Consider the following 57,671-nt stretch of genomic DNA (forward strand, 5'->3'; position numbering starts at 1 on the left):
AACGGGAGGAAAATATGGAAACCATCGCAAACCAACTGAAGCGTGAAGGTTTTGAGGAAGGACTGCGGCAGGGCATCGGACAAATGAAAGCCAGCCAACAGCGCATAGCCCGTCAACTACTGGCAACAGGAATGCCTTTGCCGCAGGTACAACAGATTACCGGACTGTCCGCTGAGGATATGCCTGAAGATACTGAAGATAGCCTCTGAATCAACGTTTTTTCTACCCCCAGCGGCTTCAGTTACGCCCCCCCGCAGGGTTTTTTGCAGTGTGCGGCAGTCGTCGCAGCCTGGTTCGCCCGCATACATTGATGACATGCGTGTTTATGACATCATATAAATTCTTGTATTTGGGAAAGGTGGATCGCTCCCTTGGATTCGGTAAATAGTGCTGCAACAGAGTGGCTGGGGTTTCATGGAACGAGTCTGGAGTCTGCTCGCGGGATTGTGCATGGCAACTACAGGATAAGTACCGAAGAGAGTGAATGGCTGGGCCATGGCGCCTATTTTTTCATCGCAGGACTTAACGAACCGCGAACGAAAGCGATGGAGTGGGCAAAATTCCGATCTTGGGATAAAACCACGCGAACGCGCAAATATGCTCGCTATGCCGTGCTACAATCGAAGATACTGACCGCGACTCATCTGGACCTGGACGATCCGGACGACCAACGGATTTTTGAGGCCGTTCGTGAAAAATGCACGAAACGGATGCGGAATGAGGGATTCAGAGGCTTGGCGCTTGAGAACGATTGTTATCTGGCGAATTTCGCCATGAGTTATCTCGGTCTGGATGCGCTGGTGCGTAAAGAGGCGATACAAACGCGAGTCGATCAGCCGAAGACGCGGATACCCAATTGCCGTATTATGTGCGTTAAGTTCCCTGACCGGTGTGTCAGTGAGCACAGGATTATAGAAAAGGGGAAGATATGAACAGGCAAGCATGGTTACAGGATGCCCTTGCGAAAATAGACGCCATGTCCCGCGAAGAGTTCATCTCCGCAATGCAGGATTGTGGCGCGCTGGACGAAGAGCTTGACAAGGGCGGAGAGGGTGTCGTGCGTGAGGAGAGTTGCCGGCTTAGTATTAATGAAGAGGACGTGTAGCGGACGGAGTCATGCATCTTAAACTGGCGGCGAATAAAGTCCGGAAATTGCACATCACGCCTGTCGATGCACCAGCCTCAAAACAGCATCAAATTTACCTATTCCTGCAGCAAGCCTGCGAATAATGACCGAGAGTTCATCATTCATTTCGATTTCACCCTGATGTCGGAGGGAGGATTTCAATTGCGCCTCGAACATGACTTCATGTTTGAAACGGACGCCGATCTGGATGACGATTTTTGGGAAGGATCTTTCCACAGAGTTAATGCTCCCGCTATATCGGTCATTCCTGATATCAATGCGTTATTTGCAGGAAGATCCTCGCCTTCGCGAGGATGACGATAAGGTTCGGCGGTTTGTCAGCAAGCTTAACCCTGCTTCGGCAGAGTTTTTTGATAGCCGGAATTACCGCCGTAAACCGGCTGAGCTTACCGCATCATTCCCCATCGTATCATTTCAAAACAACCGTTATTTTTTCACCGGATGGCGGCAGTGCGTGTCGCGATTGCCGGTCAATTCACCGTTAAAGAAGTCCACTCATGACAGCAAGTCCGCTGGTCAGCGTGATTATTCTGGCCGCTAACGCGCGCTATTTTGAACAGGCGTTAGTACCTGTCAGCAGGATGTCGATAACCTGGAAATTATCGTCCGCGACGGCACCGGGGATAATCTGGTCGAGAATATTGTTTACCGGCTAAGCAGCGCCTCCCGCTATCCCATCCATTACCAGCGTCATGAACCCTCACTTGAACGCGCAGAGGCGCTGAATCAGGCGCTACGGCAGGCGCAGGGGCGGTATATCAAACTGCTGGCCGACAGCGATGTGCTGCGCGAAGACCATATTCGCAAACTGGTGACGGCCATAGAGACCCGTCCCGGTATCGTGTTTTCCAGTTCGCGCCGCCGCCGCATTGATGGCGAAGGGCAGGTGCAAAAAGATATTATGGCCACCGTCTATCCGTTCGCTGCGGATCAGGTCATCAACGGATGCAGCCTCAACCGTTTTTTGGCTGAATCGGTGTTGAATTTTATCGGCGAACTGAGCTGTGTTCTATTTCGTCGCACGGATTTACTGGCGCTGGCGCCAGCATGGTTCCAGATTGATGGACAAGAGATTGCATCGATTGCCGATCTGACGCTTTATAGCCAACTGCTTCGTCAGGGCGATCTGATTATGCTGGCGGAGCCGCTGACTGATCACCGTATTGACAGCGAGCCGCTATCATCCACTCTGAGCGCAAAGGCGGAAGGCGAGTATCGGCTATTCCGTGATACGTTGCGTGGTTGGCAGGATGGCGATAACGTTGCCGAACCAGATCGTCAGATTCAAATTGCCGACCCCGCCCAGCCGGATAGCTTTACGCCGTTTAATCTTGAACAGGCGCTGCAAGAGGCATATCAGCGTAGCGCCGGAGTAAGATCCACTGCCGAATGGCTGGCGCAGCGTATGCCGACGGCAAGCGAATCGCGTCTGATTACTGATTATCTGGCGCAGAATCCCTATGGCCGTGAGTTTGCCATCGTAGTATTGGATGAAGAGGGAGACGAAGAAAAGCTGCTGGTGACACTGGACAGCATTATCGCTGCCCAGCATCCGGGTGTGAAGCTGCTGCGCATTGTGCTGACGACCGCTGACCTGTCTCTTGAGCGTTACCCGTTGGACGATCTGCGTAAAAGAGACCAACAGTCTCTGGCGCAGTCGCTGAATCAGATTGCGGATGATTATGCCTTTGACTGGCTGATGCTGGTGCAGGCGGGGGAAACTTTCACTGCTGGCGGCCTGTTGATGACCAGTCTGGGATTAGTTTCTGCGCAGAGCTGCGCTGCGATATATGGTGACCAACTATTGCGCGGTGCGGATAATCAGTTGGGTGCGTGGTGCCGCCCGGATTTTAACCTTGATTATCTGCTGAGTTTACCTGCGGTCATGGCGCGGCATTGGCTGTTTAACCGGCAGGTATTATGCGAGCTGGGCGGCTTTGACGCGGCATTTCCCGAGGCGCTGGAATTCGAATTTATCGTCCGGCTGATTGAACAGAAAGGTATCGGCTCCATTGGTCATCTGGCGGAGTTTCTGACCATCGCGGACAACGTCAGTCTGCGCACGGTTGCCGATGAAATAAAGATTCTGGTGCGCCATTTACAGCGCCGGGGTTATTCGCAAGGGCAGGTTTTATCCGTGCTGCCAGGTCATTATCGGCTGAAGTATGCCCATCAGGAACAGCCGCTGGTTTCCATTATTATTCCCACTAAAGATCAATTGCCGGTGTTGATCGCCTGCGTCACCAGCCTGCTGGAAAAGACTCGCTATAAAAATTACGAACTGCTGATTATCGATAACAACAGCAAAACCCCGGAAGCGCAGGCATGGCTTAACGGCCTGGCGCAGGTCGACCCGAACCGTATTCGCGTGTTGCGTTATCCGCATGCCTTTAACTATTCGGCCATTAATAATATGGCGGCTGATGAGGCGCACGGCGATTTTCTGCTATTGCTGAATAATGATACCGCGATTATTCAGGAAGACTGGCTGGATAATCTGCTCAATCACGCTCTGCGCCCGGAAGTGGGCATTGTCGGCGCCAAGTTGGTCTATCCGGATCGGCGCATCCAGCACGGCGGCGTGATTCTGGGGCTGCGCGGCCCGGCGGAACATCCGTTTAACGGCGACCCGATGGATGCGGCGGGCTATATGCAGCGCCTGCAAGTCGATCAAAATTATAGCGTAGTAACCGCCGCCTGTTTGCTGATCCGCAAATCGGTTTATCAGCAGGTGGGAGGGCTGGATGAACAGGCGTTTAAGGTCTCCTATAACGATGTCGATCTGTGCCTGAAAGTGCGTGAGGCGGGCTACCTTACCGTCTGGACTCCGTATGCAGTGGTCATGCACGAAAGCAGCGTTAGCCAGAAAAACATGGATACCGCAGAGGCGGAAACCACGCGTCAGCGTTTAGCCGCCGAGCAGGATGCCATGTATCAGAAATGGCTACCGGTGATCGCCCGTGATCCCGCTTATAACACCAATCTGTCATTGCATGGACGGGGTTTTGAACTGGAGCCTGATGCTGAACTAAGCTGGAGGCCTTTGACCTGGCACCCGCTGCCGGTGGTGATGGCGCATTTTGCCGATCAGGCTGGTTGCGGCCATTATCGGGTGATGAAACCCTTTCATGCGCTAAAAGAGGCGGGCCTGATCGACGGTAAATTGTCCAACGTGTATCTCAATCTGCCCACCATGGCGCGCTATGCCCCGGATGTGCTGATCTTGCAGCGCCAGACCTCTGCCTACTTTCATGACTGGATCGCGCATCTTAACCGCTTCACGCAGACGTTTAAGGTGTATGAGCTGGACGACTACCTGCCTAACGTGCCTTTAAAGAGTGTACACCGGGCCAAAATTCCCAAAGATGTGGTGCGGCTGATGCGTAAAAGCCTCGGTTTTATGGATCGCTTTGTGGTCTCTACCGCGCCGTTGGCTGAAGCCTTTGCCGATCTGCACCCTAATATCCGTGTGGTGGAAAACCGCCTGCCGCTGCAATGGTGGGGGGATGTTCAGGGGGAACGACGTCAGGGTAAAAAACCGCGCGTCGGTTGGGGTGGGGGCAGCAGCCACACCGGCGATCTGGAGTTGATTACCGATATCGTGCGCGATTTGTCCGATGAGGTGGAATGGGTATTCTTCGGCATGTGTCCAGAAAAACTGCGCCCGTATGTGCATGAATTCCATCGCGGCGTGGAGATCGATCTCTACCCGGCCAAGCTGGCGTCGCTGAACCTCGATCTGGCGTTGGCACCGCTGGAAGAAAACTTGTTTAACCGCTGCAAAAGCAACTTGCGCCTGCTTGAATACGGCGCTTGCGGTTTTCCGGTCATCTGCACCGATCTCGATCCGTATCAGGGCGATCTACCGGTTACGCGAGTGCGTAACCGCTATAAGGACTGGATGGATGCTATTCGTATGCATCTGGCCGATCTGGATGCCAGCGCGCAAATGGGCGATGCGTTGCAGGCTGCCGTGAAGCGCGACTGGATGTTGACCGGCGACAATCTGGCGTTATGGCGTAAGGCGTGGTTGCCGGATTGATATAGTAAATATGGAGAGGAATCGACGCTAGGTTTCTCTCCATAAAGTAAATGCTATTAATGAGGAAATAAAAAAGACTTTGAATATACCTAACCTGTTACCACTAATAAGTGGGAAATACGTTTCTTTAAATTAATTTCATGGGTTACAGTTGCCGTAACATTATTATTGGTCGTGGTTTCACTTTCCTTATAGTTTGGATATGGTTGGTGGTTTTTTAGAAATAATTAGACTATTTTATCTTCAATGCTTCTTTTTCTGTTTTTATGTTATTTCATCTTACTTTCTATAGTGCTCTTTAGAATGTGTAGGTTGAAAATCGATGATAGGAAACGTTTGGGGAAATCTATTGACCAACTAACGAGTGTAAGTAATGGTTTTGAGGAAGGACTACAGACCGGAATTAATCAAGGGCTGGAACAAGGTATAGAGCAGGGTATGAAAGCCAGCGCTACGCATTGCCCGCCAATTGCTGGAAAATGGTATGCAACCACAACAGATACAACAGCTTATCGGCCTGGTAATATGCTACCCTATCAGTATTAGCCCCCACAGAGATTCCTGTAACAAATCTTGATCAGTCTTGCGTGGTAGCTGGCCCTGATGCAGACTCTTGAATCAGTGTAAAGCGAAGTTGATTACACAGCCTGAGGATGGCCTCTACGATGAAATATTATTACACTTGATCCCGTTTATTGGTGGAGAGCATCTTTTTTCATAACAGCAAGTTGATTTTATTGCTGGTTTAGTTAAATGGGGTATTCCCGATAAACAAGAATTGATGGTTTGTATACCTTTCTGCTTGATTATGCCGCCATTTCATAACGCCGCTGATGTCAGATAACCCTGCGTTGAGTGACTTTAATCCCGCAGTTGTTGTAAAAATCAAGCATTGGGACTGGCATGGATATGGTGTTATATATGGGCATATCCCAAATAGGCTGCCTTTTCTGGCGCTATTCAAGCGATTGGCTACCCTCCTCAAAAGCATAATAGTGTCGATAACACTATTATCGTAGGTATTTGTCACTGTGAGCGATCTGTATACCGCCGAAGGCACAATGGATAAGAGCGCGCTGTGGAAGCGCTATGTTCCTTTAGTGCGCCATGAAGCCTTGCGTTTACAGGTTCGTCTCCCCGCGAGCGTTGAGCTTGATGATTTGCTGCAGGCTGGCGGTATCGGTTTGCTCAGTGCGGTTGAGCGTTACGATTCACTGCAAGGTACTGCGTTTACTACTTATGCAGTGCAGCGAATTCGAGGCTCAATGCTGGATGAATTACGTAGTCGTGACTGGGCTCCACGTAGTGTGCGGCGTAATGCGCGGGAAGTGGCACATGCAATGCAGCAGGCTGAACAGAAATTGGGTCGGGCACCAACTGAACAGGAAGTTGCGAACGCCTTGAATATTACGCTGGAAGATTATCGTCAGATTTTGCTGGATACCAACAATAGCCAGCTTTTTTCTTACGATGAATGGCGTGAAGAACATGGCGATAGCGCAGAAGCGTTGTTGGAAGGCAATGAAGACGCCAATCCGTTGCATCAACTGATGGAAGGTAATTTACGCCATCGGGTAATGGAGGCGATAGAAAACCTGCCTGAACGCGAAAAGTTGGTGTTAACGCTTTACTATCAGGAAGAGCTGAATTTAAAAGAGATCGGCGCTGTTCTGGAAGTAGGGGAGTCACGGGTCAGTCAGTTGCATAGCCAGGCGATAAAGCGCCTGCGCGTAAAATTAATGAATGCCGTTTAATTTAGCTGCGTAGGAATAGTGTTATTTCAGTATATACCTAATGAATTTCAAGGTGCAGGAAGACGGCAACTGAACAAATTTCCGGCAGCGACCGGGTAATCAGGGTAGCCAGCAAACCTGTAGCTTGAAAGATGACAGGTATATTGTTATGGAATGGATTCATGTCTCAATCAATTCGGAAGAAACAGCTTTTCAGCCGTTATCTGAAAGATTTTAAACATAAACAAACGCATTGCTCGCATTGTAATAAAGTGCTTGACCGCGTGTCATTGGTGTTTCGTAATCAGCTTATTAATAAAAAATCCATTGGTAACATCGATAAGTTAATTGATGACGAAATATGGTTAATCCTGCAACATGAGCTAATTCCTCTCTGTCGTTTCTGTGGTGAAATATTATGCAATACACATGTTGACTATTTCGATATTAAAGCTTTCACCCAGTACCTGATTGAACAGACGGAAGTCAGGCATAGCACGATGCATGAATACGTCATTCGGTTACGTCGTTTGGATGAGCAACTGGCGGCGAAAAATTTTCCAAAGGAAAATTTTGCCAGAGACAACATACAGAAACATATTCGCGATTACCTCCCCGATATTGAACTTAATATCTACAGGAGCGCGCTGCGAAAATACGATCAATATCTGGATTGGCGCAGACATTACTGATGGGGGCGATACCGCTTTATCAGGCGAAGGTTGTCAAATCTTTGTATCCTTGCTATATGTAAATATTATGGCAGTGTAAAAAAGCTTGCAAAGTAGAGGCTAAATATTGCACTGTCATACTACTGAAATCATTTGGCACTATTTTTTAGTCTGATGGTTAACAGTGGTTCTTAATACGGTCAATCATTATTCATTGGAATAGTTGTTGTCACAGTGAGGAACGCGAATGGTAATGTCCTTTTTGGGACTACGTAGTCAAAGCATGCTGACTCGCCGATGCGAGGGATTCTCTCCCCACCAATTTTCTACACTGTGCCACTTGCCGTTAACTCCATTTTCTTGCTTATCTGTTCTGTCTGATTACTCCTCATCGATTATGTTATCAATCCGGTTTTCATATTATTCCGGCTTGAGCATTATTCATGCTGTTCTCCTTCGGCTTAATAAGGAAGCCAAACCTCGCTTGTGAGTGAAACGTCACGCGCTGCTTGGCAGTGCGGTAAGTGAAACAAACTGTAAGGTGCCACTATGGGAAGACAAAAAGCAGTGATCAAAGCACGTCGTGAAGCGAAACGCGTTATTCGGCGCGAATCGCGTAGTTACCGTCAACGTGAAGAAGAATCGGTCACTTCTCTGGTTCAAATGGGTGGGATTGAATCGATAGGGATGGCGCGGGAAAATCGCGATACCTCTGTTATTGAGGCCAGAACAACCGCCCAGGAGTATTACTTGTCTGCAATAGAGAATAAACAGTTAATCTTTGCCACCGGTGAGGCGGGTTGTGGCAAAACGTTTCTGAGTGCGGCCAAAGCGGCGGAAGCACTTATTCATAAAGAGGTTGATCGTATTATTGTGACCAGGCCGGTATTACAGGCCGATGAGGATTTAGGCTTTTTACCTGGAGATATTACCGAGAAGTTTGCGCCTTATTTCCGTCCGGTTTATGACGTGCTGTTACGACGGCTGGGCGCGTCGTTTATGCAGTATTGTTTACGACCGGAAATAGCTAAAGTGGAAATCGCGCCATTTGCTTATATGCGCGGGCGGACGTTTGAAAACGCCGTGGTTATTCTGGACGAAGCTCAGAATGTGACGGTTAACCAAATGAAAATGTTTCTTACTCGTTTGGGGGAAAATGTGACGGTAATCGTGAATGGTGATGTGACGCAGTGTGATTTACCCTCGGGAGTGAAATCCGGACTGCGTGATGCGCTGGAGCGTTTTGCTGAGGACGACATGATTGGCGTCGTCTCTTTTGGTAAGCAGGATTGTGTGCGTTCGGAACTGTGCCAGCGAACCCTCAATGCCTATGGTTAGTATGCATACCACTGGTTTTTGAGCCGCAAGGATGAATGTCTAATACATTCAGGACGATAAAAAACGCCGCGAAAGCGGCGTTTTTCCCGGCGTGTTCCGGATTGACTTCTGCGTGATTAAGCGCGAATGAAGTCGATATGAGTCAGTTTTGGCTTGAACGGGTGACGCTGTACAGCCTGAACCTTGACTTTGGTTTCTTTACCATCGATTGACAGAGTGACAACTTCACCGTAGAAACCCTCTTTCAGTTCCTGGTTTTTAACGCTGTCATGATCCAACTCGATAGAAATCGGCGCTTCTGAACCACCATAAACGATGGCTGGGAATTTGCCAGCTTGACGCAGGCGGCGGCTCGCACCCTTACCCTGCTCTTTACGTGCTTCTGCTTTGATAGTAATCATTTTTTACTCTACTTAAGATAAGTAATCCTGCTACAGGCGACCCAGCAGCAAGTTGGGTTGTTCTGCTTTTGCGTGACAAAAGCGGGCGGAATTCTAGCGGAATATGCCCCTTTGGGCAAATAAAACCATGAATTAGTTAGCCCCTCAGCTCGTTTGCCCGACGAAAACGGCCCTGATAATCGAACATTTTTTCTCGTATCTGCCAGAATTTCCCCTGACGGCGGGCAACGACAAAGTCGGGCGCCCGCAGTAAATGCTGTTGTGCCGGAATGTCGGCGGCAGTTTGCCAGGTAAAGAGAGTGCCGGGCGCCCGTTGATGGACGCGTAAGAAATTTAACTGAAATATATGGCGCTGTGCTGGCGTTTGCAGTCGAAAACGCTCACTTACGTCAGCGCCATCTTCGTCAAAGTAGGTGATATTGAGCCATTCCCCTTTGGCATCCTTACCTGGTGTCAGGGTCATTCCGCTACAGCGTAACACCAGCGCGTCTTTCAGTTTCAGCGCCGCTTTCAGCATATCATCCGGATCAACCAGCACGTTTTCACACTGATGACAACGGCGGGCCGCAATGTCATTTTCCGCACCACAATGTGGGCAGACTTTAAAGCGAAAACGAAAGTCGCATTGCTGACGCTGACCGTTGTCCACCGTTTCCCATCCTTGACAGCGGCGACCATAATGTTCGATCACGTTGCCGTCCGGGGTGGTTTTTCCCCAAAATAAATTGGCAAAACCGCATTGCGGACAAAAAACCTGTACCGGTTGGCTGTCGCTGTGAGGTTTGCTATTTCCGACTTCAGGGGTATAGAGATCGTGCGGGTTTCCAGCATAGTCCAGAATCAGGCATTCTGTTTTGCCGGGAAACAAACGTAAGCCACGGCCAACAATTTGCTGATATAAACTAACGGATTCCGTCGGACGCAATATGGCAATCAGGTCAACGTGCGGGGCATCAAAACCGGTCGTCAGCACGGCAACGTTGACCAGATAACGTAAACGTTGCTGTTTAAAGGCTTCGATAAGCGCGTCGCGCTCCGCATAGGGCGTGTCGGCACTGACCAGTGCGGCCTGGCCTGGCGGCAGTAATGTATAGATTTCACGGGCATGTTCAACTGTCGCCGCAAAGATCATTACGCCCAAACGCGTCTCGGCGTATTCGACTATCTGACTGATGATATGCGGGGTGATACGCTGTTGGCGCTGTAGCTCGTGATTAAGATCAGCCTCACTGAATAGGCCATTACTTCTGGCTACCAGTTTGCTGAAGTCGTATTTCACAATAGGCATATCCATGCGGTCTGGCGGCACCAGAAATCCCTGTTTGATCATGTAGCGTAACGGTAGTTCATAGATACAATCACGGAACAGGCAGCGCTCATCACCGCGGATCATGCCATGATAGTGATATTGATAAATCCACCCTTTCCCCAGGCGATAAGGTGTTGCCGTCAGCCCTAACAGCCGCAGTTGCGGGTTGGTTTGTTGCAGGTGCTGGATAATTTGCTGATATTGACTGTTGTCGTCATCGCTGATGCGGTGGCATTCATCAATGATCAGTAATGAAAAGGATTGTTCGAATTGATCCAGGTTGCGGGCGACAGACTGCACACTGCCAAATACCACTTTTCCCTGGCTGTGCCGTTGTTGTAGTCCGGCGGCAAAAATATCAGCTTTAAGGCCCCAGGCGCAGTATTTGGCATGGTTCTGTGCCACCAGTTCTTTGACGTGCGCTAATACCAATACGCGACCGCGGGCCAGTTTCGCTAACTCGGCAATGACCAGACTTTTCCCCGCGCCTGTCGGCAGCACAATGACTGCTGGTTGGGTATGACGACGAAAATAGCCGAGCGTAGCAGATACGGCCTCGCGCTGGTAAGGTCGTAAGGTAAAAGGCATGGCTGTTTAATGCTGACAGATTTTACTGGCGCTGGTGGTAAAGCCGGCGTCAAGCGGAATAAACTTGCCGCGATCGGATAGAAACTGAACCAGCATTGTCGCCGTCATATCAGCGGCTGAACAGGTATGAAAACGGGTATCGCTGCCGAAACGGCTTTCAATGGCGGCAATCAGCTGTTCAGTGGTAAACGCCTCGCCGGAAGCGAGCATCATTTGTAAGACTTCATGGCCGTGGATAGATGGCATTGGCTGACCTGTAAAGTAAAAAAACTATTCTTATTATGCCTGTTGATTATCGTCAGCGCGATAGCGGTATAACCCTTTGTGCAGGGTTGCCATGTGCTAAAGCGAGAGGGCGGGCCGTTGAATTCTAGGATGTCAGCCAAAGCCCCGTTATACTAAAACACTCTGGCAGCGATTCACGTTGCTTTTCTTCATCTTCATGAGTAATAACGCGCGGCGCATCATCCTGCGTGTATCAGCCTCATGGTTTAAAAAGGCCATTGGTTTTTAATGCGATTGGACAAATTTTTATCCCAGCAACTGGCAATCAGCCGTTCGCTGGTGGCGCGTGAACTGCGCGCGCAACGGGTTACTGTTGATGGGGAAGTGGTCAAAAGCGGTTCTTTTAAATTGCTGCCTGAGCATGAGGTGGCGTTTGATGGTAATCCGTTGGCACAGCAGCATGGGCCGCGTTATTTTATGCTGAATAAACCGCAAGGCTATGTGTGCTCAACGGATGATCCCGATCATCCGACTATTCTTTATTTTATGGATGTCCCTGTCGCCCATAAACTTCATGCGGCGGGACGGCTTGATATTGATACCACCGGGTTGGTGCTGTTGACCGATGACGGACAGTGGTCGCATCGTATTACTTCCCCCAAACATCACTGCGAGAAGACCTACCTGGCGACGCTGGAGCAACCATTAAGCGACGACACCGCAGGGCAGTTTGCTGCCGGTGTACAGTTACATGGCGAGAAGAATTTAACCAAACCCGCTATGCTGGAAAAGATAACCGACTATCAGGTTCGTCTGACTATCAGTGAAGGGCGCTATCATCAGGTAAAAAGAATGTTTGCTGCGGTGGGCAATCGCGTTGTGCAGTTGCACCGTGAGCGTATTGGCGGCATTAGTCTGGACTGCACGTTAGAACCCGGCGAGTTCCGGGTGTTGAACCGTCAGGAAATTTCCAGCATCGGGTAATAACGGCTTTTCGTTAATCAGGAGCCACTCTCAGTGCAACAAAACCGCTCTTCCCACGTGGGGTTGATTTTTATACTTGGCTTGATTTCCATGCTGATGCCGTTAGCAATTGATATGTATTTACCGGCCATGCCGACAATTGCGAAAGAATTTGGCGTTGATGCCGGGCAAGTCCAGATGACGCTCAGTATTTATATGCTGGGGTTTGCCATCGGTCAGATGTTTTATGGCCCGATGGCTGACAGCCTGGGGCGTAAGCCGATTATTCTGGGAGGGACGTTGGTTTTCGCCACAACGGGCGCCGCCTGTGCGCTTTCTCAGAGTGTGGAACAATTAATTAATATGCGTTTCCTGCATGGCATGTCTGCGGCGGCGGCCGTGGTCATTAATGCGCTGATGCGGGACATGTTCTCCAAAGATGAATTTTCCCGCATGATGTCGTTTGTCGTGCTGGTGATGACGGTCGCTCCTTTACTTGCGCCTATTGCCGGCGGGGCAATGCTGCTCTGGTTCAGTTGGCATACTATTTTCTGGGTAATGTCAGGGGCGGCATTTCTGACGGCTGCACTGATTTTCTTTTTTATCAAAGAAACGCTTCCGCCAGAGCGGCGACATAAGTTCCATCTGCGCACGACGATAGGTAACTTTGCCATGCTGTTCCGGCATAAACGTGTGTTCAGCTACATGGTGGCGGGCGGTCTGTCGTTTTGCGGCATGTTTTCTTTTCTGAGTGCGGGGCCTTTTGTTTACATCAATTTGCATGGCGTCTCTCCTCAGCATTTTGGTTATTACTTCGCACTGAATATTTTCTTCCTGTTTATGGTGACGCTGTTCAACAGTCGAAACGTTCGTCGTCTTGGGGCGATGACCATGTTTCGCATCGGGCTGTTGTTTCAGTTCGCCATAGGAATATGGCTGGTATTAGTGTGTGCGTTTAATCTTGGCTTTTGGCCACTGGTATTGGGTGTGGCGCTGTATGTTGGTTGTATCGCAATGGTGACGTCAAATGCGATGGCGGTGATTCTGGATGATTTCCCGAACATGGCTGGCACCGCAGCATCTCTGACCGGGACGCTTCGTTTTGGACTGGGGGCGATAACAGGGTTTGTTTTGTCGATGGCTACTTTTAACAGCGCCTGGCCGATGGTGATTTCCATGGCCTCCTGCTCCTTCGCTGCTTTTCTATTCTATCTTTACGCCAGCCGTCCTGCGAAATCCTGATACCGGTGACAATCGGCATGTCCTATATATTGGTTTCTCCCCTGACATAGTTTCTTCCCTGATTGCTGTGAGGGAGTGATGATGAGTAATGATGGTCATGCTGTCCATAACCCGATCACCCTGGTAAAACCTATCGATAAATCAACGCCGTTATTGGCAATGGCATTGGATAAACAAGAGAAAGTTAAAGTATTAATCGATTTTTTACCGCACCACGCAACATGCCAAACAAGAGAAGTTTTTCTCGATTAAGATTAATGATGGTCTCATATCCGATATCAACCTTGTCATGCCTGATGTTATTGATGAAGGCGCTGGCTTGATATTGGAGCATATCTCTGTCAGATATAACGATGTGACATGGACGCATCACAAGACTGGAACATCTGGTTATGCATTGTGGGAAATGACGAAGTTCATGAACTAAACAAGATGCAGGGGAGACCCTGCATTTATTTATCTTTATAATACCAGTCTGATATTTCACCTAGTATATATAATATAACGCTCGCAATAATTAAATGAATTATTTTTTCACTCCACGGAGCATACCCAACGAAAAGTATATAAAGTATCCAAAAAAAACAAAATGGAAATAATAACATTGCTAGATGATTCAGGATAAAAGCCAATATTTTCTTTATAAATACAATCATATTATTGTATCCTGCTTTCAACTTTATCGATTAGCTTGTTAAACATATCCACACCATATGTCCGTTTCATTTTTATCGCTTCAGTCAATGGCTCAACCTGTTCTTCAAAAAGGAAGAAAAGAAGGTCTAAATCATCCCTTCTTAGTTCTGAATATACTTCTGGGTTCTGCTCTCTCATAGACCGAGATCTATATATTGCTCTATCCATCATTCCACCAGCCATCAAAGCGTAATAAATTACTCCTGTGACCATTTTTTTCATATTGCCAATTTTTTTTGATGTTCTCATTACAACCTGAGAAACAACAAAACTTCCAACTAATCCACCCGCTGTTTTATTGTAAATCGCCTCTTTTTTAGCTTCAGATACATTACGGTTAAAAATTTTTAAAATTCGCGTTACTGCTTCAATAATTTTATCCCTTGAAACAATACCTCGATGAATAGCCTTAATGACTCTTTCTTTTTCTCTTGATCTCGATGAACGTGAGTCTGTATCTATAAACCCATATGCAAGATATCCGAAACTTTTTCCAAGTTCACTTACCCCATTACCCATCCCTTCATAGAAGTCCGTTGTAGTTAACATCCTGACTATACGGTCGGCCAATTCATCCAGGTCTGCTTCGGTCATATTCATTACATCCGTGAATTATATGATTTTGTTGCAATTGATTGTACGGCAATCGACTAACAAGCGAAATACTTTCTTTTTTATTAATAGTGCGCTATCTATTATCATTTTCGTAAAAATATTGTAAGCGTCCGGCGAACTCATATTGTTAATAAAACTTTGCTGCCACATGCTGCCCTCATTCAATAAAACGAATTAAGGTAAAACATGGCAAAGCGGTATTCTCACAGTGAACGGCAACCGCATCTCGACGCCTGGCAACAGAGCGATTAACTAAGCAGCACTATTGCCAGCAGCACGATTTGAACCCAGCCCCCGTCAATTGCTGGCTCAAACATCATCACGATGACACTACCGTGACCATTCACGCTGTCTAGGTTTTTTCAGGCCGCTACGGATGGCAGTTAGTTAGAAATGAGCGGAAAATTAAGTCAGGCAGCTTCACGCAAAATTAATCTAAGTGGTTAATTTTGCACAGCGTAAAAAGGTGTAATAGCGTCAGTAGCGCTATATGCAAAATGATTCACTAATCTATGCGAAAAAATTCGCTGCGGCTACATTGCCCGACGTCTCTTCGTGTTTTTAGTCTCTATTTGTTCTATGTATGTAAAATACATGACTAAAAAGTGAATAAAAAAGCGAAAAATAGTTGAGATATTACACGGGAAGGGTTACATATAGCCCGAAAAAGAAGGAGAATTTGTGATCGCCCTGACATTAATTGGCCTGGCAGTAGCCTATATCAACAGATGTTGACGCCTGTCTGAGTGCTTTTGTAGGTCGAAAAGGTAGTAAAGGATGCGGTGGTTAGGCTATTATGATAAATATGTTATTGTTTTGTAAATTTGTAGTGAAATTCAACCTGAGGAAAAACAGTAGTGGATAGTTTCCAACTTTCGGTAGTACATCGTTTGCCGCAAAGTTATCGCTGGTTATCGGGTTTTGCAGGTGTAAAAGTTGAACCGATTCCACTGAGTAGTAGAGATGAAGATAATAATCTGATTGGCCTCAAGTTATTGAGTCATGATGGCGATGTGGCATGGAAAATCATGCACCAACTGAATCAGTCACTGGACGAAATTCAGGTTGAGTGTGTTGTTCTTGAATGGGAAGGTGAGCCTTGTCTGTTTTTACACCGCAATGATGAAAGCACCGCAATGTGTCGTTTGAAGAATGTAGGCGTGGCGATTGCTGAGGCCGTGTCTGCACAGTATCCGTTTTAAGCAGCCACCTCAGTCAATCTGAAGTGGCTGCTGCTACGGAGGTTTTAGACCGGTGAACACGCTTTTTTTAAGAAGCGTTTTAATGCGTTTAAGACGACAGCTGTAACAGTTCCCGCGTATAGTCTTGTGCTGGCTGAGTGAATACTTGCCCACAATCTCCTTGTTCTACCACTTCGCCTTGTTTCAGCACAATGACCTGATGGCACAACGCTCGCACCACCTGTAGATCATGACTGATAAACAGATAAGCCAACTGGTGCTTCTGTTGCAGCGATTTTAGCAATGCCAGAATTTGGGCTTGTACGGTTCTGTCCAGTGATGAAGTCGGCTCATCAAGAATGAGTAATTCTGGTTGCAGAATCAGCGCTCGGGCAATCGCAATACGCTGGCGCTGTCCTCCTGAAAATTCGGCAGGGTAACGGTGGCGGGTGGCCGGATCTAAGCCAACTTCCTGCATGGACTCAATTACTCGCCGCTCCCGTTCTCGAACAGTTAGTTTCTGATGTACGGTCAGCCCTTCGGCAATAATCTGCTCGGCATTCAGACGTGGGTTCAGCGCGGAGTTAGGATCCTGGAATACCACTTGGATCCGACGTCGGAAAGGCAGCATCTGCTTGCGGGTAAATGTATGCAATGGCTGATTATCGAACCAGATTTCTCCGCGTGAACGCAGTAAGCGCAGCAACGCCAGTCCGGTGGTGCTTTTGCCTGAGCCGGATTCGCCAACCAACCCAATACTTTCCCCCCGGCGCAGGGTGAAGCTGATGTCTTTGACCACCTGCTTTTCATCAACGGTGCGCCGCAGGAGTCCACGTTTGACAGGGAAGGAAACCTGCAATTGTTCAACGCGCAGGATGGGGTGGATATCACCGGTGAGCGGCAAGGGGCCGCCAGAGGGATTGGCTTCCAGCAATTGGCGGGTATAAGCATGTTGCGGTTTGCTAAATAATCCCTTGCAGGTGTTATGTTCAACGCATTGGCCGGACTTCATCACTGCAACATTATCAGCCAGCCGGCGGACAATATTCAGATTGTGGGTGATGAACAACAGGCTCATGCCCAGTTCCTGCTTCAACTCATCCAGTAAGGCCAGTATCTGCGCCTGTACGGTAACATCCAGGGCGGTTGTGGGCTCATCGGCGATCAGCAGATCGGGTTGCGTCAGCAGCGCCATCGCGATCATCACCCGCTGGCGCTCTCCCCCGGAAAGCTGGTGCGGAAAATCATTCAACCGGCTTTTCGCCTGCCGGATACCCACGCGATCCAGACAGGAAACCACCTCGCTACGGGCAACGTCGTGGCGCATACCCCGGTGCAGTGATAAAACCTCGATCAACTGCTTTTCGATGCTTTGCAGTGGATTGAGCGAAACCATCGGTTCTTGAAAGATCATGGCAATGCGGTTGCCCCGGATCTTGCGTAACGTTTGTTCATCCGCATACAGCAATGACTGACCGGCAAACAGGATATCACCCTGCTGATAGACCACCGGGGGAGAAGGTAACAAACGGAGGATGGAGAGGGCGGTAACGCTCTTACCCGAACCCGATTCCCCCACCAGCGCCAGCGTTTCGCCAGCATTCACCGCCAGTGAAATCTGGTCGACGACGTTCTGCTCATGCTTTCCGCTGCGAAAGGCGATGCTGAGGTTTTCAATCTGTAATAAAGGTGAAGTGGACATATCAATGCGCCTTACTGGGGTCAAAGGCGTCGCGCACCGCTTCGCCGATAAAAATGAGTAAAGACAACACAATGGACAGCACCATAAATACGGTAATTCCCAGCCAGGGAGCCTGAAGGTTATTTTTCCCCTCCAGTAATAACGTACCTAATGAGGGCGATCCCATTGGTAAACCAAATCCCAGAAAGTCCAGCGAGGTCAGCGTGGTAATGGAGCCACATAGAATAAATGGCAGATAAGTCAAAGTGGCGACCATTGCATTTGGCAACATGCAGCGATACATAATCATCCGATCGCTGACGCCCATTGCCTGTGCAGCACGGATATAATCAAAATTCCGGGTACGCAGAAACTCTGCCCGCACCACGCCCACCAGGCTCATCCAGCCGAATAATACCGTGATGCCCAGCAGCCACCAGAAATCAGGCTGAATAACGCTGGAAAGCAGAATAATCAGAAACAGGGTCGGCATACCGGACCAGACTTCAATAAAGCGCTGGCCCCATAAGTCCAGCCGCCCGCCATAATAGCCCTGTGTTGCCCCAACGGTAATGCCAATCAGGCTGGAAAGGGCCGTCAGCGCCAGACCAAACAACAACGAGATACGGAAACCGTACAGCACCTGAGCAACAACATCTTTCCCCTGGCTGTCGGTTCCCAGCAGATTCTGCCATGACGGCGCCGAAGGAAAAGAGACTGTCGTCGCGTAGTTAATGGTGTCATAGCTGTAGCGGATAGGGGGCCACCACGCCCAGCCGTTGCGCTCAATACGCTGTGCAAGGTAGGGATCGCGAAAATCTGCGGTGGTGTCAAACTGGCCGCCAAAGGTGGTTTCGCTGTAGTCAACGAACAAGGGCGCATAGAGCTGTCCGTCGTACTTCACCAACAACGGCTTGTCATTGGCAATCAGTTCTGAGCACAGCGTGATAATAAACAGCACCATAAAAATCCACAGTGACCAGTATCCACGGCGGTTGCTTTTAAAACGCGCCCAGCGTGCCTGATTAATCGGGTTCAATCGGCTCATTGGCGCCCCTCGAAGTCAATACGTGGGTCAACCAGCGTATAGGTCATATCGCTGATAATATTCAGCAACAGACCGATCAGCGTAAAAATGTATAGCGTACCAAACATCACCGGGTAGTCACGCTGTAGGGTGGCGTCATAGCCTAACAGGCCCAGGCCGTTCAGCGAGAACATCACTTCAATTAACAGCGATCCGGTGAAAAACATACTGATAAAGGTGGCGGGGAAACCGGCAATCACCAACAGCATTGCGTTGCGGAATACATGATGATAGAGAATGCTTTTTTCATCCAGCCCTTTGGCCCGAGCGGTTACTACATACTGCTTACGGATTTCGTCCATAAACGAGTTTTTAGTCAACATGGTCAGCGTGGCAAAGCCGCCAATCACGGTCGCTAAGACCGGCAGCGCTATGTGCCATAAGTAATCGGTGATTTTGTTGTACCAGGGCAGGGTATCAAAATTGCTGGATACCAGCCCGCGCAACGGGAACCAGTCTAAATAGCTGCCGCCGGCAAACAGAACGATAAGCAAAATCGCAAACAGGAAAGCGGGAATGGCGTAGCCAATAATAATCAGCGTGCTGCTCCAGGTATCAAACGGCGTGCCGTTTTTGACTGCTTTTTTGATCCCAAGAGGGATAGATACCAGATAGATAATCAAGGTGCTCCACAGCCCCAGCGTGATAGAAACCGGCATACTTTCTTTGATCAACTGCATGACAGAGGAACCGCGGAACAGGCTGTCACCGAAGTCGAAACGGATGTAATCCCACAGCAGTTTGAAATAGCGTTCGTGAATCGGCTTGTCAAAACCATAGCGTTTGGTGATCTCTTCAATCACCTCGGGATCCAGACCGCGAGAACCGCGATAGGCATTCTCAATATTGGGGGCGCCGTTTCCACCCGAACGGGCGACACCGGCATCAATGCCGCCGCTGGCGGTATAACCGCTGCCGCGGCCCATTTCAATCGCGGCAATCGCCTGGTCGACCGGGCCACCCGGCGCGATTTGCACAATAAAAAAGTTAATGGTGATAATCGCCCATAATGTCGGGATCACCAGTAACAGGCGGCGTAATAGGTAAGTTCCCACATTGACTCCTTAACGTCGCTCTGCTGGCAGTGTGGCAGCCTGTTTAACATCGTACCACCAGCCATCAAAGCCTAATGAATAGGCCGGACGAACCGCTGGCATGGCAAACTTGTTCCAGTAGGCAAAACGATCATGATTGGAATACCACATGGGGATCATAAACTGATTCCAGGTCAGCACGCGGTCCAGCGCCCGGCCTAATGACAGCAATGGCGCTTTCTGCCCCTGATGTTTGATAATTTGTTCAATCAGGGTGTCAACCGCCGGATCGTTAACGCCGGAGGTATTGTAGGTGGAGTCGATATAGTGAGAGTGCCACTCCATTTGCAAATTTGTGTTGGGATAAATATAGGCGTTGTACAGCGTTACCGTCATATCAAAGTCGCGCTTGCGCAGGCGGCTGTTAAACTGGGCGCTGTCGATGTTTCTTACGTTCATCGTAATACCGAGCTTTTTCAGGTTTTGCTGAAAAGGCAGCACGTACTGAGAGTTAGCCGAATTGGGCAACAGCAGTTCAAACTCGAATGGCTTACCCGTTTGGCGATTGACCAAACGCTGATTTTTTAATTCCCATCCGGACTGATCCAGCAGCTTTAGTGCCTTTAGCCAGTTTTCCCGGTCATAACCGCTGCCATCGGACGAAGGGGGCTGGTAGCGTGGGCCAAATACTTCCGGCGGCACTTTATCTTTCAGCGGTGTCAGCCAGGCCAGCTCTGCTGCGTCTGGCTCTCCTTGTGCGGCATATTCGGTATTCTGGAAATAGCTGTCGGCGCGCTGGTAGGCGTTGTAGTAAAGCGCTTTATTCATCCAGTTAAAATCAAATGCCAGCGTCAGCGCTTGCCGAACCCGGCGATCGCTAAAGACAGGACGCTGGATATTGAAGGCAAGCCAGCGGGTATCCTGCGCGGATTGATTTTCCTGATCCTGCTTGATGATATAACCCCGAGCGAAGTTTCCCCCTTGATATTGCGTTGCCCAATGTTTTGGCGAACCTTCTGTTCGCATATCAAATGCCCCAGCCTTAAAAGCCTCCAGCGCAACGCTGTCATCCAGATAATAGTCATAGCGGATCTGGTCAAAATTATACTGGCCTTTGTTCACCGGAAGATTGGCCCCCCAATAATCCTTAACGCGTGAGTAGGTGACGTATTGTCCGGTGCGGTAAGCGGTAATCCGGTACGGGCCGCTAGCCGGTGGCGGGTAGGGCAGCGGATCGCTCAACTTATGATTTTGCCAGAACTTCTCTGGCATTATGGGCAATGAAAGCAGGCTGAACATGCGGTTTTTATCAGGGACGGGAAAATCAAAACGCACCGTAATCGGCGCTACAGCTTTGGCGGTCACACCTTTAAAGTAGATGCGAAACTGAGGAACACCTTGCGTCATAAACATGTTGTAGGTGAAAGCCACATCGGCGGCGGTAATCGGCGTACCATCATGAAAATGTGCGGCGGGGTTCAGGTTGACTTCTACCCAGTGAAAATCAGCGTCATGGCGGGTAGATTGGGCCACTAACGGATAATAGCTGCCTGGCTCATCGTCAGAGGTAACGAACAGTGAATCGTAGAGTCGCTCGGTACGCACCGCCGCCACCCCGCGTAAGGCGTAGCGGTTAAAGTTATCGAATGTGCCGAGCGCGCTAAGGGTGATGCTGCCGCCTTTCGGGGCATCAGGGTTTACATAGTCAAAATGACGGAAATCCTCGCTGTATTTAGGTTCACCCAAAAGTGCGAAAGAAGTGCTGTGTCCAGGAGTTTCGGCATACAACCCCAAAGGTATGGTGTAAAGCAATACAGCAGCAATGACTCGTTTCAACATCTTAACGGTAATCTCCTGCGGACTATCTGGTTTATCTATAGCCGATGTTCAGGCGTGATTTTCTATATACTCGTCATACTTCAAGTTGTATGTGCGTTGGCTGCGTTACTCGGCCCATCCGTGGGCCTCGCCCCTTCGGGGCCGCTGTGAGCAGCGTTCAAATCTGCTCCTGGCAGATTTGTCAGTCACCTGAATCACTTACTTGAGTAAGCTCATCGGGATTAATGAGAGACATCCTGTCTCTCACCGAAGGTCAGCCGTTGGCTGGTTAAATTCGTTCCCTACGAATTTGTCCTTCCCTTGCCGCGTTACGAGGCTCATGAATGAGTCTCGCCCATAAAGGGCCAACGGTCTGCGTTGTTCAAAACGACAACGTTTTGTCCTGCAACTCGAATTATTTAGAGTATAGAGGTTTTGGGCGGCATAAAGTTCTTGAAATAACTGGTATTACTGTTGGTAAACCCGACACTTCCTTTTTTACCATGAACGATACCAATAAACCTACCATAATCACGATTTGGCAAGGTGTCATCCAGAGGCGTGTAAAATCTGGTTTGCAAAAGCCAATCATATAAAAAATCGCCGCCAGCGGCGGTTCGTAGGGCGAATAAAAAAACGTTGCTTAATACTAAGCAACGTTTTTCGTCTCGTTTGGTATCTATTTTAAAGTACATCAGGGGGATGGAAAGGCGTTAGCTATTCGTTCCTTTACTCAGCACGCGCCGGGCTTCCCGGTAACGCTTTTTCCAATAGTCTTCATCCATATTGGAAATCATCACGCCGCTGCTGGTCGATGCATGAACAAATTGCCTATTGCCAACATAGATACCAACATGGCGACCGGTTGAACCAGCACGGAACAGAACAAGATCGCCGGGGCGCAGTTTGGCGGGTTGAATCCTCTGACCAATTGCTTGCTGTTCAGAGGTTGAGCGAGGTAAATCCATGCCAAATTGTTCGCGGAAAGTTCGCTGAACAAAAGCAGAACAATCTATCCCGCGTTTGCTGTCACCACCTAAACGGTAGCGAACACCTTTCCAACTGGCGTATTGGTTAAGTAATTTGGATTTGACATCCACGTTACGAACCAATGCTTCAAATTCATCCTGAGAGGCTTGCAGTAAAAGACCATCTTTATCATTAACTGCACGCATCTCAGTTTGAGCATTCTGATTGTTAGATCCACTGTTACTACTACATGCGGAAAGCGTCATCGCTATCGCAACAGCAGGCAACGCCCGCCAGATATATCTCAGAATCGGTTGAGATTTGACCATTATTCTTATGTTCCCTTGAAGTCCTTAACGATAAATACCGTTATGTAATAAATGCCAAACGAAAACGAGATTCAGACTAAAGCAGAGTTTACGGTTCGCCAAACATAGAACAGCGAAAGTGTGCCTGAATGCACATTATTTCTCTTTACCACTAGTTCAATGAGAGGGGAAAAGCAAACTTCACTGAGACTACCGTATAGATAAACAGATTGCGAGCAGTTTTAACTATATTATTTATAAGATTTAATGATGTAATCAGCAAAAAAAAAGTCGATGTAAAAAAATCCGAAATAGCGGTGTTTTTTCTTGAGGAAATGTGTCGTAAAAGAATATGGCATCTGCTGCTGTCCGGCAAAGGAATGTAGTTTGTTGCCATCATGGGGGCGTTTTTGTCGGACGAAATTTGCCAGGTAAATAGCAATTCAACAAATTAATTAATGCATCGCTGGCTGGCGTAAGCAACCACCAGCTTAATCCAACCAGCACAACCGATAGCGATCCCACGGCGATGTCAGTAAACCAATGAGCCCCGATCATAATACGAGGTAATGAAAAAATAACCACAATCACCACGCTGGCGGCAAACGCGGTTCGGGTAAAATAGCGCAACATAAATGCGGCGAATATCATCAGCATCATCCCGTGATCGCCTGGAAAACTGTCTTGTGATGCATCTTTCGCTGCAATATCGGTCAAATCGGCAACCCGGTTGATATCGCTGAAATAGAGTGTGGGGCTGACATGCTGAACGGGTAATAAATGTCCCAATTGATTAAGCACCAATGCGGTGAGCAGCATAACGATGCCGATGATTAGCAAGCGTCGGCGTGCTGGTTGTGTTGCTTTCAGATAAAATGACAGATACAGCAGACCCATCATAAATAGTGCGCAGCCATCAAACGCCCGGAGGTTGGTAATGGCCACCAATTGCAGGAACATCGGGCTTTGGGTTAATAGCTGATTAAAATAGAGGAAAATATGGCTGTCTAACCTGAACCAAAAGCTGTGATTTGGCGGTAAATACCAAGAAAAAAACAGCCCTATGCCCAAGACATTGAGCAGAAAAATAGAAAGGATGCTACGCCGGGACATACAGTAAATAACTCAAGATCTGACGAAACCAGCTTGATAGTTTACCTGGACAAAGTTAAACGGGCCTTTAACAGCGCCGCCTGTAAGTTATTCCATTCTGCCGGTGTTTCATTAATCAACTCAATGCGGCTGTCGATCGGCGCGGTCGGTTTAGTTTCGATATGCAGGTCGTCGCCCTGACGGTTGACGATCAACGCGCCTTCTTTTATCCGCATGACGCCCTTAACCCGGCTGACGGGGGACAGACGAACCCAGTCCAGCAACGCGGCGGTATCAAATAGGGTTTCCGGCGAGAAAATCCAGCCGCAGGCGTGGTAGCCCTGCCCATGATTCAATGAACGACGCCAGGATTCCCCGCCCGGCAGCCGTAAAGCGGCCAGGCCTTGTGCAGATTTATGCTGGTGATGATGGATACCGTCAGGCAGTTCACGGACATTATGACGAGGCTGCTCCAGCAACTGCCAATCCACCTGTCCCTGACTGACCAACACAAGCTGGCGGTCATTGCGATTGCGTTGTTGCCATTGCTGCAAAATCGATAGATCCGCATCGAGGTAGGTTTCCTGCTTATTGGCGACAATAACGTCGGCTGTGGCCAATTGATCACGGAAATTTTCATTCTCCGTATAGCGGGTTTCGCTCAGTTGGCGGGCATCCAGCAGACATAATGTTGCCTGCAACGTCAGCCAGGGCTGGTAACTTTCGCCGGTCAGCAACGAAAGGATTTGCTTTGGATGGCCAAGCCCCGTAGGTTCAATCAACAAACGGTGTGGTCTTTTTTGCTGCAATAACGTATTCAGGCCTACCTGCATGGGCAATCCGTTCACACAGCACATGCACCCGCCAGGGATTTCTTTCAATACTGCTCCGCTGTCGGCCAGCAACGCGCCATCAATCCCGATTTCACCGAATTCATTAACCAACACGGCCCAGACTTCATCCTCCGGTTTCTGAGAAAGGAGGTACCGGATAGTCGTGGTTTTCCCACTGCCAAGAAAGCCGGTAATTAAATTCACTTTGGTTAACAAAACAGGCTCCACGGAGAATATCTGAAAGGACTAACCCGCCTGAGCGTCACTCGGCGGGATGGACAACCGGAACTTAATCAGCTCGTCCCATGTAGCGGCGCTCTGGGATATGAATGCGGATTTTCTCACCGGCACTCAGGTATTCCGGCACCTGAATAGTCAAACCTGTGCTCATTGTCGCGGGTTTGTTTCGGGCGCTGGCCGAAGCCCCTTTGATGCCGGGGGCGGTGTCGACTATCTCCATATCCACCGTTTGCGGCAATTCGAGCGCAATGATTTGGCCGTCCCATGATAGTACCTGAATACCGGGCATACCGCCTTCAGGAATGAACAACAGCTCTTCTTCTATTTGCTCTTTTTTGAAATGATAAGGCGCGTAATCCTCGTCATCCATAAAGACATACTCGTCGCCGTCAATATAAGAGAAAGTGACCGTGCGGCGGGTCAGGGAAATGGTATCGAGAATATCATCACCTTTGAAACGCTCTTCAACCTTTAACCCTGTGCGTACGTCGGCAAAGCGCATTTTGTACAGTGTACTGGCGCCACGGGCGCTCGGACTCTGGATGTCGATGTCTTTTACCAGCAGCAATTTACCGTTATAGTTAACGGCCATACCGCGTTTGATTTCGTTCGCTCTTGCCATAAAAATTACCTGTTATAAGGAGTGAGATTTTTGTGGCGACACGTTACTCGCGCCGCAGGATTCAGGCAAGCAGGAATTTATGCGGCGTGCATCATAAAAAATAGATCACGCATGAGTAACCGAAGGGCCGATAAGCGTTGGTATTTGCCCGGATGGCTGTTATGGTGACGGACAATCCTTCATTTGTAGTCAGCCCAGCGGAGCCTGCTGATGGACTGTCGCCCTGATTGCGGTGCCTGCTGTATCGTCCCCTCAATATCCAGCCCGTTGCCAGGTATGCCAAATGGCAAGCCTGCCAATACCCCGTGTATCCATCTGGATGCGCATATGCGTTGCGGAATATTCCATTCACCACTAAGGCCCGCAGTATGCGCGGGGCTACAGGCGCGAGTTGATATGTGTTTCAGCCATAGGAATGATGCGCTTATTTACCTGATTCAATTGGAGGCGGATACCGTGCCAGATGCTCCTGTTTCTACGCGTCTTTAATGCGCCACATGCAGTACCCTGAACCCACTATCATTATCAGCGCGATAAAAAATACGGCGTGATAACTCCAGATTTCCGCGACGATACCTGCCAGGGAGCCAGATATAATCCAGCCTACGCGGGTGGTATTGGTAAAGAGTGTCGTCGCCGCCCCGGCCTGACCGGGCATCAGATCCTGAAAATACAACATGCCGATCCCGGCGAGAATGCCGATGAAAATGGCGTTCAGCAACTGTAAAGCCAGCAAGGCGATCTCGCTATCGAGAAACAATAATCCCACATAAAAAAACAGACCGGCAGAGATAGCCAAGCGCATCAGGAAACGTTTGCCAAAACGCCTGGCGACATAGCCTGCGATCAGCATGGTTGGGATCTCCAGCCCGGCGGCGGTTCCCATCATGACCCCTGCCAGCTTTTCAGGCAGATTGAGTTCATGCACCAAATAGAGCGGCATATTGATGATGTAAATACCATTACACGTCCACATCAGGGTACAGGCGGCGAACAACAGCAGTGTATCTCTGCGGTTGCGGCGGGGGGATTCAAGCGTAGCGGCTGTTTTCACCCTGACTTTCGGCATGGAAGGAAGAAAAAGCCTGACCAGTATGCCGCAGAGTACAAAAACTAGCCCAGCAGCCAGGTACATCGCAGTGAAACCAAAACCCAGCGCCAATGCAAAGGCGATTGGCGGGCCAACCACCCAGGAAAGTGAGATCTGGGCACGCAAGATGGAACTGAACATAGCGGCTTCGCGCCCGGTGCGATCCGCGTGTTCCCGTGCCAGTGCGAATAGCTGTGGGTTTGCGGTAGCGCCGAAACTACTGAGCAGTACTCCGACGAACAGCAAAATGAAGTAATTACGATTCCAGGCAAACAAAATACAGGCCAGGGCGCCTAATAAACAGCATTGAAAAATAAGCGTCTTGCGGTCGCCCTGCCGGTCTGAGCGACTTGCCAGCAATTGGCTGATGATGATGCCGATCACCGCGCTGCCGGTATAAAACATCCCGACCAGAAATGGCCGCACCTGTACTTCAGTTGAAAGGAAAAGACTGAGCGTCGGGAGTTGTAAAGCCCCTGCAATCCCTGTCAGAAAGGCGATGACTAAAAATGCTGACGAAGTCAGATCGGGCTGACGTCGGGTTGTACCAGCGGTTGTGTGCATAAAGTGATAACGCTTAAAAAAGCAGGCAGAGGATAAGAGCAGAAGCGTCATACTACGCCGATTTATAAAAAAGCAGAAAATCTGTTTTATTATTTTTTTTCAGCAACACTTCAGCCTGATGCAATCTTTTATCGTACAGCAGCCGTTTATGCAGGCTAAAATGTGCGTGGAGTCAAAATTTTGCTACGCCGATTGTGCAGAATACTTGCATAAACACCGTAATAGCAACAGACTCAGTGAAACGTTTCAGCGATGTTTTCTGAAATACCGTCCACAATAGACACTTTTTTTTCTCATAAAAGCTGAAACGATTCAACTTTCAGCATAGAGAGGAGAGCCATGTTCCAGTTGTCACAACAAGATATTCATTTAGGCGCAGTAGCAAGTAGCAAGCAGCAAGCTATACAGCTTGTCGCTTCAGCACTCACTCAGGCCGGGTGCGTTAGCGCCGCGTATGTCGATGGTATGCTACAGCGTGAGCAGCAAACATCCACTTATTTAGGGAGTGGTATTGCTATCCCTCATGGCACAACGGACACCCGCGATCTGGTACTTAAAACCGGGGTTCAGGTGTTTCAGTTCCCTCAGGGCATCGCCTGGGGTGAAGATCAAACTGCCTACGTGGTGTTGGGCATTGCCGCCCGTTCAGATGAGCATTTGGCGCTATTGCGTCAGTTAACCCATGTACTGAGTGACGAGCGTGTCGCGGCCCGTTTAGCGAGCACCACATCGGCGGAAGAACTGCGCAGCCTGTTGATGGGTGAGCAGCAAATGCCTGAGTTTCGTTTTGATACTTCACTGATTTCGCTTGATGTGGCAACGGATAATCTGCTGACGCTACAGGCGTTGAACGCCGGTCGCCTGCAACAGATTGGCGCGGCGGATGCCAGTTTCGTCAGCCATGCCGTTAGCCATAAACCGCTGAATCTGGGGCAGGGCATCTGGTTCAACGACAGTGCTGAAGGTAACCTCAGCAGTGCCGCGGCTATCGCCCGTCCAGCCGCACCGTTTACGGTAGAAGGGGAAACCGTCGCGTTATTGCTGACGGTTTCCGCTGCGGATGATCAGATATTGGCGCCGATTGATTACCTGACTAATCTGCTGGTTGCACAGAAAGCTGAACGCTTGCTGACCGCTGATGCCGCCACACTGTTGGCCTTGCTGACCAGCGATGTGCCTGAAGCAAGCGAAGTGCTGACTGCGGAGTTTACCATCCGCAACGAACATGGTTTGCACGCCCGTCCGGGCACCATGTTGGTTAACGTGATTAAGCAGTTCAGCAGTGAAATAACCGTAACGAATCTTGATGGCAGCGGTAAACCGGCTAATGGCCGCAGCCTGATGAAAGTGGTCGCGCTGGGTGTGAAGAAAGGTCACAAACTGCGTTTTACCGCCAGTGGCAGTGATGCCGAGCAGGCTCTGGCCGCCATTGGCGAAGCAATTACTTCCGGTTTAGGTGAGGGGGCGGCATGAGCAGGCGAGTTGCCACCATTACCCTGAATCCGGCTTATGACCTGGTTGGCTACTGCTCGGAAATTGAGCGGGGCGAGGTGAATCTGGTTCAGACAGCAGGTCTACATGCCGCAGGCAAAGGCATCAACGTTGCCAAAGTGCTGAAAGATCTCGGGATTGATGTCACGGTGGGTGGGTTCCTGGGTAAAGATAATCAGGATGGTTTTCAGCAGTTGTTCAGCGAATTGGGCATTGCAAACCGTTTTCAGGTTGTTCCGGGACGTACGCGTATCAATGTCAAACTAACCGAAAAAGATGGAGATGTTACTGACCTCAATTTTTCCGGCTTTGAGGTCACACAGCAGGACTGGCAGCGCTTTGTCAATGACTCCCTGAGTTGGCTGGGGCAGTTCGATATGGTCGCTGTCAGCGGTAGTCTGCCGACTGGCGTCAATCCAGATGACTTTACCGACTGGATGTCCCGGCTGCGCAGCCATTGCCCCTGCATCATTTTTGACAGCAGCCGCGAGGCACTGGTCGCGGGTTTGAAAGCCGCGCCCTGGCTGGTTAAACCTAATCGCCGGGAGTTGGAAATCTGGGCAGGGCGTAAATTACCTACGCTGGCTGAAGTGGTTGATGCTGCGCACGCGCTGCGTGAGCAGGGTATCGCGCATGTTGTGATCTCACTCGGTGCGGAAGGCGCTCTGTGGGTGAATGCATCAGGCGCGTGGTTGGCAAAACCGCCCGCCTGTGAAGTGGTAAGCACGGTAGGAGCGGGTGACTCCATGGTTGGGGGACTGATTTATGGCTTATTAATGCGTGAGTCCAGTGAACATACTTTGCGTTTGGCCACGGCGGTTTCTGCGCTGGCGGTCAGCCAAAGCAATGTTGGTATTACCGATCGTCCTCAGTTGGCCGCAATGATGGCGCGTGTCGATCTGAAACCTTTTAACTGACAGCAGGAGACGAATGATGAAAACGCTGCTGATTTTAGATAAATCACTGGGTCTGGCAAGAAGCCATCTGGTGAAGAACCTGCTCGGCGCTGCCGCTGCGAATGCAGGGTTGACGTTTACAGAGCAAGCTGACGAGTCTGAACTGGTGATCATTCTTGGTGCCGACGCCGCGTCGGATAGCGCATTGAATGGTAAACGTGTATTCATTGGCGATGTTGAACTGGCCGCCAGTCAGCCAGATGCTTTTTTGAGCCAGGCCCAAGCCGATGCCACGCCATATCAGGCGGTAGCATCAGCGCCCATTCAGCAAAGCACATCAGCCAAACGCATTGTTGCCGTAACGGCTTGTCCTACCGGTGTTGCGCATACGTTCATGGCGGCTGAAGCCATTGAAACGGAAGCGAAGAAACGTGGATGGTCGGTGAAAGTTGAAACTCGCGGTTCCGTCGGCGCAGGCAATCCCATCACGCCGGAAGAAGTGGAACAGGCTGATTTGGTCATCGTCGCCGCTGACATTGAAGTCGATCTGGCCAAGTTCGCCGGTAAAAAAATGTACCGCACGTCAACCGGTCTGGCGCTGAAGAAGACGGCGCAAGAGCTGGATAAAGCGGTCGTGGAGGCCAAGGTTTACCAGCCCGGCCAAACGAATGCGTCGGCAAGCGATGCGTCCGGGCAGAGCGGCAGCACGGGGCCTTATCGTCACCTGTTGACCGGGGTCTCTTACATGCTGCCGGTGGTGGTTGCCGGTGGGCTGTGTATTGCGCTGTCGTTTATGTTTGGTATTGAAGCCTTTAAGGAACAAGGTACGCTGGCCGCCGCACTGAAATTGGTGGGGGATTCGGCCTTTGCGCTGATTGTTCCCGTGCTGGCGGGGTATATCGCGTTTTCTATCGCCGATCGCCCTGGTTTGGCTCCGGGATTGGCGGGCGGGGTACTGGCGGTCAGTATGGGCGCCGGTTTCCTGGGCGGTATTATTGCCGGTTTCCTGGCGGGTTACGTGGCCAGAGCAATCAATAATCATATGCATCTGCCGCAGAGTATGTCGGCCCTGAAACCGATTTTGATTATCCCGTTGTTGGCGACATTGATCATGGGGTTGATCATGGTGTATGCCGTGGGAACACCGGTCGCCAAAATTCTGACCGGCCTGACTGACTGGCTGCAATCTATGGGCACGGCGAATGCGGTGATTCTGGGCGCACTTCTGGGCGGCATGATGTGTACCGATATGGGCGGCCCGGTCAATAAAGTGGCTTACGTCTTTGGTACAACTCTGTTGAGTAGCCAGATTTATGCACCGATGGCGGCGGTTATGGCTGCCGGTATGGTGCCGCCGCTGGCGATGGGGCTGGCCACGATACTGGCGAGCAAAAAATTCAACGCGACCGAGCGTGAAGGCGGCAAGGCAGCGCTGGTGCTGGGGTTGTGCTTCATTTCGGAAGGTGCAATTCCTTACGCTGCCCGTGATCCGCTACGTGTATTACCATGCTGTATTGTTGGTGGCGCGCTGACTGGTGCATTGTCGATGGCGGTTGGCGCCAAGTTGATGGCGCCGCACGGCGGTCTGTTTGTTCTGCTGATCCCAGGGGCAATTACGCCGGTATTAGGTTACCTGTTGGCGATTATTGCCGGGACGGTGGTTGCCGGTGTGCTGTATGCGCTGCTGAAACGCCCGGATGAGCAACTGATGAAAGCGGCTGCGTAATTAACCGACTGATAAAACAAGGATGTTGTTCAGATCGCGCCAGCGTACAGGACGTATGCCGGCGCGATTTTTACGGCAGGTCAACTCTGTGACTTAAGCCAGGCTATCTCCTCTGCCCAGATATCCGGGTTAACGGTTTCCAGAATCATGGGGATCCCATCAAAGCGTTTATCTTTCATGATGCAGCTGAAAGCTGTTTTACCAATATTACCTTCCCCCAGACTATGGTGCCTGTCTACACGGCTGTTAAACCCGCTTTTGGCATCGTTCAGGTGCATTCCCCGCAGATAACGAAAACCGACTACCCGTTCAAATTCAGCAAACGTTTTTTCAAAGACTTCCTCTGTACGCAAATCATAGCCGCCTGCAAAGGCATGGCAGGTATCAATACAAACGCCGACGCGGCTTTTATCTTCGACACCCTCGATAATGGCAGCCAGATGTTCAAAACGAAATCCCAGATTGCTTCCCTGACCGGCAGTATTTTCGATGACGGCGGTAACGCCTTTTGTTGCCGCCAGCGCAATATTAATCGACTCGGCGATATGAGCCAGGCAGCTCGCTTCATCAATCTGTTTCAGATGACTGCCAGGGTGAAAATTAAGCAGGCTCAGTCCCAATTGTTGACAGCGTGTCATCTCATCAATAAAGGCAGCGCGTGATTTTTCCCGTGCTACAGTCTCTGGGTGTCCCAGATTAATCAGATAGCTATCGTGCGGCAAAATCTGCGCTGAGGTGTAGGCATATTTTTCACAAGCGGTTTTAAACCGCTCGATCACCTCTGGCGTCAACGGTGCCGCCTGCCATTGACGTTGATTTTTGGTGAACAGGGCGAAAGCGGTTGCTTTCAGTTCATGGGCTCGTAATACCGCCTGGTCTACGCCGCCAGCAGCACTCACATGGGCGCCTATGTATTTCATGATGGTTCGTTCACTTACTGCTCCTGATCCTTAACATCAATGATGTCAGCATTGCACTATGTTATAGGAAAAAACATGTTGTCTGAAGAATCTATATGGCAACGATGATATTTGCTCGTAGGGAACAATCACAAAACGGGCTTGCGCACGCCGATGTCCTGGCAATATATCCGGTTGTAGACCACGTGAATTCTACAGAGAAATTTATTAATATCATTTTAATTATAAATATTATCGATAAAGAGCCCATTATGCATATCACCTTACGGCAGTTGGAAGTGTTTACTGAAGTCCTGAAAAGTGGTTCAACCACTCAGGCTTCAGTGGTGCTTGCTCTTTCTCAATCCGCCGTCAGTGCTGCACTGGCTGATCTGGAAGGGCAACTGGGCGTTCAGTTATTTGATCGCGTGGGTAAACGGCTGGTTGTCAATGAGCATGGGCGTTTGCTCTATCCCAAAGCATTATCATTGCTTGAGCAAACCATGGAAGTTGAACAGCTTTTTCGCCGCGACAACGGCGCATTGCGTATTTATGCCAGCAGCACCATCGGCAACTATTTATTACCGGCAATGATTGCGCATTATCGGCAGGATTTCCCTGAAATCCCTCTGGAGCTGCATGTCGGCAACACGCTGGATGTGATCACCGGTGTTTCCGAATTTAGTGTCGATATTGGGCTGATTGAAGGGCCTTGTCATCACCCCGATCTGGTGACTCAACCCTGGCTGGAGGATGAACTGGTGGTATTTTGTGCGCCAGAGCATCCGCTCAGTCAGCAGGATCTTTCGTTATCGTCACTGGCCGAAGCCCCCTGGATTTTGCGCGAACGCGGTTCGGGGACGCGGGAAGTGCTGGATCATCTCTTGCTGGCGCATTTGCCTCATTTTCGTTTAGTGATGGAGCTGGGCAATTCAGAGGCGATTAAACACGCGGTACGCCATGGTATTGGTATTAGCTGTCTGTCACGCCATGTCATTGCCGAACAATTAGAGAGCGGCATATTAGTTGAATTATCTGTTCCGTTAGCCAAACTTACGCGTACGCTGTATCTGGTTCATCATCGGCAGAAGCATATTTCTACTGTTTTACAGCGGTTCCTGAGTTATTGCCACGAAGGTGTGTAGAGAGAAGCATATCTATTACTAATGATCGGAATTGAATTATGAAGCTCACTAATAATTCGACGATCCTGACTATTCAGGATAGGGCTATTTGTTACAATCCCGCCTCGATTTTTAGCAAGAGCAGTCAGGACAATAATGGCTCGACAAGATATTCAACATGCTATTCAGGGCAATCCTACCCTGCGCCGTGAGCTTAAAGCCCGGCATTTGACGATGATCGCCATTGGCGGTTCGATTGGCACCGGATTGTTTGTCGCTTCCGGGGCAACGGTTTCACAGGCAGGGCCGGGCGGTGCTTTATTATCTTATGCTCTGATCGGTTTGATGGTTTACTTCCTGATGACCAGTCTGGGAGAACTGGCGGCATTTATGCCGACATCCGGCTCATTTTCCACCTATGGCGCCCGCTATGTTGAAGAGGGGTTCGGTTTCGCATTGGGTTGGAACTACTGGTACAACTGGGCGGTCACGATTGCGGTTGATCTGGTTGCCGCTCAGTTGGTGATGGGGTATTGGTTCCCGGAGGTGTCAGGCTGGGTTTGGAGTGCACTGTTTCTGGCGGTGATGGTGCTGTTAAACATCATTTCAGTAAAAGGCTTCGGTGAAGCGGAATATTGGTTTTCGATGATTAAAGTCGTCACGGTGGTAATTTTTATCGCCGTCGGCATATTGATGATTGTGGGTATTCTGCGTGGCGCTGAAAATGCAGGGCTCCATAATTGGCGGATTGGCGATGCGCCCTTTGCTGGCGGATTTTCCGCCATGATTGGTGTGGCGATGATCGTTGGTTTTTCGTTCCAGGGGACAGAGCTTATCGGCGTGGCTGCGGGGGAATCGAAAGATCCGCAAAAAAATATCCCTCGGGCGATTCGTCAGGTATTTTGGCGTATTCTGCTGTTTTATATTTTCGCTATCCTGATCATCAGCCTGATTATTCCCTACACTGATCCTAACTTGCTGCGTAATGATGTAAAAGACATTGCCGTTAGCCCATTTACCTTAGTGTTCCAGAATGCAGGCTTACTGTCAGCCGCCGCGGTGATGAACGCTGTTATCCTCACTGCGGTGTTGTCGGCAGGAAATTCCGGGATGTATGCCTGTACTCGTATGCTGTTTACTTTGGCTTGCGAAGGTAAGGCCCCGCGTATGTTTGCCAAGCTGTCAAAAGGCGGAGTCCCGCGTAATGCGCTGTACGCCACGACAGTGGTTGCCGGGTTGTGTTTCCTGTCCTCCATGTATGGAAACCAGACGGTCTATCTTTGGTTGTTAAACACCTCGGGCATGACCGGTTTTATCGCCTGGTTGGGGATCGCCATCAGCCATTATCGCTTCCGCCGCGGTTATGTTATGCAAGGGCACGATCTGAATCGTCTTCCCTACCGTTCCAGTTTCTTTCCGCTGGGGCCTGTCTTTGCGTTCGTGCTCTGCCTGATTATTACCTTAGGGCAGAACTATCAGGCTTTTCTGGAAGATAAGATTGACTGGTATGCTGTAACGGCAACATATGTCGGTATCCCTTTGTTTTTACTGATCTGGTTTGGTTATAAACTTTCCCGTGGTACGCGTTTCATCAGGTATCAGGATATGACGTTCCCAGAACATAAGTAAGCTGAAGCCCCCGCTCCCGCACCTCGGAATCTATTGATGCTCAATAGATTCCGATTTTTTAGGTGGCGATATTCTACGGTTATTATCATAACAACGATAATGAATGAAATTCATTACTCAGACGTTGTTAATTGCTTTCATGCTGTCTACGCTGATGGCATTAATAGTGTCACATGCTTTTCAATACTTAATGATAATGTGTTTATCACAAAGTAATTTTCTAATGAAATAATTAACTTGCTATGTTTATTGGGCGAATATAGACAGAAGGTTTCATGTGGTATTTGGGGGAGTGAGTGGTTAGTTTGGTTAGTGGGTTTTGTTACTATCGTTACTTAGGTGTTAACGTATAAATAATAATTAGGGCAGCGCAATGTTAAAAATTACCTTTTTGGATAAAGGCGCATTACCTGAAACTGTTTTTTTGAAAAAAAATAGTTTTAGACGACCACAATGTCGCCATGAATGGATTGAATATAATCATACCCCTGCCGATCAGGTTATTGTCCGGGCGAAAAACAGCGATATCATTATTACCAATAAAACGGTATTGACGCGGGAAATCTTGTCAGCGCTTCCCTCTCTGAAACTTATTGCGGTAACCGCCACTGGCACAAACACCATTGATACTGTTGCTGCCGAGGAACTGGGCATAGCAGTAAAAAACGTGCCAAATTACTCCACCCAGGCCGTTTCTGAGCATACCATTGCCATGATTTTCGCGCTTAAACATAGCCTGATCGCGTGGTATCGCGATCAGCTTAGTGATCGATGGGCCAGCCAGCCGCAGTTTTCTTATTTTGACCATCCGGTAAAAGATATTGCAGGTTCAACGCTGGGGATTATTGGCGCCGGGGCTATTGGCCGCGAAGTGGCTCGATTGGCGACGGCCCTGGGGATGAAACCTCTATTCGCGGAACGCCGCGCAGCTGCGCAGTGCCGTCAGGGGTATTTACCGTTTGAGCAGGTATTACAGTCTGCGGACATCATTTCATTGCACTGTCCGTTGAGCGATGAAACCCGATGCCTGATAAATTCACAAACGCTGGCATTGTGCAAACCCACCGTCTCTATTGTTAATACCGCCAGAGGGGGATTGATTGATGAAGCCGCATTATTGTCAGCACTGAAACAACGCAGCATAGCCGGAGCCGCATTGGATTGTCTCACTCAGGAACCGCCATCAAAAGATCATCCATTAATGGAAGCCGCAAAAAAATTGCCTAACTTACTGATTACTCCTCATATTGGCTGGACATCAGCCTCATCGTTACAGATATTGATGGAAAAAACGGTTGAGAATATTGATGAGTTTGTTCAGCAAAATGGATACTGATATGTGCGTATTAGTGACGAATCCTGCTAAAAATGATTTTCATTCACACTATTAACGTGAAGTTATTAAATGATATCGGCTTAAACAGGAAAATTTAATATTCTTTATTGAGCTAACATTTATTGGATAAAGGTTCCATTGTTTTCATATTCATTTCTGCTGTCTGTATTTTTCATATTTTTCGCCTGTGCATATCAGAAAGATAATGGTAATGAGCATCAACGATACGTTGGTTCACTGCCTGAGCTGTGGGATCGTCAGGCAGTGAAATCTGTGGATCAGCGTTTCTGAATGTAGGTGATGGCCAGTGCCAGTGCCAGCACCAGGCCTTTTATGATATCCATGGCATAGTAAGGCACTGAGAGCATGACCAGCCCGTTTTGCAATACGCCGAGAATGACCGCGCCGAGCAGTGTTCCCAGCGCATTAGGTTTGCCGGAACCCGCCAGCGAGAAACCGATATAGGCGGCGGCCACCGCGTCCATTAAATAACCGCCGCCGGCATTGACCTGTGAGGAACCAATGCGGGACGCCAGTAAAATTCCCCCTGTCGCCGCCAGCAGCGAAGACAGAATATACGCCTGAACCCGATAGCGCGCCGTTCTGATACCGGCCAGACGTGCCGCTTCAGGGTTACCGCCAATGGCGTACATACGGCGTCCGTGTTTGGTCAGCGACAAATAGAGTTGTACTACCAACGTGACGACCAACATGATGACGACAATAACGGGGACTTGCCCAAGCGTGGCAAAAAACTCAGGAATGAGGCCTTCAGCCATTTCACCGCTTGGCAACACCATATTCTGTGTAATGGAGCCACCGTAGCTATAGGTCATCGCCACGCCCTGAATAACGAACAGACTGGCAAGCGTCGCCAGCATATCGGGGATTTTCAGCACCACGATAAGAAACGCGTTAAACAGCCCTACCAGCGTACACAGCAGCAGCGTCAGAATGATGGCCCCGGTGGTGTCAAATCCATGCCAGACAAAAAGCGAAATCACCAGTGCATTGGCAAGCGAGGCCGTCGAGCCGACGGAAAGATCGAACCCACCCACGGACAAGGAAATGGACACGCCAATCGCAATCACGGTAACAATGGCGATCGACCGCAAGATATTGATGATGTTGTAGGGATCAAGAAAGTTATCCGCTGCCAGACCGAAAAGCGTAATCAAGGCAACAACGGTAATCAACATTCCCCATTTATATAGGAACTGAAAAAAATGATGGCGAAAGGGGAGCGCCCCGTTAGGTGAAAGTTGGTGACTCACGCGGGAGTTCCTCCAGTTGAATACAATAATAATGTTTCTTCATCGATGGTTGATGCGTCCAGTTCCGCGACGATCTTCCCATCCCACAATACACAGATACGGTCACACAGACCGACAAGTTCGGAAAATTCACCCGACGCATAGATGATGCCTTTACCTTGTCGGGCAAGTCCGTCAATCAGTGAGAACAGATCCTGTTTCGCCTTGATGTCGACACCTTTGGTGGGTTCATCAAAGATCAGTACCTGTGCCTCACTGCGCAGCCATTTGCCAATCGCCACTTTTTGCTGATTACCCCCCGATAACCGCGCCAGTTTCTGCATCGGCCCGGTGGTGCGTATGCTTAACTGCGCAATGATCTGTCTGGCCCAGACCAGCGCCTGCTGATGGCTGAATATCCCCCAGCGGGAAAAGCTGTCGCTGGCGCTAACGCTGAGATTCATGACGACAGACTCATCAATAAAGATGCCTTCTTTACGCCGCTCTTCGGGAATGAATGCAATACACTGTTCAACAGACCGATAAGGTGAATGCGGTCGCCATGAGTGGCCGTTATACTCTCCCTGGTCAATGTGGCTGGGCGTTGCACCGAACAGCGCTTTACATAGTTCGGTTTTCCCCGCGCCGGCCAGTCCGGCGATCCCCAGGATTTCTCCTTTATGCAGCGTCAGAGAGATATCCCGTAACAGGGTTTCATCGTGCAGCCCTTTGACCTGAAGCAGCGGATCTTGCTGTGGCATGGCGCGGCGCGGCGGGAAGATATCATCCAGTTGGTGACCCAGCATCCTTTCAACGATCTGTTCTCCACTTAGCCCTTGCATCGCGCCACTGCTAACCCGTTCGCCGTCACGCAGCACCGTCAGCGTATCGCAGATTTCATTGAGTTCGTGGATGCGGTGAGAAATGAAAACGATACCGATCCCCTCAGCCTGTAGACGCCTAACCACCTGAAACAGGCGTGCGCTTTCTTCCTGGTCGAGTGGGGCGGTCGGCTCATCTAAAATCAAAAAACGGCATTCATGGGATAATGCTCTGGCTAACAGAATTTGCTGTTTTTCCGCCAGCGAGCAACGATCCAGCCGCTGGCGCACATTCAGGCGGATGCCGAGCTGATCGAGTAAAGCCTGCGCCTGGCGATAAAGCTGCGGCCAGTTGAGAACATGCCCGCTCTGCGCCAGCGTATCCAGCATAATATTTTCCGCGACCGACAGGGTCGGCACCAGCGCGATATCGACTTCCTGCTGCACCAGATGGATACCATGCTGCTTTGCCGCCCGTGGCGAATGAATGTCAACCCGCGTGCCATCAATAGTAATGTCGCCGCTGTAATGGCTGTAGGCGCCGGACAGAATAGTCATTAACGTCGATTTACCGGCGCCGTTTGCGCCAGTTAAGGCATGGATAGAGCCACCCTGTAGTGTGAAATCAACTTGTTTCAGCGCGTGAAAGCCAGAAAATGAGATGGAAATATTGCGCATTTCCAGTCGGGTTTGTTGGGGGGTAGACATCATGTTCGGTAACGCTCTTGGCGGTAAATATCATCAGAAAACAGTTGTGAAAGGTAACATATAACCAGCAGAATTTAATACAGATTCAGCGCCAGGAGGGGGGAAGACTATGAATGAAAAAGCATAAGTTAAGTAAAAAAATTCTTAAACCGCGTCGGGCAAGTGAATAAGATGGCGTTATCAGCAAATTTGGCTTTCATTGTAAGAAATCGCACCGCAAGGAATATCAGAAGATGAACACAACGGCAATCCGCGTACAGGCAGGCCCGGCCAACTATTTTTCTTTCCCAGGGGCAATCGATAAATTGCTGACGTTTTATCCGCCTGAGGTGTTGAACAACGCATTATGGATAGCCGGTGAGCGGGCGTTAGCGGCGGCAAGGCCCTATCTCCCCACTGAATTTGATGCGCCATCGGCTCGGCGTGTCTTGTTTGGCGCTCATTGCAGTGAGGGGGAGGTGGCAAAACTGGTGGCGCAGGCGGGGAAAAATTGTCAGGTTGTGATTGGTATCGGCGGCGGAGCCGTACTGGATACGGCAAAGGTGGTGGCGCGTCAGGTGGGGGCGCCGTTGGTGGCAATCCCGACGATTGCCGCCACCTGCGCCGCCTGGACACCGCTTTCGGTGTGGTATAACGACGCAGGGCAAGCGCTGCGTTTTGATATTTTTCCCGACGCCAATCACCTGGTGTTGGTGGAGCCGCGCATTGTTTTAGCGGCGCCCGCAGCGTATCTGCTGGCAGGCATTGGCGACACGCTGGCGAAGTGGTATGAAGCGATGGTACTCAGCCCTCAGCCTGAAACCTTGTCTTTAACCGTGCGTCTTGGGTTACAGACTGCGCTGGACATTCGCGATGTATTACTGCAAAAAAGCGCATCCGCGCTGGATGCGGCAACCCGCGGTACGCTGACACAGGATTTTCTGGATGTTGTCGATGCCATTATTGCTGGCGGCGGCATGGTCGGCGGGCTAGGGGAGCGCTACACCAGGGTGGCGGCAGCGCACGCGGTACACAATGGGCTAACGGTATTGCCGCAGACTGAGCGCTTTCTGCATGGCACAAAAGTCGCCTATGGCATATTGGTTCAGAGTGCCCTGTTGGGCGATTACAAAACGTTACGGCAATTGAAAGCCGCCTATAAGGTGCTGGGGTTGCCGACATCGCTGTCTGAACTGAGTGTGGATATTAACGATGGGGCGTCTGTTCAGGCCATCATTGAGCGTACCCTGCAACACGGCGAGTCTATTCACTATTTGCCGTTAACGCTGAATGCGTCAGTTCTGTTGGACGCGTTTAAAACGGTTGAGACCGAGGCCGAATAACAATGAGCGGATTAGAAAACTATTGATAGAGGTTCCTAATCCGCCCACTTTTACTGCAATTTCTCGTAGGGAAAAGAACTCTTGATGTAGCGGGAGTAATACCGATGTTTGGCCGAGCTTGACATAAGCTCTTCATAAATCATTCGTGCCACTCCCATATATTGATATACGCTGCCATTCAGCAGTTCTACTTCCAATATGCTTTTTTCTGCATCGTACCCGACGGCAAACAACTCTGATGATATAACCCGTTTTCTTTGCACAATTAAACACCCCCAATTGAGAAATACCGCGTTTTCGCGGTGAAACAACCTATATTTATTAGACGGATGTTGCAGTTTCGGAATTATAAGTCTTTGCCTCTGTAATACTTTATCGGCATACTGGCTATTGTCTTTACTCATTAAAAATCAGGAATCCGTTAATTGCGATCCCTGATTTTCTGCTAAATGATTCCGTAGCCAGGTTTGTCAACGGTGTGAATATTTTTTTATTGCTGATGCAAATATTGCGCGTGGAAGCGCAGGTGATCCTCAATAAAGCTGGCAATAAAGAAGTAACTGTGGTCATAGCCGGACTGCGTCCGCAATGTGAGCGGCCAGTCGTGCTGACGGGCTAATTCGGCCAGTTTTGCCGGTTGCAACTGGTCGGGTAAAAACTGATCGCAATCTCCTTGATCGACAAGTATGGGCAGTCGGTGTTGGCTGTTCGCCAGCAAATGGCAACTATCATACGGCAACCACTGTGTTTCATCCTCGCCCAGATAAGCGCTCAATGCTTTACGTCCCCACGGAACCTGGCAGGGATTAACGATCGGTGCAAAGGCTGACGCGGACAGATAACCACCGGGATTCCGCAATGCCAGCATCAGCGCGCCGTGCCCCCCCATCGAGTGTCCGCTGATTGACTGACGGTGGTTAACGTTAAAATGTTGCTGAATCAATGTCGGCAGTTCAACACTGACGTAGTCGTACATTTGGTAATGCGCAGCCCAGGGTTGCCGGGTGGCATTGACGTAAAATCCGGCGCCCTGGCCAAGATCATATCCGGCATCATCTGCCACGTTTTTACCCCGAGGGCTGGTATCCGGCATTACCAGAACCAGCCCAAGCTCGGCGGCAGTACGCTGGGCTCCCGCTTTGGTGGTGAAATTTTCATCGTTACAGGTTAACCCCGATAGCCAGTAAAGCACGGGGGGCGGGGTATCATCGAACGTAGGCGGCAGGTAGATACTGAACGTCATGTTGCTGTTCAGCGTATCAGAAGCATGGCGGTAGCGCTGTTGCCAGCCGCCAAACATGCGGTGTTCTTCCAAAAGTTCCAGTGACAGGTTCATCTCTGTGCTGCCTCCTTAATGGTTTTTTAGCTAAAATGGATGACTGAGCGGATCGATTTGCCTTCGTGCATTAAGTCGAATGCGGTATTAATGTCGTCCAGCCCCATAGTATGAGTAATAAAATCACTGAGCTGGAACTCGCCATCCATATAACGCTGCACAATACCCGGTAGCTGACTGCGTCCTTTCACCCCGCCGAACGCGGAACCACGCCATACCCGGCCTGTTACCAGTTGGAACGGACGGGTGGAAATTTCCTCACCTGCGCCGGCAACACCAATAATCACTGATTCTCCCCAACCCTTATGGCAGCACTCCAGCGCCGAACGCATCACGTTGACATTTCCGATACATTCAAAAGAGAAATCAACCCCGCCATCCGTTAGTTCGACAATCACTTCCTGAATCGGCTTATCGTAGTCCTTTGGATTAATCAGATCGGTGGCGCCCAATTTGCGAGCCAGATCGAATTTGCTGGTATTAATATCAATACCGATAATTCGCCCGGCCCCCGCCATCTGCGCGCCGATAATCGCTGACAGACCAATACCGCCGAGTCCAAAAATGGCGACGCTATCACCCGGTTTCACTTTGGCGGTATTCATCACCGCGCCCATGCCGGTGGTTACGCCGCAGCCTAACAGGCAGACTTCTTCCAGCGGTGCTTCCTTGTTGATTTTAGCCAGCGAGATTTCAGGTACGACAGTGAGTTCAGCGAAGGTGGAGGTACCCATATAGTGGAAAATCGGTTGACCATCTTTAGAGAAGCGGGTGGTGCCGTCGGGCATCAAACCTTTACCCTGCGTGGTGCGGATCGCTTGACACAGGTTGGTTTTCCCTGAGCAACAGAATTTACACTCGCCACATTCCGGCGTGTACAACGGAATAACGTGATCGCCAACGGCCACGCTGGTTACGCCCTCACCGACGGCCTCCACAATACCGCCGCCCTCATGGCCGAGAATGGCCGGGAATACGCCCTCGGGATCTTTACCTGAAAGCGTGTAGGCATCGGTATGGCAAACGCCGCTGGCGATAATGCGGACCAGCACTTCCCCTTTCTGAGGCGGCATCAGATCCACCTCTTCAATGGAAAGCGGTTGGTTTGGCCCCCAGGCGACGGCGGCGCGGGTTTTTATCATTTGCATGGTGTTACTCCTATTGCAGTATTATGTTGGTGAAAAGTTTAATATTTGTTAATAAATAATTTTAGCGGTTCGTATCTCTGTCGGGGAACTGCGCCATGATGAGCTTTTTCAGGGCCTCAACATTGGGGCCGAAGGCGTCGCGCCGCCAGATGAGCCAGGTTGCCGTATCCGCTATTTCCGGCGGTAATTCATGCACCTGAACACGTTCATTTGCCGGTAAGCACTCCAGTACGGAATGTGGGATCAGCGCCAGCCCGGCACCGCTGGCAACACAGGCAAGCATGGTATGATACGACTGAATTTCCATGATGGCGCCAGGTACGACGCCATCTTGCTTAAACCACGTTTCCAGACGTGATCGGTACGAGCAAGTGGGCCGGAAAGCAAACAGCGTGTCGCCGCTGGCATCGCCTGCATGGCTGATCGGGGCATGGTTGGTGCCGGATATCAAGACCAGACGCTCGGGGTATGACAGGCAGCCGTTGAGTTCATCATAGACTACCGGGCCATCCACTAACGCGGCTGCCAGGGTTCCGGCGCGAACACGCTCGATTACCTCTCCTGATGTTCCGGTGCTTAACGACAGCGCGACATCCGGGTAATGCTGATGATAAGCCGCCAGCAGACCTGGCAGGCGGGTCGCAGCGGTACTTTCCATCGATCCTAGAGCAAAATTTCCTGCCGGTTCGCCAGTGCGGGTCATGCTGATGGCTTCTTCACTCAGCGCCAGAATGCGTTGCGCGTAGCAGAGAAAATTATGCCCGATGGGGGAGAGCCGCAATCGCTGCTTTTCGCGAATAAACAGAGCGGTTCCCAGTTCCTGCTCAAGCTGGCGCAGGCGGGTAGTGAGGTTTGATGGAACCCGGTGAAGTTGCTCTGCCGCACGGACGACCGAACCTGTTTTGGCAACAAGGCAGAACATGCGCAACTGAGTCAGATCCATTTGTTTCTCTTTTTGTAATTAACTTTGTCTGAATTATTCACCTTTTGTGAGTTTAACGGTAAGTCACTTTATTGGCAACGTTCATGTAACAAACAAGGTGAAAGCATGGCTTTAAAAATTGCGTTAACTGGTTTCCTGGTTTTAGTCGTCGCGATGGGATTGGCCGCTTTGCGTTTACTCTGCAGGTGCCTCTGATGATTGTTGAACATCAACTCACGCTCACCAGTGCTGGTGTCGTGGCTGCATTGAATTATCTGGGGTATTTATCTGGCAACAAGTAAACGAGTGAATAAATAACGCTAATGACTAATAGCTTTCTATATATTTTAATATTTTTCTGTATCAGAAAAGATAAAGCAGCGCTAAACGCCTTATTTATAGCAGAGACAGATGTTTTGACAGATGCTTTTTAGCAATGTAACAGGTCAATAAACATCGATACTTTAGTTATGGCAAAGGAAAGGTGGTTATTAGCAGCTAAATTGGCGGATTAAAATTTTCCATAAATAATAACTCGCAAATAATAGGCAAAAGCTATTGTTAGTTAATTATTGATCGCACTTAATGATCAAAAAAGGTAAAGTCCTTGTTCTGTGTGCCGATAAGCTATGTGTATAATAGAAATGCACCCTCACACTTGTGAACAAAAATATAGTTTTGTTGTGAGACTTGGTATTTTGAGTGAATAAGGTATTTTATGTTTGTTAAATTATATAACATTTGTCGATTTTCAATTAAAAATGCACAAGTCAGTTATTAAAAAAACAGGTGAAAATCGCTAAATAATTAACAGGAGTCTTACGTGAGCTTTTTAAGAAATATCACCATCAGGGCCATGCTTTTAACCATACTGGGAATATTCATACTCTTATGGGGAAGCGTATCGTTCTATATGTCATCCTCACTCAATGAAATGGTAAAATTATTAGAGTCAGGGGAAATACAGAAAAAGAATGCTGACACCATAGCAGACGGCAGCGATCAATATTTTCGTGCGGCAATCCGTTTAATTCGGGCAATGGATTATAACCAGAGTGGTGAAACGGCTGAAGTTGAAAAACTGCTTACCGCAGCGGATGCGGGGATAAAAAACAGTTCAGATAAGCTGGCCTCATTTAAAACGGCCAATCATGGCAGCATTGACAAAGCTATGGTTGAAGAGGTGGTGACAAACTGGGCACAGGTGATTGATGGCGGGTTGAAGCCTATGTTTGTCGCAGTTCGCGATAATCGAACTGAGGAATTTCGACATCTGTTCAGAGATGTTTATCCGAATCTGAGTATGACGTTCGGCGGCAGTATGGATAAATATCAGGCAAGCGCGCTTGCGTCTTCTGGTATGTCGCTATCCAGGGTGTATGAATTAGTCAGCTGGAATAAAAACATCCTGCTGGTTGCGGCAGCAATTGGGCTGCTGATTCTGTTCCTGACCGATCGCTATCTGGTGAATTATCTGGTCAAGCCGTTAGACATGATTAAAGGCCATTTCAAAGTTCTGGCTGACGGCCAGTTAGGTTTGCGCCTTGAAGAATTTGGTCGTAACTGCGCGGGTCAATTGATTCCTTTCTTAAAAGAGATGCAACGAAGCCTGATTAACACGGTTTCAACTATTCGTGATAGCGCTTCCTCGATTTATCAAGGATCGAGTGAAATCAAAAGTGGCAACAATGACCTCTCTTCCCGCACTGAACAGCAAGCCGCAGCCCTGGAGCAAACGGCTGCCAGTATGGAGCAACTTGGCGCCACGGTAAAACAAAACGCAGAAAACGTTCATCAGGCCAGCAAACTGGCTCAGGATGCCTCAATCGCCGCCAAAAAAGGGGGCGAAGTGGCAACCGAAGTTGTGGAAACGATGGCCGACATCACGACCAGCTCGAAGAAAATTGCGGATATTACCAGCGTTATTAACGGCATTGCTTTCCAAACCAATATATTAGCGTTGAACGCAGCGGTAGAAGCGGCCAGAGCCGGCGAACAAGGGCGTGGTTTTGCCGTGGTGGCGGGTGAGGTTCGTAATCTGGCGCAGCGCAGCGCGCAGGCGGCCAAAGAGATTGAAGGGCTGATTGCTGAATCGGTAGAACGTGTGAATACCGGGTCACATCAGGTAATGCAAACGGGTGAGGCGATGGAATCAATCATCGTTGCCATTACCAGAGTAAACGATTTGATGGGCGAGATTGCCTCTGCCTCTGATGAACAGAGTCGTGGCATCAGCCAAATCGGTCAGGCCGTGGCTGAAATGGATGGCGTGACCCAGCAAAACGCCGCATTGGTGCAGGAATCTGCCGCTGCCGCCGCTTCTCTGGAGGAGCAGGCCCGTCAGTTAAATGATGCAGTATCCGTTTTCCAACTGGCGTCGGGTGAAAAACGGCAATCCAGTAAAAATCTGTTGTCTGAAACCCCCGCGCCGGTCATGAAACCCGCTTTGCTGACTGCTGATGGCGGTAAAAAGAGTGGGGGCGGCAATGATAATTGGGAAACTTTCTAATAAAAAAGTGAAGAAGATGAGCGCTGAAATTGATGAACGGAAATGATTACATCCCCTAAATAATTCGAGTTGCAGTCAACGCACATGCAGCTTGAAGCATGACGGGTATATTAAGGCCACACCAGGGAATTACACTTGAAGCAAGCACTGGGGTCACTCCCAGTGTTTTTTTGTTTTCCATCACTCCAGCCGATTTGCAGGTGAATATCTGTTGATTGATAAGCTGAATCTATTTCAACAATCATGACATACAATCACTGGATAAACGTTTCGCTCTCAACTACAGTGGTGACGGCGTTTTGGCCTGACCAGCGCCACGATAAGTAACACCTGCAGGAGAATAATAATGTCATCTTTAAGTAAAGAAGCCGTCTTGGTTCATGAGGCGCTGATGGCCCGTGGTCTTGAAACACCGCTACGTGGAGAATTGTTGGATCGGGAAACGCGCAAACAGCGGATTGCCGAGCATATGACGGAAGTCATGAATCTGTTAAGCCTCGATTTGGAAGATGACAGCCTGGCAGAGACACCGCACCGTATTGCTAAAATGTATGTCGATGAAATATTTTCCGGGTTGGATTATGCCAATTTCCCCAAAATTACCATCATTGAGAACAAGATGAAGGTGGATGAAATGGTAACCGTCCGGGACATCACATTAACCAGCACTTGTGAACACCATTTCGTGACGATTGATGGAAAAGCGACGGTTGCTTATATTCCGAAGGACGGTGTGATTGGTTTATCAAAAATTAATCGTATCGTGCAGTTCTTTTCCCAGCGCCCACAGGTTCAGGAACGTTTAACCCAACAAATCCTGACCGCCTTGCAAACGTTGTTGGGCACCAGCAATGTCGCCGTATCTATTGACGCGGTGCATTATTGCGTTAAAGCCCGCGGTATCCGTGATGCGACCAGCGCGACAACCACCACCTCATTGGGCGGGTTGTTCAAATCCAGCCAGAATACCCGTCAGGAATTTCTGCGCGCAGTGCGTCATCACAGCTAGTCCTGCCATTTTCCTATTTATACGTTGACCAGATAATGGCCAACGTATAAACAAAATGCGTATTATTTCAGGTCATCTGTTAATACAATCATGATTCCGATGACTTAATATCTAACGCCTATGCCTCCTCAACCCACGCCGTCCCCCCGTATTGCCACGCTGGATTTTGCGCGAGGTGTCGCGGTTCTTGGTATTTTATTGCTCAATATCACGGCATTTGGCTTACCGAAAGCGGCCTATCTCAACCCTGCCTGGCAGGGGATGCCATCTCTGACAGAGGCCTGGACCTGGGCCATGATGGATCTCGCCGTACAGGCAAAATTTCTGACGCTATTCTCTTTTCTATTCGGCGCTGGCCTACAGCTTTTGTTACCCAGGGGAAAACGTTGGGTTCATGCCCGGCTTTTCTGGCTGATGCTGATAGGTTTGGTACATAGCATTTTTTTCTGGGACGGTGACATCCTGCTGGATTATGGGCTGATTGGGCTAGTGTGCTACGGCATGATCCGCCATGCGCAGAGCAGCCGGGCTTTATTGCAAACCGGCGCGATAATGTATCTGGTTGGGGTGGGCGTCCTGCTGATTTTAAGTCAGTTGCTCAGTCTGCAACCTGGGCGATTCTGGCAACCGAGCGCCGCTGACATTGCCTATGAGGTTTACTGGCAGACGTCGGGCGGCCCGGAGGCGTGGAGCAACCGGGTGAATTTGCTTACGGAAAGTTTATTGTCGTTGGGCGTTCAATACGGCTGGTTGCTGGCAGGTTCTATGCTGGTGGGCGCGGGCCTGATGCGCAGCGGCTGGCTGAAGGGGGAGTTCAGCCTGGAACATTACCGTAAGCTGGCGTTATGGTTAATTCCGCTGGCGTTATTTATCAATAGCATTGGTGTCGCCGCGCAGTGGTCAGTGCAATGGGAATATCGCTGGAGCGGCCTGTTATTACAGATCCCGCGCGAGTTGAGCGCGCCTGTGCAAGCGGTGGGGTATCTCGCGCTGTGTTATGGTTTTTGGCCAACATTATGTCAGTGGCGGATTGTTTACTGGATCAGTGATATTGGCCGCATGGCGCTGACAAATTATTTATTGCAAACCTTAGTCTGTACCATGCTGTTTAACCATATCGGGCTGTTTATACGCTTTGATCGCCTGCAACTAGTAGCCATCGTTCCCCTTGTTTGGGGGGTGAATCTGCTGTTTTCGCATTACTGGTTGCGTTATTTCCGACAAGGGCCGATTGAATGGCTGTGGCGCAGGCTGACTGCGGCTATCGCTAAAGGGGCATCATGACCGTATCTGGCGGCGCCTCCATTACTGAGCTGGCGTAAGGATCTGTTCAGGCAGAACGGCAGGGTAGTCCGGTGCACCATCAGGGATTTTATGTTCAGCAGGAATAGAGATCTGCGGCCCCAGAAAGCGAGGCTCCCGTTTCAGGATGTACAGATCAAACAATGCGCCCAGCCTGGCCCCAAACTCCCGCAGACGAACCGTCATCATATTTTTGGGGGAGGGAACCGCATAGCACTGCGCCTGAATACCAAGATGCCGGGCAATGAATAGCGCCCGTTCGCAGTGAAAACGTTGGGTAATGATGGTGAAGTCATTGGTATCAAAAACTTTCCGTGTTCTGACGATCGAGTCCAGTGTGCGAAAACCCGCATAGTCCAGCACAATGTCTGACGGGGGAACCCCAGCCGCAATCAGATCGCGGCGCATGGTCATTGGCTCGTTGTAACTTTGCAGCGCATTGTCGCCGCTCAACAGCAGGTAACTGATTTTGCCGCTGTTATAGGCGTTCAATGCGCCCTGAATACGGAACAGATAATACTGATTGATGACCCCGGTACGGTAATACTTGGCGGTTCCCAGTACCACGCCCACCTGTCGTGACGGCAGTTCCTGAAGTTCATCATAAACAAAAGGTGCAGCCTGCCAACTGATCCAGCGATCGAGAGCAAAAGCAGACAGCACCAGCACGCCAATGATCATTAACAGGCCGTATATCAGGCGTTTCCACATGCTTATGTCTCAGGGAAGGCGATTGGGATAGTCATTCCTCAAGGCTACTTTACCTGAAAGGGGGACGCAAGGCGCAGGCGTCAGCAGGAGCGTTTATTGGCGTATTTTCTTACGGCAAGGACTAAAACCGACGGGCTGAATGAAAATACCGCTCTTTTGTGCAGCAAAAGAGCGGCCAGAGCGATAATTAAATCCGGCTACCCCACAGATCGTATTCGTCTGCATGTTCTATTTTTACTTTTACGATGTCCCCGACCTTGAGGTTGGTTTCACCATTCAGGTAAACCGCGCCGTCGATTTCCGGCGCATCGGCCATACTGCGTCCAATCGCCCCTTCATCGTCGATTTCATCGATCAGTACCAGTAGCTGTCGGCCAATTTTTTCCTGCAAACGCTGGGCGGAGATACTTTGTTGAAGCTGCATGAAACGATGATAACGCGCTTCTTTTTCCTCTTCAGGCACCTGATCAGGCAATTGATTCGCCGTAGCGCCTTCCACCGGGCTGTACTTGAAGCAGCCAACGCGATCCAGCCTGGCTTCTTTCAGGAAGTCCAGCAGCATCTGGAAATCTTCTTCCGTTTCGCCAGGGAAGCCGACAATAAAAGTCGAACGTAATGTCAGTTCCGGGCAAATTTCCCGCCAGCGCTTGATGCGTTCCAGCGTTCTCTCAACCGCTCCGGGGCGTTTCATCAGCTTGAGGATGCGGGGACTGGCGTGTTGCAGCGGAATATCCAGATACGGCAGGATTTTCCCGGCGGCCATCAACGGGATGACATCATCCACATGCGGATAAGGGTAGACGTAATGCAAACGCACCCACACTCCCAGCGACGCCAACTGTTCACACAGGCTGACCATACTGGTTTTAACCGGTTGCCCATTCCAGAAGCCGGTGCGCTGCTTGACGTCCGCGCCATAGGCTGATGTGTCCTGAGAGATCACCAGCAATTCTTTTACCCCAGCATCCACCAGGCGTTTCGCTTCATCCAGCACCGAACCAATGGGGCGGCTGTCAAGATCGCCACGCATGGACGGAATAATGCAGAATGTACAGCGATGGTTACAGCCTTCCGATATTTTCAGGTAGGCATAATGACGAGGCGTCAACTTCACGCCCTGAGCCGGGATCAGGCTGGTAAACGGATTATGTTCCGGTTTAGGCACATACTGATGTACGTGTGACAGCACTTGTTCGTAGCTGTGAGGCCCGGTGATTTCCAGTACTTTCGGGTGCACTTCCCGGATTTGATTTTCTTTCGCTCCCAGACAGCCAGTGACGATGACCTTGCCGTTTTCGTTCAATGCCTCACCGATGGCTTCCAGTGATTCCTGAACGGCACTATCAATAAAACCACAGGTATTGACGATCACCAGTTCGGCATCGTCATAGCGCGGCACCACCTGATAGCCTTCAGTACGCAGTTCGGTCAGGATCCTTTCGGAGTCCACCAGATTTTTCGGGCAACCGAGGGAAACAAAGCCGATGCGTGGTTGCGGGGTGTCGATATTGCTCATAAGAATAAAAAATAGTGGGGGTTATGTTCATAAGGGCAGAGATTGTACCGATGTCAACATCAAATTCCTATATCTTCTTCAACGTGTACAAGAAAAGTATACAGCGGAGCGAGTTGAGTAAACGTATCGGTTAACGTCGTGATTTTCCACCATGACGGAAAAAGACTTCCTAAAAGTAGACCGGAGAATCGGCCCCCTCTTACTTGCGGAGCTTAAATGTTAACCATGTTCTGTCACATTAGCGCGAATTATCTTTAGAAAAGTGTGTATCAGGAAAAATACGAGAGAGCGTTTCATATAAATAGTGTTCATTCTTATTAGCTGGTAATAATTCTATTGTTAACTAATTTAAATGAAAATACATAGCATGATCCGCATTTTCCTTGTTAGGAAGCATATTGTTAAAAAGATAATTATTTCATATTTAAATGAAAGGTATCTTTAGATAATTATCCGGCTTTTTGACAGGTATTCATAAGAGGCGTTTGCTGAACAGCAGTGGAATTTTTATCGACTCTACAAATTTTATCTTTTTAGTGGCTTTGTCGCTCTCGACCCGCACAAACACCGAATTGGTCTTTGTGCGGCAGATACTCGCGGTATTGAAAATACAGTAACGGTCAGGACTGGATTTATTCTTATATCTTTATCCATAAAAGTATGTGGAAATAAAACTAGTTCATATATCTGACATAAATTTATGCAAAAATTCAGTATCGGTCGACGTATTCTTATGTCTATTCATTTATAAAATGAATTTCTGCCCATAAAATCAAAAGGAAAGTACGAATACTCTATTTCACAAGGAAAAAGGAACTGCCATGATGAAAAATGATGCTCGTGAACGCAATCGAAAAATTGTTAAACAGTATATGGAAACAGCAGGACAGGCACGGTTATCTCGGCATGAGCTTTTTGATGAAGAAGGCTGTGGAGGGCTGTGGACAACGGATACAGGGGAACCTATCGTTACCAAAACTAAAAAGCGGTTGGGTGAACATGCGGTGTGGTCTTTAGCATGTTTTCCCGACTGGCAGTGGTACAATGTCAAAATATTTGATACGCAGGATTCGGATATCTTCTGGGTAGAATGTGATGGTAAAGGTGAAATCAATTTCAAAGGCTATCCGAAAGGGTATTATGAAAACCATTTCATTCATTTTTTTCAGTTTAAAAATGGGAAGATAGTTCTTCAACGTGAGTTTATGAATCCTTGTCAGCAATTTCGTGCACTTGGAATACCTGTTCCGGAAATAATACGTGAAGGTATTCCAACTTAATTGTTAATTTATGATTTCTATGTCAATCGCATCATTATGCGATGGTCTCTTACACCTCAAAAATGATTGAGAGGATATGACATGACTATACCCGCGATAGAAGAATACGATCTTGGATCTCCGGAGTTGTCGGTAAAAAATAAGGTGACATGGAGTATTGAACCCACAAGGAGCCTGCTTTTAGTTCATGACATGCAGGATTTTTTTCTTAATCTGTTGCCGCAAAATTTGCGCAACACGTTAATCAAAAATTGTCAAAACCTGATCGGCTGGGCGAGAGAAAAATCGATTCCTATTGTCTATACCGGGCAAAAAGGAAATATGTCGTCTAAAGAACGCGGGCTGCTTTATGACTTCTGGGGAGCGGGTATGAGCGCTGATCCAAAGCATACTAAAATAGCCGCGACATTATCTCCACAGCCTGGTGATGCGGTCTTAAAGAAATGGCGGTATAGCGCATTTTTTTCCTCGGAGCTGGCCGATATTTTTAATACTCAGCGTAGAGATCAAATGATTATATGTGGCGTCTATGCACAAATCGGTATTTTAACGACGGCGCTTGATGCTTATTCCCGTGATATTGAAGTTTTTCTGGTTCAGGATGGAATCGCCGATTTTTCACATGCAGCACATCAGCATATGCTGATGTACGCCGCCTCATGTTGTGCCTCGGTTTTACCGGTAGAAGAGGTGCTGGTATGAATGCAGAAGCAGCAATTACCGCCTTGCTCCAGCACGGTACGTGCAGAGAAAACGGCTCGTTCGCACTGCTGTTCCGGCCAGAACAATCGGACTGCCCCGAAATTGAAGTGATAGAAGGTGAGGAACGTCATCTGGATTGTTTACACCATTTATCCGATCTACTGACGGATCGATGCGGCGAGAATGCACAAAAAGTGTTGCTGGTCGCACCTTATCGTCAGATTACTGAGCTGGGGTATGCCGTCATTGACGACCACCAACCCCTTATTGCGCTGACCATTACTGATTACAACAAAGTACCATTGCATAAGGCATTAGCATGTCTGCCGAGTACCCCGGTTAATGTCAATAATGCGAACTTTGTGCCGTCTGACGATGAGTACGCACGCACGGTTGCTGAGGTTATTCAGAAAGAAATCGGAACGGGGCAAGGGGCAAACTTTGTTATTCGGCGCCAGTTTACGGCAGCATTGTCCAATTACAGTTGTGAGGCCGGGTTAACTATTTTTAAAAATCTACTGCTGCAAGAACGCGGCGCATACTGGACCTTCTTTATCAAATGCCGAGATGTAACATTGATCGGCGCATCACCAGAACGGCATATCACGTTACATGAAAAGCGGGTTTCTATGACGCCGATAAGTGGAACCTACCGTTATCCCCCGACAGGCCCTACCCGTGAAGGATTAATTGACTTCTTATCCAATGAGAAAGAAGAAGATGAGTTGTCTATGGTGCTCGACGAAGAGCTGAAAATGATGACTCGGATTTGCGACTCGGACGTGAAAACGTTTGGCCCATTCTTAACGCCGATGTCGCGTCTGGTTCATACCGGCTACAGGCTCGAGGGGCGCTCGTCACTATCTGTTCCAACTATTTTGCAACGCTCGATGTTTGCACCGACGGTAACTGGAAGTCCTCTGGAAAACGCGACGCGCGTTATTACTAAATATGAGTCGTCCGGGAGAGGCTACTATAGCGGATTTGCCGCACTCTTGGGTAGTGCTTGCGGTGAACCGACGATTGACTCGACGATCCTTATCAGGACGGCTGAAATCGATCCGGCGGGTGCGCTGACAATGGGACTGGGCGCGACGTTAGTGCGAACCTCAGACCCTGATTCCGAAACAGCGGAAACGCGGGCGAAAGCCGAAGCCTTACAGTGTGCTATGGGGTTAAATAGTCTCTCGCCCTCTGTTTTTCAGGATGAACAGGTCATCGTTGCGCTGCAAAAGCATAATCAACGTCTGGCCGCATTTTGGCTTGATAATAGATCGAATTCGACGTCTTTAAGGCTGCATGGGGGCTGCCTGCGTGATGCGCTGCTGATCGATAATGAAGATGCTTTTACCTCGATGATGGAATACCAACTTCGTGCCATGGGGTTTAGCGTTCGCCTTGCTCACTATTCCTCCGCTATTCATATTGCGGCAAATGAGCTTTTGGTTATCGGCCCAGGGCCTGGAGATCCGCGGGATCTTAGTGATGTTCGTGTTATGAAAAGCCGAGAGCTGATGATGGATGCCATGAAACACGGCTACCCGTTTATTGCTGTGTGTTTTGGCCACCAGATCCTGTGCGCCACGTTGGGGTATCCAATAACGGCGCTGGATTGTCCAAATCAGGGGATGCAAAAGGAAATTCCCTTTTTTGGCAAGATAGAAAAAGTGGGGTTCTACAACACCTTTACTGCGGTGGCGGCCAATAATGCTCTGGCAAGTGAGCATGGCGAGATTCGGGTCGCACGTGACGAATCCACCGGACACATTTTTGGTTTGCGCGGCCCTCGCTTTTCTTCCATGCAGTTTCATCCCGAATCCGTACTAACCATTGATGGGCCAAGAATTCTCTATGAATTAATACAGGAGGCGGTGGCGCAATGATTATGGAATGTGTGTGGTGGGAACTGACGGAAAAAGATCCCGATATTGCGCGATTGCGAACACAACTTGCCCATACCGATATAACGGTATGGCACCCGATTGGCGCACTTCAGGCAAAGTACTGGATTATGAATGAGTCGCCGCCGCGCTGGGGGGCGGTGATTCTGTGGCGCGGCGAGAAACCCGCACTGTCGGTTTTACCACCGAATCTTGCCGCTGAAGCCATTGGTCGTTCGCCGGATGTACGCCTGCATTTTACCGTAGCGGCCTCTTGTTTGAATGAATCGATCAGTGCGCCGTGGGCATCGCTATTCCAGGAGGAAACATGCACCACTACGTCATCGTAAATGCGTTTAGCAATAGACCGCTGGCTGGAAATCCCGTTGCCGTGTTTTTTGACTGTGACGGAGTGGAAACCGATGTTATGCAACGCATTGCGGCAGAGATGAGATTCTCTGAATCGACGTTCGTCTCACAACCCAGGCATGGTGGCGACGCGCATGTTCGCATTTTTACGCCGGTCAATGAGCTTGTTTTTGCGGGTCATCCGTTGTTGGGAACTGCACTTGCGCTATCGCTACGTCTTGAGAAAAACGCGCTGCAAATTGAAACGGCGAAAGGTATTTTCCTCTTTACGTTGGAGTATGCCGAACGTGCGGGTGATAGCCCTGTCGCGCACGTTGATATGGTTCAGCCAGAGCCTATTATTCAAACCTATGCGCAGACCGAATCGCTACTGCGCGCCTTAGAATTACCGCATAGCACACTACCGGTAGAAGCGTATGACGTGGGGCCTCGTCACGTTTTTGTCGGTGTCGGCGATCTGGAAACGCTCTCTGCGCTCAACCCTGATCAGCGCGCCCTTGCGCAGCATAAGAATATGGCCGCACTCTGTTTTTGCCGTGCAGGCGACTTATGGCGTATGCGCATGTTTTCTCCTGCATATGGCGTGGTGGAAGATGCGGCGACCGGTTCTGCCGCCGGGCCTCTGGCTCTGCATCTGGCTCGGCATGGCGTAGCAGACTTTGGTAGGCCTCTGGAGATTTGGCAGGGAGTGGAAATGGGGCGTCCATCACAAATGTACGCTTTGGCGCAGACAGATGGCGTGGGATACCGGCTATACGCAGGCGGACATGCAATAAAGGTCGCGCAGGGAACATATTTCGTTTAAAGGGGAAAAAGATGGGCAGCAGTGATTTTGAAAGCGTGAGCGGCAAAGTGAATACGGACTTTCTAAACTTTCATGCCGAATTGCAGGAGCCTATTGCACTTGCCAGAACATGGGTGACGGAAGCGATAAACCAAAAGGTCAGGGAACCCCGAGCAATGGTATTGACGACCGCGAATGAACAGGGAGAAATGAGTTCTCGGGTTATGGCTATTCTCGACTTTTCGGCACAGGGCATTTTGTTCGCTACCCATAGCTGTAGCCGCAAGATTCAGGATATTCAGCGTAACCCCTATGCCTGCGGTCACTTTTACTGGAGAGAATTGGGCAGGCAACTGTCCGTCAGCGGATGCGTCGTCAGATTGCCGCATGAAATAGCAGTGGAAGTCTGGGAATGTCGCCCTGCCCCATTGCACGCCATGTCAACCGTTTCTCATCAAAGCGAACCACTGCTTGATAGCAATAAACTTCGCGAGGCGGCAGAAGCGCTGGGGAGTGAAGGCGCATTACCCTGCCCGGACCGTTTCTCTGTTTATCAACTCACACCCCAGTCGATTGAGTTTTGGGCGGCTAGTTCGGATCGCCTGCATCGGCGCTTGCGTGTTGAACGCCATCAGGATGAATGGTTGAGCACCTGGTTACAGCCATAGAAGGGGGGAAACATGATGAAAGACTTATTGGATTTTGATTCCCATTTGAAAGAAATTATGAATTGGCATTTCTCAACGCAAACCGGTACGCCTTTTTGGTTGAAAATGAGTGAAACGTTTGATTTTGAACCACTGAAGGACATTAATACCTTTGCCGATCTGGCTCGTTTTCCCGACGTGACTGATCTACTGCGTGAGGTTCCCGTTGAGTCGCTTATTCCGTGCGGGCTGCGTGACGAAAAGATAGCAGGAGTGTTTGAGAGTGGGGGCACAACCGGAAAGGCGAAGCGCATCGTGGTATTTCAGGCGTGGCTGGATGAGTTGGTAGCGTGGCGATTAGGGCATCGATCATCCGGTGACGATCGGGACACAGGCAACACGCTGGCGCTTGTGCCAACCGGCCCACATATTGTCGGGGCGATCACGCGTTGTCGCGCACTGACCAAAGGGGGGTTGTTTTTTACTGTCGATCTTGACCCGCGCTGGGTTAAGAAGTGTATCCAGAAAAACGATATGGATAGTATGCAGGCATATGCTGAACACATCATTGAGCAGGCTGAGGATGTTTTTTTCACGCAGTCAATCCAGTATCTCATCGTAACCCCCCCCATTCTTGAACGAATGACAAAGCGCTCTGCGCTGGTTGCTCGAATGAATCAAACGCTGAAGGGAATAACCTGGGGAGGAACACACATGGACCCCGACACCCAGTCGTTTTTACAGTCGGTGGTTTTTCCTTCGGTTCCGATCAGCGCCAGCTACGGCAGCACGATGGTTCTGGGGGAAGCAAAGACTCGGGATGTGCCAGATATTATGACCGAAGCGATTTTCGACAGTTTTG

The 57,671-nt window shown here is 49.5% G+C and carries 54 protein-coding genes and 1 pseudogene (2 of these 55 only partly in view); 32 read left to right on the plus strand and 23 right to left on the minus strand.

The genetic code is table 11. The features are described 5' to 3' along the window. From BIY29_RS03280 to BIY29_RS20155, 3 genes are all read left to right on the plus strand, one after another. Positions 1-209 carry the end of an Rpn family recombination-promoting nuclease/putative transposase gene (locus BIY29_RS03280; RefSeq protein WP_170158877.1) on the plus strand. Its footprint begins 307 nt before the window's first position, so only the last 209 of its 516 coding nucleotides appear in the window; its start codon lies off the left edge, out of view; its stop codon occupies positions 207-209. 162 nt (positions 210-371) lie between these two features. Next, on the plus strand, positions 372-932 hold the full coding sequence (locus tag BIY29_RS03285) for a hypothetical protein (RefSeq protein ID WP_121573726.1): 561 nt from the start codon (positions 372-374) through the stop codon (positions 930-932). Beyond that, positions 929-1,105, plus strand: coding sequence for a hypothetical protein (locus tag BIY29_RS20155; RefSeq protein ID WP_170158878.1), 177 nt, complete (start codon positions 929-931; stop codon positions 1,103-1,105). Before BIY29_RS03285 ends, BIY29_RS20155 begins: the two co-directional genes overlap by 4 nt. A 54-nt stretch (positions 1,106-1,159) precedes the next feature. Here BIY29_RS20155 and BIY29_RS03290 read toward each other — a convergent pair whose 3' ends face one another. Further along, complete coding sequence (locus BIY29_RS03290; RefSeq protein WP_121573727.1) at positions 1,160-1,363, minus strand: hypothetical protein; 204 nt, start codon at positions 1,361-1,363, stop codon at positions 1,160-1,162. Between the two features lie 281 nt (positions 1,364-1,644). Here BIY29_RS03290 and BIY29_RS20380 point away from each other — a divergent pair, with 281 nt between their 5' ends. The 5 genes from BIY29_RS20380 to phoH all read left to right on the plus strand — a co-directional run bounded on the left by BIY29_RS20380 (position 1,645) and on the right by phoH (position 8,931). Beyond that, positions 1,645-1,803, plus strand: a complete 159-nt coding sequence (locus BIY29_RS20380; RefSeq protein ID WP_205680302.1) for a hypothetical protein — start codon at positions 1,645-1,647, stop codon at positions 1,801-1,803. Next, the gene (locus BIY29_RS03295) at positions 1,749-5,189 is read left to right on the plus strand and encodes a glycosyltransferase (protein WP_338067778.1); all 3,441 of its coding nucleotides are present in this window, start codon (positions 1,749-1,751) and stop codon (positions 5,187-5,189) included. The genes BIY29_RS20380 and BIY29_RS03295 overlap by 55 nt, the downstream gene beginning before the upstream one ends. Before the next feature lie 1,031 nt (positions 5,190-6,220). After that, positions 6,221-6,943 carry an RNA polymerase sigma factor FliA gene (locus BIY29_RS03300; protein WP_121573728.1) on the plus strand — a complete coding sequence of 241 codons (723 nt, stop codon included), beginning with the start codon at positions 6,221-6,223 and terminating at the stop codon, positions 6,941-6,943. Positions 6,944-7,104: 161 nt separating this feature from the next. Continuing rightward, positions 7,105-7,614 (plus strand): flagella biosynthesis regulatory protein FliZ, encoded by a 510-nt coding sequence (gene fliZ / locus BIY29_RS03305; protein WP_121573729.1) that lies wholly within the window; start codon positions 7,105-7,107, stop codon positions 7,612-7,614. 528 nt (positions 7,615-8,142) lie between these two features. Next, positions 8,143-8,931 carry a phosphate starvation-inducible protein PhoH gene (gene phoH / locus BIY29_RS03310; protein ID WP_121573730.1) on the plus strand — a complete coding sequence of 263 codons (789 nt, stop codon included), beginning with the start codon at positions 8,143-8,145 and terminating at the stop codon, positions 8,929-8,931. A 116-nt stretch (positions 8,932-9,047) separates the two neighbouring features. On the opposite strand, the gene rplY is transcribed toward phoH, so the two are convergent. From rplY to BIY29_RS03325, 3 genes are all read right to left on the minus strand, one after another. Then, positions 9,048-9,332: a 50S ribosomal protein L25 gene (rplY, locus tag BIY29_RS03315; protein ID WP_121573731.1), complete on the minus strand. Its 285-nt coding sequence runs from the start codon at positions 9,330-9,332 to the stop codon at positions 9,048-9,050. Between the two features lie 136 nt (positions 9,333-9,468). Further along, positions 9,469-11,229, minus strand: coding sequence for a DNA repair helicase RadD (radD, locus tag BIY29_RS03320; protein ID WP_121573732.1), 1,761 nt, complete (start codon positions 11,227-11,229; stop codon positions 9,469-9,471). Between the two features lie 6 nt (positions 11,230-11,235). Beyond that, positions 11,236-11,475: a YecH family metal-binding protein gene (locus tag BIY29_RS03325; protein WP_121573733.1), complete on the minus strand. Its 240-nt coding sequence runs from the start codon at positions 11,473-11,475 to the stop codon at positions 11,236-11,238. Between the two features lie 267 nt (positions 11,476-11,742). Between BIY29_RS03325 and rsuA the strand changes: the two genes are divergently transcribed. The 4 genes from rsuA (at position 11,743) to BIY29_RS20965 (ending at position 14,086) form a co-directional block, all read left to right on the plus strand. Next, positions 11,743-12,438, plus strand: a complete 696-nt coding sequence (gene rsuA / locus BIY29_RS03330; protein WP_121573734.1) for a 16S rRNA pseudouridine(516) synthase RsuA — start codon at positions 11,743-11,745, stop codon at positions 12,436-12,438. A 33-nt stretch (positions 12,439-12,471) separates the two neighbouring features. Further along, positions 12,472-13,659 carry a Bcr/CflA family multidrug efflux MFS transporter gene (locus tag BIY29_RS03335; protein WP_121573735.1) on the plus strand — a complete coding sequence of 396 codons (1,188 nt, stop codon included), beginning with the start codon at positions 12,472-12,474 and terminating at the stop codon, positions 13,657-13,659. Positions 13,660-13,737: 78 nt separating this feature from the next. Next, positions 13,738-13,911, plus strand: coding sequence for a type VI secretion system tube protein Hcp (locus BIY29_RS20785; RefSeq protein WP_276310277.1), 174 nt, complete (start codon positions 13,738-13,740; stop codon positions 13,909-13,911). 1 nt (position 13,912) lies between these two features. Beyond that, positions 13,913-14,086 carry an Hcp family type VI secretion system effector gene (locus BIY29_RS20965; protein WP_420808402.1) on the plus strand — a complete coding sequence of 58 codons (174 nt, stop codon included), beginning with the start codon at positions 13,913-13,915 and terminating at the stop codon, positions 14,084-14,086. Positions 14,087-14,316: 230 nt separating this feature from the next. Here the strand turns inward: BIY29_RS20965 and BIY29_RS03350 are convergent, their stop codons facing one another. Then, positions 14,317-14,949 (minus strand): hypothetical protein, encoded by a 633-nt coding sequence (locus tag BIY29_RS03350; RefSeq protein WP_121573737.1) that lies wholly within the window; start codon positions 14,947-14,949, stop codon positions 14,317-14,319. An 878-nt stretch (positions 14,950-15,827) separates the two neighbouring features. On the opposite strand from BIY29_RS03350, the gene BIY29_RS03355 reads away from it, so the two are divergent. Next, complete coding sequence (locus tag BIY29_RS03355) at positions 15,828-16,172, plus strand: YejG family protein (protein ID WP_121573738.1); 345 nt, start codon at positions 15,828-15,830, stop codon at positions 16,170-16,172. An 88-nt stretch (positions 16,173-16,260) separates the two neighbouring features. On the opposite strand, the gene yejF is transcribed toward BIY29_RS03355, so the two are convergent. The 8 genes from yejF to yeiP form a co-directional block, all read right to left on the minus strand. After that, entirely contained in the window at positions 16,261-17,853 is a 1,593-nt protein-coding gene (yejF, locus tag BIY29_RS03360) for a microcin C ABC transporter ATP-binding protein YejF (RefSeq protein ID WP_121573739.1), read from the minus strand. A 1-nt stretch (position 17,854) separates the two neighbouring features. Further along, positions 17,855-18,880: an ABC transporter permease gene (locus tag BIY29_RS03365; RefSeq protein ID WP_121573740.1), complete on the minus strand. Its 1,026-nt coding sequence runs from the start codon at positions 18,878-18,880 to the stop codon at positions 17,855-17,857. Continuing rightward, the gene (locus BIY29_RS03370; RefSeq protein WP_121573741.1) at positions 18,877-19,974 is read right to left on the minus strand and encodes a microcin C ABC transporter permease YejB; all 1,098 of its coding nucleotides are present in this window, start codon (positions 19,972-19,974) and stop codon (positions 18,877-18,879) included. Before BIY29_RS03370 ends, BIY29_RS03365 begins: the two co-directional genes overlap by 4 nt. Positions 19,975-19,983: 9 nt before the next feature. After that, complete coding sequence (locus tag BIY29_RS03375; protein ID WP_121573742.1) at positions 19,984-21,792, minus strand: extracellular solute-binding protein; 1,809 nt, start codon at positions 21,790-21,792, stop codon at positions 19,984-19,986. 692 nt (positions 21,793-22,484) lie between these two features. Further along, a complete protein-coding gene (gene mepS / locus BIY29_RS03385; RefSeq protein WP_121573744.1) occupies positions 22,485-23,069 on the minus strand; it encodes a bifunctional murein DD-endopeptidase/murein LD-carboxypeptidase in 585 nt (194 codons plus the stop codon). A 375-nt stretch (positions 23,070-23,444) separates the two neighbouring features. Continuing rightward, on the minus strand, positions 23,445-24,161 hold the full coding sequence (locus BIY29_RS03390) for a phosphatase PAP2 family protein (RefSeq protein ID WP_121573745.1): 717 nt from the start codon (positions 24,159-24,161) through the stop codon (positions 23,445-23,447). A gap of 41 nt (positions 24,162-24,202) precedes the next feature. Continuing rightward, entirely contained in the window at positions 24,203-25,189 is a 987-nt protein-coding gene (locus BIY29_RS03395; RefSeq protein ID WP_121573821.1) for a CobW family GTP-binding protein, read from the minus strand. Positions 25,190-25,262: 73 nt separating this feature from the next. Next, a complete protein-coding gene (gene yeiP / locus BIY29_RS03400; protein WP_121573746.1) occupies positions 25,263-25,835 on the minus strand; it encodes an elongation factor P-like protein YeiP in 573 nt (190 codons plus the stop codon). Positions 25,836-26,045: 210 nt separating this feature from the next. Between yeiP and BIY29_RS03405 the strand changes: the two genes are divergently transcribed. Next, positions 26,046-26,324, plus strand: coding sequence for a YkgJ family cysteine cluster protein (locus tag BIY29_RS03405; protein WP_121573747.1), 279 nt, complete (start codon positions 26,046-26,048; stop codon positions 26,322-26,324). Here the strand turns inward: BIY29_RS03405 and BIY29_RS03410 are convergent. Then, positions 26,311-27,489, minus strand: coding sequence for a sugar efflux transporter (locus tag BIY29_RS03410; protein WP_121573822.1), 1,179 nt, complete (start codon positions 27,487-27,489; stop codon positions 26,311-26,313). The two genes, BIY29_RS03405 and BIY29_RS03410, sit on opposite strands and share 14 nt — an antisense overlap. A 339-nt stretch (positions 27,490-27,828) precedes the next feature. Here BIY29_RS03410 and fruB point away from each other — a divergent pair, with 339 nt between their 5' ends. From fruB to fruA, 3 genes are read left to right on the plus strand one after another with little or no spacing between them, the layout of a single operon-like run. Next, positions 27,829-28,962: a fused PTS fructose transporter subunit IIA/HPr protein gene (gene fruB, locus BIY29_RS03415; RefSeq protein WP_121573748.1), complete on the plus strand. Its 1,134-nt coding sequence runs from the start codon at positions 27,829-27,831 to the stop codon at positions 28,960-28,962. Continuing rightward, on the plus strand, positions 28,959-29,897 hold the full coding sequence (fruK, locus tag BIY29_RS03420; RefSeq protein WP_121573749.1) for a 1-phosphofructokinase: 939 nt from the start codon (positions 28,959-28,961) through the stop codon (positions 29,895-29,897). Before fruB ends, fruK begins: the two co-directional genes overlap by 4 nt. 16 nt (positions 29,898-29,913) lie before the next feature. After that, a complete protein-coding gene (gene fruA, locus BIY29_RS03425; RefSeq protein ID WP_121573750.1) occupies positions 29,914-31,602 on the plus strand; it encodes a PTS fructose transporter subunit IIBC in 1,689 nt (562 codons plus the stop codon). Between the two features lie 80 nt (positions 31,603-31,682). Here the strand turns inward: fruA and nfo are convergent, their stop codons facing one another. Next, positions 31,683-32,522 carry a deoxyribonuclease IV gene (nfo, locus tag BIY29_RS03430; protein ID WP_121573751.1) on the minus strand — a complete coding sequence of 280 codons (840 nt, stop codon included), beginning with the start codon at positions 32,520-32,522 and terminating at the stop codon, positions 31,683-31,685. Positions 32,523-32,773: 251 nt separating this feature from the next. Here nfo and yieE point away from each other — a divergent pair, with 251 nt between their 5' ends. The 3 genes from yieE to BIY29_RS03445 all read left to right on the plus strand — a co-directional run bounded on the left by yieE (position 32,774) and on the right by BIY29_RS03445 (position 36,590). Next, positions 32,774-33,646, plus strand: a complete 873-nt coding sequence (gene yieE / locus BIY29_RS03435; protein WP_121573823.1) for a DNA-binding transcriptional regulator YeiE — start codon at positions 32,774-32,776, stop codon at positions 33,644-33,646. 135 nt (positions 33,647-33,781) lie between these two features. Further along, complete coding sequence (locus BIY29_RS03440) at positions 33,782-35,254, plus strand: amino acid permease (RefSeq protein WP_121573752.1); 1,473 nt, start codon at positions 33,782-33,784, stop codon at positions 35,252-35,254. A 373-nt stretch (positions 35,255-35,627) separates the two neighbouring features. Then, positions 35,628-36,590: a 2-hydroxyacid dehydrogenase gene (locus tag BIY29_RS03445; protein ID WP_121573753.1), complete on the plus strand. Its 963-nt coding sequence runs from the start codon at positions 35,628-35,630 to the stop codon at positions 36,588-36,590. A 278-nt stretch (positions 36,591-36,868) separates the two neighbouring features. Here the strand turns inward: BIY29_RS03445 and BIY29_RS03450 are convergent, their stop codons facing one another. Then, positions 36,869-37,789 carry an ABC transporter permease gene (locus BIY29_RS03450; RefSeq protein ID WP_420808403.1) on the minus strand — a complete coding sequence of 307 codons (921 nt, stop codon included), beginning with the start codon at positions 37,787-37,789 and terminating at the stop codon, positions 36,869-36,871. Between the two features lie 71 nt (positions 37,790-37,860). Further along, entirely contained in the window at positions 37,861-39,372 is a 1,512-nt protein-coding gene (locus tag BIY29_RS03455; RefSeq protein ID WP_121573824.1) for a sugar ABC transporter ATP-binding protein, read from the minus strand. Positions 39,373-39,605: 233 nt separating this feature from the next. Here BIY29_RS03455 and BIY29_RS03460 point away from each other — a divergent pair, with 233 nt between their 5' ends. Then, positions 39,606-40,694, plus strand: a complete 1,089-nt coding sequence (locus tag BIY29_RS03460; RefSeq protein WP_121573755.1) for an oxidoreductase — start codon at positions 39,606-39,608, stop codon at positions 40,692-40,694. 50 nt (positions 40,695-40,744) lie between these two features. Here BIY29_RS03460 and BIY29_RS20905 read toward each other — a convergent pair whose 3' ends face one another. The 4 genes from BIY29_RS20905 to ptrR all read right to left on the minus strand — a co-directional run bounded on the left by BIY29_RS20905 (position 40,745) and on the right by ptrR (position 44,121). Then, positions 40,745-40,957, minus strand: a complete 213-nt coding sequence (locus tag BIY29_RS20905; RefSeq protein ID WP_121573825.1) for a KTSC domain-containing protein — start codon at positions 40,955-40,957, stop codon at positions 40,745-40,747. Between the two features lie 227 nt (positions 40,958-41,184). Then, entirely contained in the window at positions 41,185-42,030 is an 846-nt protein-coding gene (gene fghA, locus BIY29_RS03470) for an S-formylglutathione hydrolase (protein WP_121573756.1), read from the minus strand. A gap of 26 nt (positions 42,031-42,056) precedes the next feature. Beyond that, positions 42,057-43,178, minus strand: coding sequence for an S-(hydroxymethyl)glutathione dehydrogenase/class III alcohol dehydrogenase (locus BIY29_RS03475; protein WP_121573757.1), 1,122 nt, complete (start codon positions 43,176-43,178; stop codon positions 42,057-42,059). Between the two features lie 61 nt (positions 43,179-43,239). Then, the gene (ptrR, locus tag BIY29_RS03480; protein ID WP_121573758.1) at positions 43,240-44,121 is read right to left on the minus strand and encodes a putrescine utilization regulator PtrR; all 882 of its coding nucleotides are present in this window, start codon (positions 44,119-44,121) and stop codon (positions 43,240-43,242) included. 105 nt (positions 44,122-44,226) lie between these two features. Between ptrR and BIY29_RS03485 the strand changes: the two are divergent. The 4 genes and pseudogenes from BIY29_RS03485 to yeiB form a co-directional block, all read left to right on the plus strand. Beyond that, a pseudogene (locus tag BIY29_RS03485) lies at positions 44,227-44,393 on the plus strand (YbfB/YjiJ family MFS transporter); the annotation flags it as partial. 530 nt (positions 44,394-44,923) lie between these two features. Beyond that, positions 44,924-46,609, plus strand: coding sequence for a methyl-accepting chemotaxis protein (locus tag BIY29_RS03490; RefSeq protein WP_121573759.1), 1,686 nt, complete (start codon positions 44,924-44,926; stop codon positions 46,607-46,609). 346 nt (positions 46,610-46,955) lie between these two features. Continuing rightward, entirely contained in the window at positions 46,956-47,618 is a 663-nt protein-coding gene (folE, locus tag BIY29_RS03495) for a GTP cyclohydrolase I FolE (RefSeq protein WP_121573760.1), read from the plus strand. Positions 47,619-47,738: 120 nt separating this feature from the next. Next, positions 47,739-48,902, plus strand: a complete 1,164-nt coding sequence (yeiB, locus tag BIY29_RS03500; RefSeq protein WP_121573761.1) for a DUF418 domain-containing protein YeiB — start codon at positions 47,739-47,741, stop codon at positions 48,900-48,902. Positions 48,903-48,923: 21 nt separating this feature from the next. On the opposite strand, the gene sanA is transcribed toward yeiB, so the two are convergent. Further along, complete coding sequence (gene sanA / locus BIY29_RS03505; protein WP_121573762.1) at positions 48,924-49,631, minus strand: outer membrane permeability protein SanA; 708 nt, start codon at positions 49,629-49,631, stop codon at positions 48,924-48,926. A gap of 187 nt (positions 49,632-49,818) precedes the next feature. Continuing rightward, a complete protein-coding gene (rimO, locus tag BIY29_RS03510) occupies positions 49,819-51,147 on the minus strand; it encodes a 30S ribosomal protein S12 methylthiotransferase RimO (RefSeq protein WP_121573763.1) in 1,329 nt (442 codons plus the stop codon). A gap of 821 nt (positions 51,148-51,968) precedes the next feature. Here rimO and BIY29_RS03515 point away from each other — a divergent pair. The 7 genes from BIY29_RS03515 to BIY29_RS03545 form a co-directional block, all read left to right on the plus strand. Next, the gene (locus BIY29_RS03515; protein ID WP_121573764.1) at positions 51,969-52,427 is read left to right on the plus strand and encodes a PhzA/PhzB family protein; all 459 of its coding nucleotides are present in this window, start codon (positions 51,969-51,971) and stop codon (positions 52,425-52,427) included. Positions 52,428-52,508: 81 nt separating this feature from the next. After that, the gene (locus tag BIY29_RS03520) at positions 52,509-53,129 is read left to right on the plus strand and encodes an isochorismatase family protein (RefSeq protein WP_121573765.1); all 621 of its coding nucleotides are present in this window, start codon (positions 52,509-52,511) and stop codon (positions 53,127-53,129) included. After that, the gene (locus BIY29_RS03525) at positions 53,126-55,012 is read left to right on the plus strand and encodes an anthranilate synthase family protein (protein ID WP_121573766.1); all 1,887 of its coding nucleotides are present in this window, start codon (positions 53,126-53,128) and stop codon (positions 55,010-55,012) included. Before BIY29_RS03520 ends, BIY29_RS03525 begins: the two co-directional genes overlap by 4 nt. After that, entirely contained in the window at positions 55,009-55,359 is a 351-nt protein-coding gene (locus BIY29_RS03530) for a hypothetical protein (protein ID WP_121573767.1), read from the plus strand. The genes BIY29_RS03525 and BIY29_RS03530 overlap by 4 nt, the downstream gene beginning before the upstream one ends. Continuing rightward, entirely contained in the window at positions 55,338-56,183 is an 846-nt protein-coding gene (locus BIY29_RS03535; RefSeq protein ID WP_121573768.1) for a PhzF family phenazine biosynthesis protein, read from the plus strand. The genes BIY29_RS03530 and BIY29_RS03535 overlap by 22 nt, the downstream gene beginning before the upstream one ends. A gap of 11 nt (positions 56,184-56,194) precedes the next feature. Further along, positions 56,195-56,830, plus strand: coding sequence for a pyridoxal 5'-phosphate synthase (locus tag BIY29_RS03540; RefSeq protein ID WP_121573769.1), 636 nt, complete (start codon positions 56,195-56,197; stop codon positions 56,828-56,830). Between the two features lie 12 nt (positions 56,831-56,842). Next, positions 56,843-57,671 carry the 5' portion of a phenylacetate--CoA ligase family protein gene (locus BIY29_RS03545; protein WP_240629937.1) on the plus strand. The gene runs 236 nt beyond the window's last position, so only the first 829 of its 1,065 coding nucleotides appear in the window; it begins with the start codon at positions 56,843-56,845; its stop codon lies off the right edge, out of view.

Source organism: Brenneria alni (genome assembly GCF_003666245.1).
Taxonomy (GTDB): domain Bacteria; phylum Pseudomonadota; class Gammaproteobacteria; order Enterobacterales; family Enterobacteriaceae; genus Brenneria; species Brenneria alni.

Bases quoted from the DNA above. Each gene is read 5' to 3' on its own strand.
- BIY29_RS20155 (WP_170158878.1), top strand. From the start codon at position 929: ATGAACAGGCAAGCATGGTTACAGGATGCCCTTGCGAAAATAGACGCC.
- BIY29_RS20380 (WP_205680302.1), top strand. From the start codon at position 1,645: ATGACAGCAAGTCCGCTGGTCAGCGTGATTATTCTGGCCGCTAACGCG.
- fliZ (WP_121573729.1), top strand. From the start codon at position 7,105: ATGTCTCAATCAATTCGGAAGAAACAGCTTTTCAGCCGTTATCTGAAA.
- phoH (WP_121573730.1), top strand. From the start codon at position 8,143: ATGGGAAGACAAAAAGCAGTGATCAAAGCACGTCGTGAAGCGAAACGC.
- rplY (WP_121573731.1), bottom strand. From the start codon at position 9,332: ATGATTACTATCAAAGCAGAAGCACGTAAAGAGCAGGGTAAGGGTGCG.
- radD (WP_121573732.1), bottom strand. From the start codon at position 11,229: ATGCCTTTTACCTTACGACCTTACCAGCGCGAGGCCGTATCTGCTACG.
- BIY29_RS03325 (WP_121573733.1), bottom strand. From the start codon at position 11,475: ATGCCATCTATCCACGGCCATGAAGTCTTACAAATGATGCTCGCTTCC.
- rsuA (WP_121573734.1), top strand. From the start codon at position 11,743: ATGCGATTGGACAAATTTTTATCCCAGCAACTGGCAATCAGCCGTTCG.
- BIY29_RS20785 (WP_276310277.1), top strand. From the start codon at position 13,738: ATGATGAGTAATGATGGTCATGCTGTCCATAACCCGATCACCCTGGTA.
- BIY29_RS03350 (WP_121573737.1), bottom strand. From the start codon at position 14,949: ATGACCGAAGCAGACCTGGATGAATTGGCCGACCGTATAGTCAGGATG.
- yejF (WP_121573739.1), bottom strand. From the start codon at position 17,853: ATGTCCACTTCACCTTTATTACAGATTGAAAACCTCAGCATCGCCTTT.
- BIY29_RS03365 (WP_121573740.1), bottom strand. From the start codon at position 18,880: ATGAGCCGATTGAACCCGATTAATCAGGCACGCTGGGCGCGTTTTAAA.
- BIY29_RS03375 (WP_121573742.1), bottom strand. From the start codon at position 21,792: ATGTTGAAACGAGTCATTGCTGCTGTATTGCTTTACACCATACCTTTG.
- mepS (WP_121573744.1), bottom strand. From the start codon at position 23,069: ATGGTCAAATCTCAACCGATTCTGAGATATATCTGGCGGGCGTTGCCT.
- BIY29_RS03390 (WP_121573745.1), bottom strand. From the start codon at position 24,161: ATGTCCCGGCGTAGCATCCTTTCTATTTTTCTGCTCAATGTCTTGGGC.
- yeiP (WP_121573746.1), bottom strand. From the start codon at position 25,835: ATGGCAAGAGCGAACGAAATCAAACGCGGTATGGCCGTTAACTATAAC.
- BIY29_RS03405 (WP_121573747.1), top strand. From the start codon at position 26,046: ATGGACTGTCGCCCTGATTGCGGTGCCTGCTGTATCGTCCCCTCAATA.
- BIY29_RS03410 (WP_121573822.1), bottom strand. From the start codon at position 27,489: ATGCACACAACCGCTGGTACAACCCGACGTCAGCCCGATCTGACTTCG.
- fruB (WP_121573748.1), top strand. From the start codon at position 27,829: ATGTTCCAGTTGTCACAACAAGATATTCATTTAGGCGCAGTAGCAAGT.
- fruK (WP_121573749.1), top strand. From the start codon at position 28,959: ATGAGCAGGCGAGTTGCCACCATTACCCTGAATCCGGCTTATGACCTG.
- fruA (WP_121573750.1), top strand. From the start codon at position 29,914: ATGAAAACGCTGCTGATTTTAGATAAATCACTGGGTCTGGCAAGAAGC.
- nfo (WP_121573751.1), bottom strand. From the start codon at position 32,522: ATGAAATACATAGGCGCCCATGTGAGTGCTGCTGGCGGCGTAGACCAG.
- yieE (WP_121573823.1), top strand. From the start codon at position 32,774: ATGCATATCACCTTACGGCAGTTGGAAGTGTTTACTGAAGTCCTGAAA.
- BIY29_RS03440 (WP_121573752.1), top strand. From the start codon at position 33,782: ATGGCTCGACAAGATATTCAACATGCTATTCAGGGCAATCCTACCCTG.
- BIY29_RS03445 (WP_121573753.1), top strand. From the start codon at position 35,628: ATGTTAAAAATTACCTTTTTGGATAAAGGCGCATTACCTGAAACTGTT.
- BIY29_RS03450 (WP_420808403.1), bottom strand. From the start codon at position 37,789: ATGTTGATTACCGTTGTTGCCTTGATTACGCTTTTCGGTCTGGCAGCG.
- BIY29_RS03455 (WP_121573824.1), bottom strand. From the start codon at position 39,372: ATGTCTACCCCCCAACAAACCCGACTGGAAATGCGCAATATTTCCATC.
- BIY29_RS03460 (WP_121573755.1), top strand. From the start codon at position 39,606: ATGAACACAACGGCAATCCGCGTACAGGCAGGCCCGGCCAACTATTTT.
- fghA (WP_121573756.1), bottom strand. From the start codon at position 42,030: ATGAACCTGTCACTGGAACTTTTGGAAGAACACCGCATGTTTGGCGGC.
- BIY29_RS03475 (WP_121573757.1), bottom strand. From the start codon at position 43,178: ATGCAAATGATAAAAACCCGCGCCGCCGTCGCCTGGGGGCCAAACCAA.
- ptrR (WP_121573758.1), bottom strand. From the start codon at position 44,121: ATGGATCTGACTCAGTTGCGCATGTTCTGCCTTGTTGCCAAAACAGGT.
- folE (WP_121573760.1), top strand. From the start codon at position 46,956: ATGTCATCTTTAAGTAAAGAAGCCGTCTTGGTTCATGAGGCGCTGATG.
- yeiB (WP_121573761.1), top strand. From the start codon at position 47,739: ATGCCTCCTCAACCCACGCCGTCCCCCCGTATTGCCACGCTGGATTTT.
- sanA (WP_121573762.1), bottom strand. From the start codon at position 49,631: ATGTGGAAACGCCTGATATACGGCCTGTTAATGATCATTGGCGTGCTG.
- rimO (WP_121573763.1), bottom strand. From the start codon at position 51,147: ATGAGCAATATCGACACCCCGCAACCACGCATCGGCTTTGTTTCCCTC.
- BIY29_RS03515 (WP_121573764.1), top strand. From the start codon at position 51,969: ATGATGAAAAATGATGCTCGTGAACGCAATCGAAAAATTGTTAAACAG.
- BIY29_RS03520 (WP_121573765.1), top strand. From the start codon at position 52,509: ATGACTATACCCGCGATAGAAGAATACGATCTTGGATCTCCGGAGTTG.
- BIY29_RS03525 (WP_121573766.1), top strand. From the start codon at position 53,126: ATGAATGCAGAAGCAGCAATTACCGCCTTGCTCCAGCACGGTACGTGC.
- BIY29_RS03530 (WP_121573767.1), top strand. From the start codon at position 55,009: ATGATTATGGAATGTGTGTGGTGGGAACTGACGGAAAAAGATCCCGAT.
- BIY29_RS03535 (WP_121573768.1), top strand. From the start codon at position 55,338: ATGCACCACTACGTCATCGTAAATGCGTTTAGCAATAGACCGCTGGCT.
- BIY29_RS03540 (WP_121573769.1), top strand. From the start codon at position 56,195: ATGGGCAGCAGTGATTTTGAAAGCGTGAGCGGCAAAGTGAATACGGAC.